Source organism: Bacillus sp. 22483 (assembly GCF_052044605.1).
In the GTDB taxonomy this organism is placed as follows: Bacteria; Bacillota; Bacilli; order Bacillales; family Bacillaceae; genus Bacillus; species Bacillus altitudinis.
On sequence record NZ_JBQENU010000005.1, the window covers coordinates 230,686 to 274,727 of the forward strand.

The window sequence follows — 44,042 nt, forward strand, 5'->3', positions numbered from 1 at the left end:
AGACATGAATATGGACGGATCATTCAAATTGTCGGGAACCTGTGGAAGGAACCTGGTGAACAAATGTTTACGAATAGTATGATGAATGCAGCGATTATTAATGCCAGTAAAAATGCAGCCACACAGCTTGCGTCGTCTAGTATTACGGTGAATTGTTTAAATCCTGGTTTTATTGCAACCGATCGGTATGAACAATTTATCGGCAATATGATGACGAAGCAGGGAGTGTCACGAGAGCAGGCTGTACAAGCTGTCGCATCAGGTATCCCAATGCAAAGAGTAGGCTCAGCGAGTGAGATGGCGTCATTGGCAGCTTTTATGGCATCAGAGGAAGCTTCTTATATCACAGGCCAACAAATCTCCGTAGACGGTGGAACGATGAAAAGTATATAAACTGAAAAAAACCCGCTATAGGCGGGTTTTTTGATGAAATCGAATGGGGAGGATGGACAGACGGTCGATAAAGAGAGCAAGCTCTTCAATCGGGGCAACCATTGAAATGCGTACATGACGGCTCCCATTGGCTCCAAATACTCCTCCAGGCGTGACGACAACATCGGCATGTTCGAGTAAATAGTCAGCAAAGGCATGAGAATGATCAAAGTCATCAGGAATCGGAGCCCATAAATAAAAGGCGCCGGGTGGACGTTTGATTGTCCAGCCAAGCTTTCTCGCCGCTTGCCGGATGAAGAAATTGATTCGTTCAAGGTATATCGCTCTTAATGATTGAATATGACAGTCATCACTTTGCAAGGCAACAGTCGCTGCATGTTGAAATCCGCCATACATACTGACAAACACGTGGTCTTGGAAGGTATTGATGGCATGAATGATCTCCTCATTTCCAACAGCAAAAGCGACTCTCCATCCTGCCATATTAAAAGTCTTTGATAGAGAATATAATTCGACGCCTACACTTTTCCCGAGAGGAGTATTCATGAAGCTCACGGGTGTTTGTTCGTAATGAAATGAACCATAGGCGAAATCATGAATAACATACAGTTCGTGAGCGGCCGCAAAGGTAGCAGCCTCTTCAAAGAATGCCTCATTTGCGACAGCACCCGTGGGGTTATTCGGATAATTCAAGAACAGTACTTTTGCTTTTTTGACTACATCACGATCAATTGAGGAGAGATCTGGTAAATAACCATTTTTCTCTTCAAGTTTGATACTGTATGGCTTGGCGTCCGCCATCAAAATGCCTGAATGATATTCAGGGTATCCTGGATCGGGAACGAGTGCAATATCTCCTGGATCAAGAAGACACTGACTCATGACATACAGTCCCGTTTTTCCGCCAGTGAAAAGAGCAATTTCCTTCTGCGGATCAATCTCAGCACCGAATTCCGATCTATAAAAATCTGCAATGGCTTGTTTGAAAAAGTCAAAGCCTCTAAAAGGGGCATATTGTTGAAATGGCAAAACACCCGCTGACTCCTTTAGGGCACTCACGATATGGGGAGGAGTTGGTAGATCAGGGTTTCCCTGACCTAGATTCATAATGTTTGCTCCGTTTTTTGTCTTTTGAGCAATTTTTTCAAAGACGGTGCCGAATTTCTGTTCAGGCAGCCGTTCAATCATTTTAGATGCTAACATTTTCACCACAGCAGCCTCTCTTTCTATCCCTTCACTAATTCATCCATTAACTGAATCGTTGCCTGTTTCTGAATGTTGCGGATGGACGCGGCAACGTCTTGTGAAGATGATCCTTTTAATTCAAGAGATACGATTCCATTAAAAGCTTCAAATAAAGCAAGATCCACAATAGCCCCTTTGGTAGGGAATGATTGACTGACAATCGCAGTATCTCCAACGAATGCCCCCTCTGGAATAGACACATGATCAATGGTGATATGTGTGGCTTCAGGTGGGATATGCCCACTCTCTTTAAAATGCTGAGGGTACAGGTGGCAGTCCGCTACATAAAATGTATGTCCAGAAAGCAGCTGTTTTGGCAGTGCAGCCTTTTTACCATCAACTAATACATCAATCAATAGCTTGGCCATATCGACGCCAAAGACCTTTTTAATATTCGGGATCATATTCCAGCCAGCGAATCGAGCCGCTGATTCGATCAGTCCAGTTTCTCGATTTTTCATGAGTTTGATTTCTGTATGGGTTGCACAATGTTCAAGACCTAGTCCTTCATTTGCCTTTCTTGCTGCTTCAATGATGATTTGCTTTGCTTCATTGTCTAAGATCGTCGGAGTGATATGAGCCGTTTCTGTAAAGCCGATTTGAGGGGTTTTATCATGTATGACAAAAGGGAGATATTCGCCCTCTACGACCAGCCCTTCTACACTGACATAATCAGCATATCCTTCATCTTCATACCAATCTTCGTAAGCACCCTCTAAATACGTTTCAGCGACAAACGGTGCTTCATACGTGACAGCGTCTGGGACTGGTATGGTTTCCAAATACGATTGTACTTGTAAAAACAGATCATCACTTCCAGCCTTGTCATGAAACAAGGTGACGCCAATAGAACTGGCTAAATATGTAGGCTTTAAAATGAGCGGTGTTCCGATAGACTCAATGGCTTTTTGGAAATCAGATAAAGTCGTGACAGGCTGAGTTTTCACCGCTTTGACGCCAGAGGCGTTGAATGCAGCCCTCATTTGGCTTTTATCACGCGCCATTTCGGCTGCCTTGACACCAGCACCTCGCAGACCAAGACGTTCAGCGGCCTTTGCCATCGGTGCAATGAATAATTCATTATTGGTGGTGATTGCATCTGCTTTGAAAAAGGAAGCCACTCGAATGAAGTCTTCCACAACTTCTTCTTCTGATTTTGGATAATCATCATGTGCCCAGTAAATAGAATCAGGGTGTTCAAAAGAAGGGTGTGTATCAAAATAATCACGGTCTTTGATGACGGCAATGGAGTATTTTTCGATTAGCTCGGCATGTCCCTTTGTAATCGCAAAGGGTCTCGGGATATAAGAAACGATATGATACGATGCCGCCACGCTTTCATAAAACATATGGGGCGGGCATCCACCTAGATCAGCAATGACAAGTACAGTTTTTTTACTCAATGAAAGCACTCCTTTTTATCTAGCGGTGTAACCTCCGTCTGCTGTGACGACACTTCCAGTCATATAGCTGGATAGATCAGAGGCGAGAAAGAGCATCACGCCAGCAATTTCTTCAGGTTTTCCAAGCCTCAGCATAGGGTTCACCTTTGCTTTTTCCTTTTTGACGATCTCGAGACTTTCTGGGTGGTTGTCTAAAAAGGACTTCTCGTTTAATGGTGTATCAATGATGCCAGGGGCAATACAATTCACCCTGATTTGATGAGCGGCATAGTCAATGGCCATTGATTTGGTGAGCTGAATGACACCGCCTTTTGTTGCATTGTATGCCGGAATGTCAGGCCAGCCCACAAGACCTCCGACAGATCCGGTATTGATAATACTTCCACTCTTCTTTTCAAGCATATGCGGCAATGTATGCTTACTCATGAGAAAGACGCCGGTCAGGTTGACCTGAAGAATACGATGCCAATCCTCCAGTGCCATCTCATGAATGGGTGAGACAATTTCGATGCCTGCATTGTTAATGAGGACATCAATGGCACCGAATCGGCTCAGCACGCTCTGAACGGTTTGGTGACAGTCAGACTCCTTCGTAATATCTGTTATAAAAAATGCAAGGTGCTCATGCGGTAATGACTCAATGAGTTGGTTGCCGCTGCTTTCATTGATGTCAGCGACAGCTACTTTTGCTCCATGCTCGAGGAAGAGCTTGACAGCAGCAAGCCCAATCCCCGACGCACCTCCTGTAATGAGGACAACTTTTCCGTCTAACTTCATTTCTTCACCTTAGATGCTTTTGGTTTTAAGCGATTATAGCGAGGAGGGAAGAAGAGATTAATAGACTTTGATGCTTCTGGCTTTCGATTGATGGCCCCATGATCTTCCCTTGGATCACAGAAATAGGTGGTGCCAAATTCCATCTTTTCTGTAAAGCCTTCGATTGTCATATCATACCCTCCGCTGATGCAAATGCCGATTTGTTCATTTCTATGTTTATGAAAAGGCATTTCTCCACCGTTTCCAGGGATATTGGCAATCATCAGCTCCATCCAATCCTCCACAAAAAAAGTCACTTCCATGCCAGGGAGTAAATCCCGTGTTTTGAAAATGTCTAAGAAATAAGTGGGGGGAGCTGTATATTCTTCGTCATCCTTTAATCTCTTAATATCAATGGCGATCACTTCTTCATCTGTCAGATTTGAAGCGCCGTGAGGGACAAACGGTGGTGCGATATAGGCTGATTCTAATGGGGTGAGCAGTTGAGTCGATTGGCCGACAGTCATTTGAAGCTCGCCTTTTAATACAATGCCGATTTGTGCTTCGGGATGTTCGTGAGGTTCAATGATTGTGTGGGGAGGGACGTATGAAATTAACACTTCCGTACCGCCTCTTACAGTGGAATATTGGATAACGCCATTATCCCATTCTAATTTTTTCGCTTGAGGAAAATATCGTTCTTGCGTCTTTTGTTCAGTTTGCATCTTATATCTCTCCTTTTCCGAATATGGACCAACTCATGGGTATACTTTTAAACGTTCGAATGAAGATGAGGCCATATGTGGCTCTTGCCACCTCATTCGTTAAAGCAAAATCAAATTCGCCGTCCCTTACTTTCTGCGCGGCAGTACTTGTAGAATTAACAAGTTCAAATTCAGCATTTTGGTGAATGAAATATTGAATTAAATTGACAGGTGCAGGATGTGAGACAATTTTTAAATGGTGGAGCATTTGTTCATTGAATGGGAAATCAGGTCTGACAGCCAAACCATACATGGGCGTGTCACATCTGAAAATTTGTAAAAGCTGTAGATCTGGTCTCATGTAGAAGTGTTTGATGCCTTCATATGCGTGTGGGACGAGAGTAAATTGAAGTGGTTGAGAGAGAGTATGTTCAATGCAAGTTTCGAATGTGTCATAAAGGGATAGTTTCATATGAGTGCCGAGTGTAGTGGTGGATTGAGAGATGAAATGTTTTGCTGCGTATTCACTGCTTGTCCCCTTAGGGCCTAGAGTGTTGACTGTAAACATCTTAGGTGAAGGGCTTGGCTCTTCTTTGAAATGAAACACATCATCATTCTTTAGGATCATGTTTACCATCCAATCTTTTTCAAATTTTTACTAGATTATAAAATTTAAAATTGGTAATTGTCAACAAATTTTATAAAAAATGTAATATATGATGATATTAAAAATTGATCTAAAAAACTGCACATATCGAGATGTGCAGTGAAATGTGCTTACGTTTCAAGTGTAGTTGGCTGTTTTTTCTGTAAGGCGCGTTCTCGTTTATAGCTGACGAAGCTGATGATAAAACCAACAAGTGTGATCAATGCACAGACAAGACCTACCGTATGATATCCGAAATGGACATAAACGGGTCCCATCAGTGCGGAACCGAGCATAACAGCAAGGTTGGAGGCCAGGCTGTAAAAAGCCATCACTTTCCCGCGATGGGTTTGAGAGCAGTCGCTTAGAACGGTGCTTAGAAGCGTGACAGATAAGCTTTGCATAGCACCCCAAATAAATAGGGCGAAAATCAGCAACATCCACGAGAATGGCGCATAAGGAAGCAAGGCTAGAACAAGCGCAATTCCACCCAGCACAAAGACAAGGGAACGGGTTTTACCGAACCAGTCTGCTAATTTTCCAGTAAACATACTCATAGAAAAGCCGACGCCATAAGCCATAATAAGAAGTCCAGCTGTTGATTGTCCGCCATCAAACAGACTTTGCAAATAAGCACCTAAAAACGAGTACATGCCGTAAAATCCAAGCATATTGCAAAACGTCACAGTCAAATAGGCAGGCACACGATCGATTTTCAAAGCTCCCCATAAAGCGCCTGTTTTCTCTCTAGCTTGAGGTGCCTTCGGATCAGCTGCTCTGACTTGTTTTCTTGATTCAAGGATGACGAGTAGCAGGACAATGAGACTCATCATAGCGAAGATCCAAAACGTCCAGCGCCAGTTTAAACTCTGGCCGATAAAGGCGCCAATGGGCACACCAAGGACAAGAGAAAGAGACCAGCTCGATACAATGAGTCCCATCACTTTGCCGCGGTATTCGTATGGAACCCGGTCGCCCACAAGAGCATAGGCTGTTGGCACAAATACACCAGTTGCCAGCCCTGAAATAGCACGGCCTGCAAAAAACACTGCCAAATTTGGGGCAGCAGCACACATCACTGTTCCAATTAAAAAGAAGGACAGCCCAATTATCAAACACAGCTCTCTTGAATATCGGTCCCCTAAAGGAACGAGTAGCGGAGCTCCAACCAGCACAGCTAACCCATAAATGCTGATGGAAAGAGCGAGAACATCAAGAGAGTGCTGAAAGGAGTTTGATAAATCGGGCAGCAGTGGTGAAATCACCAGTTCCTCCGATCCTGCCGCAAAAACGCCAAGTGTGAGTGCAATGGCAAGTGTGATGGGAAATGTTTTAGAAGCCTGGCTGTCTAAAGATTCTTTCATCAAGTGATCCCTCCATACTTGCTTTTTCATTCAATTCCGTTAAAATAAATTCTACCATTATTTAGTTTTATTTTACATTTCGTATCATAAGTATCATCATAAAATACTTTTCAAATGGAACGATTTTGGGATAGGAGCGTAACGAATGAAAATCACCGATGTGGATGTGCATATTTTAAACGAATTGAGAGAAGATGCCCGCTTATCAATGAGGGAATTGTCCAAACGAGTGAATTTATCAGCACCTGCGGTAGCAGAAAGAGTGCGAAAACTAGAGGATGCAGGGATTATCGAAGGGTATTCTGTTCAAGTCAATTATAAAAAGCTGGGTCTGATGATAGACTGTTTACTGGAAGTCACCGTATTAAATGGGGAGTATCAGCGTTTTGTGACATTTATGAACCAGCATCCACGTGCGTTCTTTGCTTATCGAGTGGCAGGACAGTCCTGTTTTTTCATTAAGCTGTCTGTTTCTTCTCTTGAAGAAATTGAAGCCTTTATTCAAGATGTGTCTGGCTTTACAAAAACGGTCTCCCATATTGTCTTATCAGAGCATTCCTTTACCCATCCCATTCAGGAACGTGTGAAACAAATAGAAGAGCCAGAAATGACCGTGGTGAAATAGAAAAAGGACCTGCCCTCAGGTCCTTTTTCCTCTATACTAAAATATTCGTATAGTAATCATTTGTGATTAAAGGAGTTAATTCTTTTGAAGCTTTTAAAAGTAATAGATTACGCAGCACTAATGGATATGCACAGAACAAGAAGCAAAGAAAGTCACTATAATCATTTGCCTATTGACGTATGTGATAGGGATCGTTTTTTTAGTGCTCAGCCAATTGATTTAGAATTTCACATCGATAACCATACAGCAAACTTAAAAAGTGGAATATTTTCTTTTCATTCAAGCATCAAATCTGGTGAAGATAAGAATGACAAGGTTTCTGGGGAAGTGTTTTTACGAAAAGAGTCAAAGCACAAGCCCAATGTAATCTTCGTACATGGTTGGCGAATGGATTCATACGACAGAATCAAGAAGATTTATCACGATAAGATCGTTAAAAATTATGATTGGAACATGTATTACTACACGCTGCCTTATCATTTCGATAGAGAACCACAAAATTCAACCTATTCTGGTGAACACATGATTAGCGCCAATATCAGTCGAACAGTGCAATCCTCCCAGCAAGCTATTGTTGAACTTAGAGGGATGATTAAATGGATCAAGGAAAATGAAGGTGGAGAAATAATTGTAGTTGGTATTAGTTTAGGAGGGTGGCTAACAAACTTATTAGCAACCGTCGAGAAAGATGTGAATATTGTTGTATCAGCTTTTTATGCGAATAATATTGCGCATTCCATCTGGAACACTCTTCCTGGGAAGTATATACGAAGAGATCTGGAGGAACATGGAACAACGTATGAAGAACTCGACAAAGCTTGGGATATTATGAATCCTAGTAAAGCAAAACTTCTCGTAGACAAAGAAAATGTACTCTTAATATCAGGAAAATATGACATGTATATCGACATAAACGATGCTGATACGCTGTGGAATAGCTGGAATCAACCTCAAAGGCACATATACAGTTGTGGGCATGCTGGAATTGTACTATCTAGAAATAGAATAGCAGCCGACACACTTCAATTTATTGAAAGCAGGCTAAAGAAATAAAATGATGTTCATTTAGTTTTGTTTCTTACTTATCCTGAAAATGATGTTTTTCATGATATGATCACCTTTCTAAACAAATACATAAAAAAGCTTCGGAAAGATCCGAAGCCTCAAGAGTTTATCATACATGGAAATAAGACGCTAGCTGCTCGTTTGCTAATCGGTTTCCAACAAAGAAGGAACCAAATTCGCCGTAACGTGCACTCACTTCATCAAATCGCATTTCGTAAACCAATTTTTTAAATTGAAGCACATCATCAGAGAAAAGAGTGACGCCCCACTCATAATCATCAAAGCCAACAGAACCTGTAATGATCTGTTTTACTTTCCCAGCATAGCTTCTGCCAATTAAGCCATGGCTTCTCATAAGGGATTTGCGTTCATCCATTGAAAGCATGTACCAGTTGTCATTGCCAGAACGTCTTTTATCCATTGGATAGAAACAGACATATTGAGAAGAAGGAAGCTCAGGATAGAGGCGCGCACGTACATGCGGGTTCTCGTAAGGGTCTCCGCCATCTCCGCCTCCTGCCAAGTAGTTGCTGAGTTCAACAACTGACACGTAAGAATAAGCTGGAATCGTAAACTCTGCTAGTCGTGTCTTGTTAAATTCAAGTTCAATTTCACCCAGTTCTTCCATGGTCGGACGTAAAATCATGAGCATAATATCTGCTTTTTGGCCGACAATACTATAGATTGTTTGGCTTCCAGCCTGATTGTGCTCAGCTGTTTTCCATTTTTCTAATAGACCTGTGAACTCATGAATGATAGCTTGACGCTCATCGCTTGTCAGCAGCTTCCAAGCTGTCCAGTCGATCGTTCTAAAATCATGCAGTGCATACCAGCCATCTAGTGTTTGAGCTGCTTCATTTGTTGTATGTTGTTCGCTCATTTCTTTCACTCCTATTTACAGTTTTCCATCTGTTCCAACTATAACATAGTTTGTCCAAATGAAGATGTGATCAAAACTTGAACGACGAAAACGCTTTTCTAGAAATTGATTTAATTAGTTTGAAAAATAAGAATTTAAATTGTAAGCGCTATAATGTAAGTTGGTAGTTTGAATTTATGTAGAAGAAGAGTATGCTTAAAAGAGAACGCTTTTTTTGTAAAATCAAGGAGGGTATTGAAGTGGCAGATATTTTTTCAACAGTTCAGGAAAAGGTTGCAGGTAAAGGAGTTAAGATCGTTTTTCCTGAGGGAATGGACGAACGCATTCTAACAGCCGTTCAAAAACTAGCAGATGGCAAAGTATTGCAGCCAATTGTTGTAGGTAAGAAGGAAGAAGTAGAAGCAAAAGCAAAAGAATTAGGTCTTACACTTGATGGTGTTGACGTGTATGATCCTCATACATATGAAGGTTTTGAAGATCTTGTACAAGCTTTCGTCGAAAGACGTAAAGGCAAAGCGACAGAAGAGCAAGCGAGAAAAGCATTACTGGATGAAAACTACTTCGGTACAATGCTTGTGTATAAAGGTCTTGCAGACGGCCTTGTAAGCGGAGCAGCACACTCAACTGCTGACACAGTGCGCCCAGCACTTCAAATCATTAAAACAAAAGAAGGCGTAAAGAAAACTTCTGGTGTCTTCATTATGGCTCGCGGCGAAGAGCAATATGTGTTTGCTGATTGTGCGATCAACATTGCACCAGACAGCCAAGATCTTGCTGAAATTGCGATCGAAAGTGCAAACACAGCAAAAATGTTTGACATCGAACCACGTGTAGCAATGCTTAGCTTCTCTACAAAAGGTTCAGCAAAATCAGACGAAACAGACAAAGTATCTGAAGCGGTTCGCATTGCAAAAGAAAAAGCACCTGAGCTTGTTCTTGATGGAGAGTTCCAATTCGATGCAGCTTTCGTTCCTTCAGTGGCAGCGAAAAAAGCACCAGATTCCGTCATCAAAGGCGATGCTAGCGTATTTGTTTTCCCTAGCCTTGAAGCAGGAAACATTGGCTACAAAATTGCCCAGCGCTTAGGTAACTTTGAAGCTGTAGGTCCAATCCTACAAGGTCTAAATCAGCCAGTAAACGATCTTTCAAGAGGCTGTAATGCTGAAGACGTTTACAATCTTGCGCTTATTACAGCAGCTCAAGCACTATAAAATAGCATCTCGACTAGAGCAGTCAGTACGATAGATTCGTGCTGGCTGTTTTTTTATTTTGTCCAAATGTGTACAATAAAGAGTGAAAAGAAAACACGAATCGTAGATAAAGCCGATGGGATAGGCAGGTGCTATAATGGAGGATTTAATATATAAACTTCAGCATAAGGTCGCATTTTTGACCGATGCGCAGAGGAGAATTGCAGATTATATCGTACAAAATCCAATGGAAGTCGCTTTTTTAACTGTCGATAAATTAGCGTCAAAAGTCGGGACGAGTACAGCAACGATCATGCGATTCTCTGCTGCTGTGGGGTATTCCGGTTTTTCTGAGTTCCAAAAAGAGCTTCAATCAGCTATGAAGCATAAAGCCGACCCTCAAACGAGACTTGAAGCGAATCTCAAGCATTCAAATAAGAATAAGCTCTTGCATGACCATGTAGAACTTCAATTTCAAAATATCCAGTACGCACTAGACAATATCACGGAAGAAACCTTTCAGCAGATTGTTGGGAAAATAGCCAGCGCACGCCACGTTTTGTGTACAAGTGTTCGAAGTGGAAGACCTGTTGGCGAATACATGTCGTTAGGAATCAATCGGCTATTGGGGAATTGCCAGTATATTGATGCAGATCAAAGTGACTGGGTGGATGATTTGGTTCATTTCAACTCGGGTGATTTCATTATAGCTGTCAGCTATCCGCGTTATGCAAAGCGTATGAAAGATTTGATGGAAGCAGCGAAGTCTTATGGGGTGGAAGTCCTTTTAATTACAGACAGTTACAGCTCTCCATTAACCAAATATGCACAATATGTATTACCATGTTCCTCAGCAAGTGTCGGCTCTCATAACTCTGTCGTATCTGCTATCTTTATCGTCGATTACATTTTAAGTGCCTTAGCGATGAATGATCCTGAAAGAACAAAACCACGTTTAGATCAAATCAATCATATGTTAACGAAAATGAGTTACCACACAACACATTAGTCGTGTGGAACTCATTTTTTTATTTTTTGAAAGCGCTTTACTAATTGAAAATGAGGTGGTATGATCATATCACAAAAGTAATAAATATTACTTTAAGAAAAGTAAGTGTAATGAATATAACTCAAAGGGGATGATGGAAACAATGAGTACTGTTCATTTCGTGTCAAATGATCTTATCGCTAGGGCAAAAAAGCTTAACTCGACCTTGCTGTCAGACGTAATGGGATGCACCGGCGCGATGGATCATCAAATCAAACCAGTTGCGAAAGGCATGAATGTAGTCGGCACAGCTTTTACTGTTAGCTTACGGCCAGGGGATAATTTATTTCTTCATCAAGCGATCTACTCTGCTAAAGAAGGAGATGTACTGATTGTTGATGGGAAAGACCATAAGGGTCATGCCTATTTAGGGGAATTGATGGCACATTCAGCAAAGGCTGTAGGAATAGAAGGAATCGTGATTGACGGGCTTGTTCGCGACAAACTCTCTTTAGAGGAGCTGGCTTTTCCAATCTACAGTAAGGGATTTATGCCAAACGGACCTTATAAAGATGGTCCTGGGGAATTGAATCAAACCATCTCGTGCGGCGGTGTCAAAGTAGCACCAGGTGATCTAGTGATTGCTGACGATGATGGAGTCGTCATCGTTCCAAAGGAAAAGGCGGAACACCTGCTGACACTAGCGGAAGAGAAACAAGCGTATGAACATCAGAGATTAAAAACGATTCAACAGTATGTGGACGAAGGAAAGCAGGACATCAGTCTCTTAGCACCGGCATGGCTGGAAGGCAGAATGAAAAAATTTCAAGGATAGGGGAATCTGTGATGAAGATAGGCTTTATCGGATATGGTGAAGCAGCATATGAGCTGTCAACGGGATTGAAAACAGAAGGATTAGACCAATTTTATGCGTATGATGTCCTATTACTAAGTGAGAAATTAGCTGGCTCGTTGAAAGAAAAAGCATCGCAAACAGGCGTTCAATTAACGAGCAGTATTAGCGAAGTCATTGAGAAATCTGATCTTGTGATTGCAGCTGTGCCAGCGAATAAAACCTTAGAAGTGGCACAATCCGTATCGGGAAGTTTGAAAAAGAATCAATTATATGTAGATGTATCGGCATCAACACCAGACATCAAAAAACAAGTAGCAAACGAAATTGAAAAGCAAGAAGCTCTATTTGTAGATGCCGCCATGCTAGGGCCTCTTCCAATCAACAAACACAAGGTTCCGATCACGGCAAGCGGCAGTGGAGTTGACCAATTCATGAAAGTGATGAATGCTTATGGCATGAATATCACAAAAATTAGTGACCAGCCAGGAGATGCTTCGGCACTAAAGCTAATCAGAAGCATTTATATGAAGGGGATTGTCGGTCTATTGATTGAATTTTTGGAAATTTCCAAAAAATATAATGTGGAACATCAAGTGATTTCTTCACTAAGCGATACAATCGATAGCAAAAATTTTGAAGAGACCATGAACCGTCTTGTGACAGGGAGTGCATTGCATGCAAAAAGACGGGCGGTTGAGCTGCTTGGCTCTATTGAAATGCTAGATGAAGCAGAGATTGATGCCAGCATGTCTCGGGCAGCACAACAGAAGCTTGAGAGATTAGCAGACTTTCACTTTGCTGAACGATTTGACGGGGTAAAACCTGCTAGCTGGGAAGAAGTCATTGACGTGATGCAGCAAGGGGAATAAATTGTAAGCGTTTTATTTTATAAAGGGGAGGCGAAGAAACGATATGGGTTTTATTGCGTTGATTGTGTTCATAGCTGTCATCATTATATGGAATGTTATGGTGAAACGGAATATGGGAGAAGCCATGCTATTAGGCTTTATTGCGACCACATTATTTGGCGGATGGGATGCGTTAAGACTTTTCTGGGATGGTTTAATATTTGCATCCACATATGAGGTGCTTTATGCAGCTGTCGCATTTGTATTCATGGCCTATTTAATCGAAAAGTTGGAATTAATTCATGCACTCTTACGAATCTTGAATTCTGTTGTAGGGAAACTACCTGGTGGAGCAGCTTATATGAGTACGTTAGGTTCAGCAGTGTTAGGCGCTCTTTCAGGTTCAAATTCTGCAAACACAGCTGCGACTGGCTCTATCACGGCCTCTTGGATGATTAAATCCGGGTGGAGCCGGACCCATACGGCCACGATTCTAGCAGGGAATGGCGGACTTGGAGCGGCACTGCCTCCGAACTCTTCCATGTTTATCATGCTTGGGTTTGCCCCGGTTGCCGCCCTTGTATCTGAGGGAGATTTATATATTGCCCTTCTAATAGGAGGACTGTATCAAGTCGTATACCGATTTATTTTGGTGTATCTTCTGGTGAAAAAGAATAAAATTCAGGCCATGCCGCCAGATGATATTCTTCCTTTCTGGGAAGCGGTGAAACAAGGGTGGAAGTCGATCTTTATTTTTTTCGGTGCCTTGATTCCTATCATGATCACCATTGGTCCGTTGGCAAACTACTTAAAAAGTAATCCAAACATCGGACCGGAGGCAATGGATCAAATTTCTTTAATTACGTGGATTCCGATTCTCATGATATTAATTAGTCTAACAATTGGAAGAAGCAAGGCGTCTGCTTTAGATTGGTCTCAATTTTTCAAATCAGCCATTCCTAAATTCACAACGATTGGCGCTTTGATGCTGTTTGCAGTGGCTGCTAGTCAAGTACTTGCAGAATTAGGGCTCGCAGATGATTTGACGCAAATCACATCAGTACTTGCCATTCCGAAATGGCTCATGGTGCTCATTGTGGGTGTTCTTGTCACACTGGTGGCTGGCCCTCTATCTTCAACAGCGACATTAACAGCAGTTGGGCTTGTCTCATTTTCAGCTTTAATCTCAGTTGGAGTGGACCCAGTTGTGGCTGTAGTTGCCATTCTTGCTTTTTCATCAACTGAAGGCGCTTCCCCGCCTGCATCAGGATCCATATTTATCGCTTCTGGTCTTGCAGGGGCCAGACCAGAAAAAACCTTTATCCCACTGATCCTCTATTATATGCTTCCGATCGTTGGCATTGGCTGGCTCATTGGAATGGAGATACTTCCCGTATAGAAAGGAGAAACAGATGAGAGTATTGATGGAATTCTTATTTAAAGTGCTGCTTGTCCTATTCCTAACGTCAGGAACGTTGTTGGTATTCGGTCAAATACTAGGAATACTCTTGCAAAAGGGAGATATGATCATTGCTAGTACGAACCTATTTAAAAACCCAACACTGGTGTTAAGTGCCTTTTTTAGCCTTGTCGGGTTTTCACTCCATTATATCCCTGAGAAGAAAGACGCTGCATGTAACGATCATGGCTCAGCATCAGTCACTGAAACTTTAAAATAAGCATCAAAAGCTGGATCCTATCAAAGGATTCAGCTTTTTTATGTGAATTAGGTATAAAAACCCAATACATACGATTCATTTTTTAGTGAATTCGTTTTCAATCATATGCCTCTTGTGCTAGTAAATGGTAACATAACGGAGGACTATTTGAGGAATAGAGGTGTTTGACGATGTCTGGAGCTATCATCGGTTATACAACAGCCTTGTATTCGTTAAAGGCAGACATATCCATAAAAAAAGAACAAATCATAGAACTGAACATGTGTCGAAAAGAAATAAAAGAAGCAAAGTCTGCTCTGGCAGATGCTAACAAGAAAATGACTCATCCAGATCTGACATCACATACATGGTTTGGCCATCTCGCAGATACGTTTGATGACATTCGAGACGAGATGGCATCCGCCAGTCAAGAGATAAAAAGTGTACAGCTGACCAATCTAGTGAACCGAATTGATGAGAAAATCAGCGACTTAAAATCAGAGATCCATTCATTAGAACATGAAATTCATTCGGTTGAAAGAAAAATAGAGAAAGAAAAGCAGAAACAACTGGAAGAAAAAAGAGGGTAGTCACATGAGCAGAGAAATTAAAATAGATGCCAGTCAGGTCAAACGAGTATTACAGCATGCAAAACAATCAGGCGCTCAAATGAATGCAACACTTCCAACAACCATCAAAGGAAGAAATCAGCTCCTGACGGCAGACACATTAGAAAAAATCAATCAGCAGCTGAACGAATTAAGTACATCCTATATAGACATTCTTCAGAAACAACTTGTACAAACAGAACAAGCGGTGAACACCATGATCGAAACGGACAAGGCGCTTGCTTCCAGCAGTAAAAGAAAATAAAGGAGAACGCAATGAAAACCCTTGATGCTTTTGCGCTAATAAACGGAATTGACCAAACGCTGAATACATTAAAGCAGCAATCACAACAGATTAGCTCCATTGAAAAACAAATCCAACAGATCATCTCACTTGATGGCGCACTAAAGGGAGAGGCGGGACAAGCCATCCGCTCCTTTTATACAGAATGCCATATTCCCTTCCTGCAATTTTTTCAGGTTGTCATTGAGGAATACAGCTCTGCGCTCAAACAAACAAAGCAGGCACTTCATACCCTTGAATCAAATCAGCACGGCTTTATATCACAAGCATTTATTGAACACGAACTTGATCAAGGCTTAAAAAAAGCGGAGCGAGCGATTTCTGAAATCGTATCAGAGGCGAATCACGCCATTGGCAGAGTTGGTCATATTGTTCACTTGCCAAGTGTAGACGAATCAGCTTTTCAGCAAAACTATCAAAAGGCATGGCTTGAGACCTCAAGAACCATTGGTCTGCTTCATGCATTTGACAGGGAGCAGACAAGTGCTTTGCAAGAAACAAAAAGCTCCCTTCAAACAATGAAACAATTCATCAACATGCTAAGCACCATGTTCACCGGCCCAAAAATCGACATCACGAGTTATCAAAAAGGGTCTATTTTCAAAAATGGAAAAGAAGAAAAAATAAGCAACACCATCAGTGGATTGAATGACAAAATAGACAACCCGAAAGACAATCCGATGATGATCATGTTGAAGAAATTGAGTGAGAAAGAACAGGCGAATGTGGATACGGTGGTTCATAGGGGCACCCTCCTAAACGTCAACAAGCAAGTCAAAGCAAACGATCCATTGCTTACGACATTACAAAAAGAAGCTGTGAGCGGGAAAAGTAAGATTCATAGAGACATCAGGGTCGTAAATGGTAAACTATATAACGTAAAAGGCATCAAAAAGCTAAAAGAATTCGACATCGCTGATGAAGTCGTCACAGATCCGTCGAACATTGATTTTATAGGCGGGAGATACACCGTTTACGCCAATAAACAAATCATTCGAACGTATATCGCAAACGGCGAAGTAAGAATAGAAGAAGTAGATAAAATCCCAGAAAGCCGGAGCCGAGGCAATGCGAAACGCATATTAGACGGTGAAGTTGTCTCAACAACCGAAAACATCATCCTAGAATACAGCGGAATCTATGACGGTTATCGAGCCGTCACCGGCAAAGACCCTGAAACCAGCAAAAATATTAGCAGCACCGACCAAGCCCTATCCGCAGCCTCTATTATCCCATTTATGAAAATCATTAAAGGCGGGAAATATGTTTTTAAGATAGATCAAGGGAAGAATGTGGTGAAGAGGGTTGAGAAGACAAGAAAGGGTACGGGTGAACTGATTAAATTCAAAGGTGATGAAGCTATTATTCATTTTGAAAAGCATAGTAAAGAGATAATGGGTGCAATGGGCAAAAACAAATACAATATCAAAAATTATCTTGAAGATGCAAATCACCTTATTCAAAAGGGACAATATGTACCAGAACTGAATGGATATGTAAGAATTGTTGGTGGAAAGGGAAGTGCAAAATACGGATTTGTTGGGCTCGATAGAAAAACAGGAAATATCACCACATTTCATATAAAATCGGTTAAAGAAATTTCTAAAAAAGCACCAAGTTTAGGGATAAAAACAAAGAAGTAAAAAAAGGGTGATCGTATTGAAAATAAAAAAAATAAACTGGATTTCACAAGAAGCCTCAGAAGCTGAAGTGATTGTAACAGATGGCGAACTGGAAATAATGTGTTTTGCTCAACCATTAAATTACCTTGAAGAAAATGAACTATTAGAACCTATTTATTGTTTAGATGTGTCAGACTTAGTGAAAGCTGAATTGTCAGAGTATAGAATTGAAAAATTAGATGATAATTTCAGTTATAGTTTTTTAGGACAATTAATTGATAAGCGTGATGAAAAAGTGAAGGTTGGCGGACTTTTATTAGAATTGGATTACAATATACCGGGAGATATAAATGAAGGCGATTTTATAAGTTTTAATTGTCAACGGTTAGATATTTATTAGTATGAGCCAAAGTCTTAAGGAGCATTAAATGCACAAAAAACAAGAACTAACAAAACAAATCCAAACGGTCATCAACATCCTAGAAAAAGAATATTCGCAAGAGATCAATCAAGGTGTACTTGAATTAATATATAGAAGATACAAGAATGCCCAAAGAATCATGCAAGCCAATGATGATCTCCAAAAAGTCTTTATCATTGGCGGAGTTAGGGCTTACTTGGATAGTCATAATGATTATCTAAATCCATTTTTAGATGAATTACATAAAGCGGAAAGTCTACTAAAAGAATTGTTGTATTGATTATATAGTGATAGGTAGAAGTCTTTGTATTAGAAAGCGATACAAAAACACAGAAAGGAATTCGTATGAATCAGAAAAAACACATCAACAAAAAAACAGTCAATTGGCTATTAAGCATCAGTGTTCTTCTCGTCATTGGGACAGCTTTTATGAGAGGGGTTTATGTCCCACATGCCGGTTCGGATTATCGAGGTTTTCCCATTGATTGGCTAGTCCTGCATTCAAATTATGGTGCTGAATTTCTATTTTTAGGTTTTATACTCGATGTCATCATTTTCTATTTTCTATTAAAGGTGCTCCTGCGGGTGTATAAAAGGATTATGACAAAATCAGCTGAATAAACGCTAGTTCAACCTTTTAGGAGGCGTTCAAAATGATTCATTTTTCTCAGATTCCCAACCTGGTCATAAACAAACCAGCAAGTGACATACATATCAAAGAGGCAGAAGCTGAACTAAATATGATGTTTCCTCATGCTCATCAAGTCTTACTGAAACAATCAAATGGATGTTCCATTGGAGGCGACCTGCTTTTATACGGAACTGAAGACATAGTGGAACGCAATAAAACATGGGAAGTCCATCATTATGCAAGCGGCTATGTAGCCATTGGTGACGATGGCGGCGGGCGAGTATTTCTTATGCGGCAGGCAGAAGAGGAGCAAAAAGTGTGGATTGTCGATGCTGGTGTGATGGACCCTCAGCATGCGGAATTGGTGGCTGAAGACTTGTTAAGTTGGGTAAGTCACGGCTGTTGCATAGAAGTTTAGTCTATTAAGGAGATGATCGATTTGCCGTGGAACACATTGATCGCTGCGGGCCTCGTGGTTGGGGTTCCTGTCGTTTTGATTGCAGCTGTTTATTTCATCTCGAAAAGGAAGAACAAGAAAACCAAAGCATCCAGTTGAAAAGCTCTGTGACGTTCCTTGTCATAGAGCTTTTTTCTCTCTCATTCTCCCTCCATGTTATAATAAACACAGTTTATGAACGAGAGGATATGCAGGACATGAAAAATGAACCTATTGAGTTATTGACGCAGCCGACATGGCGAATCATAGATCAATCGAGCCTTGGTCTCTATGTAGACCCAAAGCAATCTTTTGCGATGGATGATACGCTTTGTGCGTCGGTCGGGAAAGGACTCTCGCCAGCGACAGCGCGTTCTTGGGTGCACCACAATACGATCGTTCTTGGGATTCAGGATACAAGACTTCCATTTCTCCAAGATGGTGTAAAGCTTCTTGAGGAAGAGGGATATCGCGTGATTGTGCGCAATTCAGGCGGTCTTGCTGTGGTGCTGGATGAAGGCGTACTGAATGTGTCTTTAATCTTTGCTGAACAAAAGAAGGGCATTGATATTGACCGAGGATATGATGCGATGGTGGAATTGATCCGCCGGATGCTGTCGCTGTATGAGGTGGACATTGAAGCCTATGAAATTGTCGGCTCTTACTGTCCAGGTAGCTACGATTTGAGCATCAATGGAAAGAAATTTGCCGGCATTTCTCAGCGTAGATTACGCGGAGGGGTCGCTGTGCAAATCTATTTGTGTGCAGATGGAAGCGGCCGGGAACGAGCTGATTTGATTCGCCGTTTTTATGAGGCGGCCTTAAAGGATAAACGGCATGAGGTGAAAGCGGTATTCCCTGATATACAGCCTGATACGATGGCATCCCTATCAGAATTAACTGGAAAACCCATTGACTGTGCGCTTCTCATGCGTCTTTTACTAGAAGAACTTCAAAAGCTGAGCGAGCAACTGACCGCTTCAGGGTTGACCACCGAGGAACAGCTGGAGTTTGAGAAAAACATGACGCGGATGATTGAGCGGAATGAGAAAGTGTTCTCGTAAACATATCTTTCCAGCCATCTTGAAAATAGGGGTGATGTAATGGAAACGAAACTTCTGAAAGCGATTGAACTTCGAGAAAGTGGACAACTTCAAGAATCCAATGACATGCTCATCCGTCTTGTAGAAAAGTATCCAGATCATGCCTCCATTCACTATCAATGTGCTTGGAGTTATGATGTGTTAGGGAAGGAAAAACAAGCTGTCTTTTTTTATGAGAGGGCGCTTGAGCTAGGTTTGTCTTCAGAAGAAAGAGAAGATGCTTTTTTAGGATTAGGAAGTACATACAGAACCTTAGGGGAATATGAAAAGTCAAAACAGATATTCCTCCATGCGATGGAAGCTTATCCGCATAATAAAGCCATTCAAACGTTTTATGCCATGACTTTGTATAATTTAAATGAACATAGCAAAGCAATGGAAATATTACTGAACTGTTTAACTGAGACGACAAACGATCCTGCTATTTTGAGTTATCGAAAGGCCATTGACTTTTATTCAAATCAGTTAGATCGATTGTGGAAATGATTTATATAGAAATGGAGGGGCAATGTTATGAAAGAATCCCCTCCTTTGCTATGACATTTTATATGTGATAGTCCTTTATGACATAAGAAAGAAGGAAAATGTATTGTCATTCATCACCACGTATTACCCGCTGTTTATGCTTTGTATGTTGTCTCTGTTGTATATGATATATCGTATCCAGCCAATGACTTCTACTGTGAAAAAAATCATCATTGTGCTATGTGTGTTAACAAATGCTGCCTATATTTGCTGGCGCCTCTTCTTTACATTGCCGCATGAAGGTACTTTTAATATTGTCATGGGCATTTTGCTTGTTGCCTGTGAATGCATTGGGTTTATTCAGTTGCTTGTGTTTTATACACTTGTTTGGAAGCCTTCAAATCGGAAACAAGTCATGATCAGTGATCTTGAAAGGCTGCCAACAGTTGATATTTTCATAGCTACATATAATGAACCAATTGAAGTGCTGAAACGCACTGTTGCAGGTTGTTTGAATCTCTCTTATCCGAAGGAAAGCGTTCAAATTTATTTATGTGATGATGGCAATAGGGAAGCAGTAGAGCAGCTTGCTTCTGCGTTTGGTGTTCATTATCTGACAAGAACAGATAACAGATTTGCTAAGGCAGGTAATTTAAATCATGCGATGTCTCAAACGGATGGAGAGCTGATTCTGACACTTGATGCAGATATGGTCCCTCTTCCTTCCTTTTTAGAAAAAACAGTGCCCTATTTTCATGATGGAGCAACTGCGTTTGTTCAAGTTCCACAGGCGTTTTATAACGAAGATCCTTTCCAATATAATATGTTCTCGAAAGATCGAATTCCAAATGAGCAGGACTTCTTCATGCAAACTCTCCAAGCTGGTAAGGATCGGTTTAATGCCGTCATGTATGTTGGGAGTAATACGGTATTTAGAAGAACGGCATTAGATGAAATTGGCGGATTTGCTACTGGAGTGATTACAGAAGACATGGCAACAGGAATGCTTCTCCAAGGGAAATTCAAATCTGTGTCTGTCGGAGAAGTATTAGCCGTCGGTCTGGCACCTGAAAGCTGGCTTGATCTGTTAAAGCAGAGAGATCGCTGGTCGAGAGGGAACATTCAGTGTGCCCGTAAGTTTAATCCTTTGAAGGTGCGCGGCTTAACGCTTATGCAGAGAGTTCTTTATTTAGATGGCATTGTGTATTGGTTTAACGGTTTGTTTAAAATGATTTATATTCTCACACCGATTTTGTTTTTATTGTTTGGTATTCAAAGTTTCTGGGCAGATTTCCAGTCCGTTTTCATGTTTTGGCTGCCGGCGTTCTTTAGTTCCTATTTAGCATTTAAACTTGTGTCGAATCAAAAGAGAAGCATGTTCTGGAGTCACATTTATGAAAGCTCTATGGCGTTCCACCTAGCTGGTGTTGCTTTAAGTGAGCTGTTTTTCAAAAAGAGAGTTGAATTTCTTGTCACACCGAAGGGAATTCAAACAGACAAAAGACATTTTCATTTGAAAACGATGATTCCCCATCTGGTCTTCTTGCTGCTCTCATTGCTTGCCCTTGTGAAAATAGGTTACGATGTGAAGGTAAATGGGACGATGAACGCTGATCTCATGTTGATTAATATTTTTTGGGTGCTTTATAACGGTGCAGGCTTATTCATGGCACTGCTTGTGGCGTTTGATCGACCGCGTTATCGGAAATCAGAGCGGTTTGTCATTGAAAAAGAGGGGCATCTTCGTTCTGATCATCAAGATCAGTCGATTGCTTGTTTTCTACTAGATATGAGTGATTCAGGTGCGCGTCTGTCCATTCCATTGGACCAAGCGTCTTCTCTTTATCAAGGACAAACGCAATTGTTTTTTTCAGAGAATGAAAGCGTGTCGTGTGACGTGGTTTGGAGCTATCCAGAGGGAGACCAGCTGATGGTTGGTGTTGCTTTTACTGACACACAAAAATCAGAGTATTTATCACTGATCCGTTTCTTATTCACACGAGAGCATGTAGCGATGACGGATCGTGAGAAAAAATCGTATGCTGTTCGGACGTTTCTCCGCTTTTTAAGAGAAACGGAGAAGGTACCAAAGGCTCTGCGTCGCAAATGGATGAGAAGGCCATTGCAAGGTGTGACAGGTACGATCGCCTATGAGGACCGACTAGAAGAGAAGGTGCCGGTGATCATACATGATATCAGTTTATCTGGGTGCAAAATTGAGTTTGAAGATTCAATTGAATTAAATGGGAAAGTGCTGATCACCATTGACACAGAGTCTCTAACGGATCAGCCGGCGATTGCGGTTTGGACATCACAAAAACGCAGACGTACAATGGCCGGACTCAAGTTTGTTCAGCCTGAAATCAAGCAGGTAGAAGAAAGAGAGGGAGTGGTTTCTTGAAATCTAAAAATGGCGGTTACCTCTATTTACTATGGCTTCCTGTCATCATAGGAGCCGGCTACGGCATTTCGCTTTTCGTGCCGTTTCTTCAGCCTGTACTGACGCTTGGTATCGCAGGGCTTTATATTTTTATGTTTGGTGATTTTCAGGTGAGGCAAGTCAGGTACATTTTTATGTTCGTCTTCTTGATCAATGTCCTTTTTAGCGTGATGCTGTTTTTGGGTATTTAAAAAAGTGCTTCCCGCAGGTGGGGAGCACTTTTTGGTTATTCAGCCATTTTTTCAAGGTTGCCGTTACGATCCATTTTAAAGGTTGGTGCGGCACTGTCGTCCTCTTCAAACAAAACTAGTTTTCTTGCACGGTTCATGATTTTGACGAGTGTTTCATAATCTTCTTGAATCGTGAGCTGATCCTTTTCAAGCTTTTTCACTTCAGCTTCTAGCTGCGACACTTTATGTGAAAGTTCATTGTTTTCTTGTTTTAACCGGCTGTTTTCCATGCGTAAGGCAGAAGATTGCTGCCCATTGCCTTCATAGCGGCGTAAGAAATCAATGATATCTTCAATGGTTAGCTCTTGGCGCTGCCCAAATGGATTGTTTTCTGGCTTTTTCTCTGTCACTTGAGAAGCCTGTGACAATAAATGTGATAAACTAGCTAACTCTTCATTGTAGCTTTGATCCACAAACTGAAGCTGTTCGGCTGTTTCGGCTGCAGGTGCAAACGTTTCTTCTTGCGCAGGTTCCAGTTCTTGAGAGAACTCTTCCTGTGTGATCGTTTCTTCAACTTGCGGCTGATAGAGCAAACGTTTTTTCGCAGGCTGCCCATTGCCGAGTGCACGCATGCGTTGTTTACGCTGTTTTTTGGCAAGTGCCAATGCTTTTTCATATTGATGCCTCACGACAGCATTCCATCTAAATCCGCATGCCGCTGAGGTACGGTTTAGCTTGTCTCCCACTTCTTCAAATGCGTTCAGCTGTGTACTGCCCTCTCTGACGTGACGTAAGACGGTTTCTGCCAGAAGGAGATCATTTTCCTCTGACCAAGCATCTTGTCTTTGTTTTGACATGTGTTTAAACCCCCATAAGATTTGATGGTATTAGATTAGCCAAGTTGAAGAAGGTTTATACAAGTTTGCTAAAAGGATAGTGGAAAATACTAGCTTTTATGTGAATACGTCTCTGTGCTGACAATGCATCTTGCAACTCCAGTCGCTTCGATGTACAATGTTGGGTGGTATATTATTCACTCTTAGTTGTCCAACTGTTTCATATAGAATGAAGTTTCATCATTGAAAGGAAGCGTAAGAACATGGCTAATGAGTTTCGCGTATGTGACGATTGTGGTGCGACGAACCTAAAAACGTTATTGCCTCGACTTAAATCGGTTGACCCTGATGCAAAAATTGAGATTGGCTGTCAATCGTATTGCGGTCCAGGACGAAAAAAGGCTTTTGCGTTTGTGAACAATCGCCCATTATCCGCACCAACAGAAGATGAGTTACTCGAAAAGGTTCAAAAAAAAGTCAAATAAATGTCACTGAATGTGTTCAGTCGACCTAAAAAGAGGTCCGTCCCTGTCAGGTCGGGCTTTTTACGTCCGTTCAATCTATGAGAACACATTCGCCAGCAAATTCAAGGATGTTTTCGGGAAAAGTTACCCGATATAATAGAAACACGTCTTAAAAAAAGAGGGACGAAACGATGGCGTATCCAAAAGGGAAATTATCCGAAGAAAAGGTATTTAAAGATCCTGTGCACCGCTATGTTCACGTACGGGATGCATTGATATGGGATTTAATCGGAACGAGAGAGTTCCAGCGCCTTAGACGAATTAAACAGCTAGGCACCACTTATTTAACGTTTCATGGGGCAGAACACAGCCGATTTAATCATTCACTCGGTGTATACGAGATTGTCAGACGAATTGTGGATGATGTGTTTAAAGGAAGACCCGAATGGGATGAAGGGGAGCGTGAGCTTGTACTGAGTGCCGCCCTGCTTCATGACCTTGGACATGGTCCGTTTTCTCATTCCTTTGAAAAGGTCTTTCATTTAGATCATGAATCGTTTACAAGAGATATCATTTTAGGGCAGACGGAAGTAAATGAAGTGCTGCGCCGGGTCAGTGACGATTTTCCAAAGCATGTAGCAGAAGTCATTGCCAAAACGTATCAAAACAAACAGGTGGTCAGTTTGATTTCAAGTCAAATTGATGCCGACCGAATGGATTACTTGCAGCGTGATGCTTACTATACAGGCGTCAGCTATGGTCACTTTGATATGGAACGTATTTTACGCGTGATGCGTCCAAGAGAAGATCAGATTGTGATAAAACAGAGCGGGATGCATGCCGTAGAGGATTATATTATGAGCCGCTATCAAATGTACTGGCAAGTCTATTTCCACCCAGTGACACGCAGTGCGGAAGTCATTTTAACGAAAATTCTCCATCGTGCAAAAGAGCTGCATGAAACGGGATATATTTTCACACATGCCCCTGTGCATTTTTATTCGATTTTTGAAGGAAATGTCACCACAGAGGACTATATTAAGCTAGATGAATCCATTGTTTTATTTTATTTTCAGGCGTGGGAAGATGAGGAAGATCACGTGCTGTCTGATTTGTGCCGCCGTTTTATGAACCGCCGTTTATTCCAATATACAGAGTTTAATCCAAATGAAGAAATGACGAAATATTTCAAGCTGACGGCTTTGTTCAAAGAAGCAGGAATTGATCCTGACTATTATTTAGTGGTCGACTCTTCCTCTGATTTGCCTTATGACTTCTATAGACCGGGCGAAGAAGAAGAACGGCTGCCGATCCATCTCTTGACGCAAAGTGGTCATATTAAAGAACTGTCGAGACAGTCAGATATTGTTGACGCCATTTCCGGTAAACGAAGAACCGATCATAAACTTTATTTCCCGATGGACTTAATTGTAGATATGTCGGAAAAAGCTGAAGAAAAGAAGGCGATCATGAAGCTGCTTGGATTGGGATAAGGAAGTACTGAAAAAGGAGATGTCGGGAATTTGTTGAAAGAGCATGCAAAGTTGATGAAGGTGTTCTCTGAATCTGGGGAAATCGTTGGACGGAAGAAGCTGCAAAAAATGATTTACATAGCAAAAAAGCTAGATTTGCCTTTTTACGAGAAATACGATTTTCATTTTTATGGCCCCTATTCAGAGGAGTTGACGCTCAGAATTGAAGAGCTGTGCAACCTTGGATTCTTGGACGAAATGAAGGAAAAAAAGGGCGGATACTTTCAATATCGCTATTCGCTGACGGACAATGGGAAAGAGTTTCTCGATCAGTGTGAAGTGGACATGCCTGACCTCAAAGTGCTGACGAAGCAGATGAATGAGCAATCGTCTCGTTTTCTAGAGCTTGTCTCAACGATTTTATACTTTGATGATCTGCCAAAAGATGAGGTAAAGGAAAAGGTCTTCACCATTAAAAGCAAGCAGCGCTATACGGACGAAGAATTTGAGGCAGCCCTTGCGTATATTGATCAGTTGAAGGAATTGAACTAACGATAAGAACCAGTATGTAATAGCCAATGGCTAGAACAGACTGGTTTTTATTTTGCACGCATATAGAAACAGAAACAAGTCGACCTCATGGATCGACTTGTTTTTTAGGAATGATGATAAGAAAATCTTGCTAAAAATTGTTTTGTCCGTTCTTCCTTCGTCTGTTCAAAGACTTCTACTGGGGTGCCTGATTCAACAATGACCCCATCCTCCATGAAAATGACCCTGTCGGCAATATCATAGGCAAAGCTCATCTCGTGGGTGACGATGATCATGGTGACCCCGGTTTGTGCCACTTGTTTAATGACGTCAAGTGTTTCACCTACAAGCTCGGGATCTAAAGCGGAGGTCGGCTCATCAAACAAAATGACCTCCGGATTCAATGCAAGTGCTCTTGCAATGCCTACTCGCTGCTGCTGTCCGCCAGATAATTGATGCGGATAGGCATCTTTTTTCTCTAGTAACCCTACTTTTGTGAGCAAATGGAGGGCTGTGTCATAGGCTTGGTCTTTCGGTTGTTTACGGGCAATGACTAAGCCTTCCATGACATTCTCAAGTGCTGTCTTATGAATAAACAGGTCGTATTGCTGAAAGACCATGGCTGTTTTTCTGCGAATTGCTAGAATGTCTTTCGGTTTTGCTTGATTGAATGTGACAGTGGTCTGATCAATGCTGATTTCACCTTGATCCGCACGCTCAAGAAAATTTAAGCATCTGAGAAATGTTGATTTCCCAGAGCCGCTCGGACCTAAAATGACAACGACTTCGCCTTTTTCTACCGTTAAATCAATTCCCTTTAGAATCTGGTTTTGACCGAATGCTTTATGCACTTGTTTGATGTGAATCATGCAAATCGTCTCCTTTTGTTTTTGTGTCCATATTTCTCATATCCGGCTGTAATGGCTTCAATAGAGGCACACAGCGCCCAGTAAATAAGGGCAACAGCAATGTAGGCTTCAAGATAACGATAGTTCACATTGGCTTTGATTAAAGCGCCGTTTAAAATATCGACCACAGATACCATAGAGACGAGAGAAGAGGCTTTGATTAAACTGATGAGCATGTTGTTCAGTAAAGGAAGAGAGATGGGAAAGACTTGTGGAATGATCACTCTTCGCAACACCTGTCTGCCTGTGAAACCAACGGATAGAGCGGCATCAAATTGGCCCTTTGGGATGGACGCAAGAGAGCTTCGAAATATCTCTGATAACCCGCTGACGGCATATAAAGAAAGGGCGAAAATGGCAATCCATCTTCTATCTAAATCGCTAAAACGGATGGGCAGCGAAAGAGATACAGCCAATTGATCGAGCGAATCGGAAAAAATAAGATAAGATACGAGCAAGATTAATACAACAGGAATGGCTTTAAAAATCGCCACAAACCATTTGAACAATGGAGACAATATAGGCACTTGATAAAAACGAATAAGGGCAATGCCAAAGCCAAAGACGGAGCCGAATAATAGCGGGAGAAAACCTAATAGCAGCGTCGTTGGCAAATAATGAAGTGCGGCTAGAAAGGCCTGAAACATAAAAGCAACGTCAAAATCCACTCAGATCGCTCCTTTCTTATGATGTAGTAAAGTCTCCGCCCAATATTTTTTTAGACAATTCAGCGAGCTTGCCGTTATCGATCAGTTTTTGCAGGGCTTGATCAATGTCTTTTTGAAGTTTTGTATTGTTTTTTTGATATAGATAATACGTTTTAGATACATTTACAGGCTTTCCAGATGTCACAAGATTGGCATTGAACTGTTTGTTTAGCTTATTGACGTCATACTTTGTGAGTAAGGCAGCATCGACCGTGCCATTCTGCAGGTTTTTGACTAAAATTTCGTTCCCGCCATCCCCGTAGACAATGTCAATTTTCCGATCATGCTTTGCGTTATATTGCTCTAGAAGATAAGCGAAATTACTTCCTGTAGAGGTGTGCACTTTGTGTCCAGCTAAATCGTCCAGGCTTTGAAAGTCATGACCGGATGCTTTATTCACCACAACATAGCTTGTATAATCTGTGTAACCAACTTTTCCAAATAGATATTTCTTCTGACGCTCGTCATTGATTTCATATTGGTGGGCAGCGAGATCAACTTTACCGGCATCTAAAGCAGGCAGAATATTTTTAAACTCAAAGGATTCATATTTAAACTTATATTGTGGAAGCAGCTGATCCACTTCATCTAATACAGCCTTCTCGTAGCCTGTTAATTTGCCGTTTTCATCTAAGTAAACGAAAGGCTGATAGGCGTTCCCTGTCCCAATGACGATTTCTTTTGCATCTGGGTCATTATTGTTTGCTTCTGCTTTGACTTCATCCGATTGCTCGTTATTTCCGCAGGCGGCAAGGAGCAATGAACCAAGTAGAAGCAGACCGATGATGTAATTATTTTTGAATATTCTGTTATTTTTCATGTAAATTCCTCCCCAGTTTATTTTGCACGTTTTTCTACAGTGAAGGCCGCTTCGGCTCTTTTTAAGGGAAGCAATGCCGTCTGTCGCTGTTTTTTTGTTTTCGGTGTATTGATCCGTTTTTCCAATAGGTCAAATGATTTTTCTAACACCATACTTAAAATGATAAATATAACGGCAGCAATAAAGTATCCTTCTAATACGCGATAGTATAAAGCCCCTAATGTTTGAACCTTTCCGATCATGTCCATCACACCTAATGTAAAGGCGAGGGAGGTATTTTGTAATAAGTTGACAATGGCCACGCCGATATTAGGAAGGGCGATTCTCCCTGCTTGAGGAATAAGCGTTCTTCTATAAATCTGCCATTTCGTCAGTCCAATCGAGGCGGCCGCTTCATATTGAGATGCTGGGACACTCGATAGGGCAGATCGGAATATTTCTGAAAAATACCCAGCTGTATTGAGTCCATATGTAATATACAGAAAGATCAATTTGTTCCACATGGAGATATCAAGCCCAATTGTTGCAAGCACACCAGGCAGGCCATAAAACACAATAAACATTTGCACAAGGATAGGTGTTCCACGAATAAATGAGACATAAATTGCACTGAGCTGATGCAGGATGGGAATACGCTCAATTCGGAAATAAGCAAGAATGAATCCAAGAAAACTGCCAATCAAAGTGGCAAATAAAACGATCAGTAAGGTTGTTGGAAGGGCTGACAATACTTTAGGGAAGAGTGTGACGACATACTCCCATTTGAAAAACTCCCCCATGTTGAATCACCTCCTATGTTGAAGTCGTTTGGACTTTTTCTTCTGAGGGCGGTGCGCCTAATATGGCGGCATCAAACCGTTCAGGGATGAGGACTTTATACATTAATACACCTAAGTCGCCATTATCGGCTTCACGTTCAATATATGCTGTATAGCCTTTTCGTTCGTACATCTCTAGAAGCCAGGGGTGCTTTCGGCCAGAAGTGCCCAGTGTGTATGCTGGTGCTTTAAATGTCTGCCGGAGCAAGGTGTTTTCTACATAATCGAGCAGCTTATTTCCGATCCCTTGACCGGCTAAATCAGGAGCTGTGGCAAACCACCAAACAAATGGATAGCCTGAGACCGGTTGAGTACTCTCCCACGGAAAACGTATGGTGATGGTTGATATGAGCCGCCCGTCTCGTTCTAACACAACAGCAACGGATTGTTTGATGTTTTCTGTGACCATTTCAAGTGTGGCGTTCGTGGATGGCCAATCAATGCCCATTTCTCCAAGCGGTTTAAATGCACTGGACAGCAATTCTAGAAAAGCCGGTGCATCTTCTTCGGTAGCGATGCGAAAAATATCTCGACTCATGACAAACCTCCAATCAAAAGGGTAGTGTGTAATGTCAGCTCAACGCTTTTCGTAAAGTATCGATATCTGGATTCAGCAATGCTTGATACACGTGGGTATCACGGCTGATTTCTACTACTGGCACATAACGGACGCCATATTTTTCTTCTAAAATATTTCTGTAATGATCATGCTCTGTTACATCAATGGTTGAATAAGTAATGTGCTGCTCGTTGAAATAGGACTGAATGTCCTGACAATAGCTGCATCCATTTTTGCTCCATAAAATGACTTTTTGATTATTTGACATTAGACGCTCACCTCTTGGTTTATTTGGTTTTTGGCTGTTAGTTCATGATCAAATGCTTCTTTTAATAATGTGATAGACGCTATTCTTGCCTCAATGTTTACAATCGGAGATAGCACAATGAACTCGTTGATATCATATGTCTCGGCTAGTTCAGTCAGCCGGCGATGAACGGTTTCTTTTGTGCCAGCGGTATAACCGGTTTTTTGAACGTGAATGTTGTAGTGTTCTTTTTTTGTTCCTTTCACCAGCTTTTCTGCATCTTCTAGTGACGTCACATTAAGCTTTCTTCCATCGGAAAAGGAGACCTTTACTGTTTCCTTTTGCTTGATGTACGAGAGGGCTTGTTTGTGGTCTTCCGCTACAGATACGGTGATGGCGAGAAGAAATTGCTGGTGCGTGTTCCCTGTCTGGAATTTTTGAAAAGTCTCTCTTGCTTCTTTTAATAATGCGTCATCCCCGTTAATAAAATAGGCAAACACAAAGGATATCCCAAGTTTTGCTGCAAATTCCGCGCTCTCTATACTGCCGCCTAGAAGGAACATGTCGGGTGATACGCTAGGAATTGGCTGAGCATTTAATTCATTTGCTTGTTCAGTTAGATACGTTTTGAGATCCACTAATTTTTGAGAAAAGTCTTTCCGTGACGCTTGATAATCTTCCTGAAGCGCTTGTGTCGAGAGGTTCAACCCTCCCGGTGCTTTCCCAACGCCTAAATCGACTCTGCCAGGCGCTAGAGATGCCAGTACATGAAATGTTTCAGCCACCTTAAACGGGCTGTAATGCTGAAGCATGACACCGCCAGACCCAATTCGCAAATGGTTTGTTTTAGCTAAAAGATAACCAGCGAGGGCTTCAGGGGATGATCCTGCCACTTGAGAATTATTGTGATGTTCAGACACCCAAAACCTGTGATAACCAAGCTGATCTGCTGCTTCAGCCAATCTGACAGTATGCTGAATACCCGTCTCTGCTTTCTCGTTTTCACTGACGAGGCTTTGATCAAGAATACTAAGGATGAGCGACATTGGCTGTTCCTCCTATTAGACTTTGATATTGAGATAGTGCGAGGTTTAATCTGTCTGTGGCATCTGGATCAAGCACATAGCTATTTGAATCCTGCTTTGTGACCTGTTGATCCACAACATACACGCCAGATTGAACGACAGTTGCACCGAGTTGATGAATGATCGGTTTAAGTGCATATTCAATGACGAGCAAATGCCCGTATGTTCCTCCTAAAACACAAGGAAGGACGGGTTTATCTTGTAATGCTTTCTGGGGAAGTAGATCTAAAAAAGTTTTTAAAATACCAGAAAAAGACGCTTTGTAGACAGGTGTTAACACAATGACACCGTCGCTCTCATTCACAAGCTCAATGGCTTTGACAATGTCTTCGTTTGAAAAATCTGCTCCGATTAAGGCGCCGCTAGGAAGCTGGTGGACTTGAATGACATGAACATCAATCCCATGGAACGCCAAACGATGATGGATCTGCTGCAGGACACCGGTTAACCGAGATTGGACAGAATGCCCGCCTGCTATAATCGTTACTTTTGCCAATTCGTCTCCTCCATTTCTGATAATTCCTTCTAAACAACTTGGAATAGTTGATAATATAAATTATAATAAGGCAAACCAATAGAAAAGTATAATTAGTAATCATAAATACACGATTCAGATATTTAAAATACAGGGAGAAGAGGGGTTTTCATGGAGATTCGAGCGATACGCACCTTTGCCACGATCGTGAAATACGGAAATTTTTTAAAAGCAGCAGAAGCGCTGAATTATTCTCAGCCAACCATCACTTTGCACATCAAACATTTAGAAGAGGAAATTGGAGAGAAGCTTCTAGAAAGAGGGAAGACCTTAAAGTTAACAGCATCAGGACAGCTTTTTTATGAAAGAGCCAATTCTTTACTCAATGAATATGAGAAATTGACGAAAACACTAAAAGATTTAGAAGTGGGCATTGCGGGGTTCATTCGCATCGGTGTTTCTGAGCCCACTGCCAGCTTAGAATTTCCTGCCCTTATTGCAGAATTCAAGGAAAGGTTTCCGAATGTAGAATTTTCTGTGCAAGTAGCGGATGCGAATACGTTGAGTTCCTTACTTTCGCATGATGAGATTGATTTTGCGATTTGCGGAGCACCAGAAGCTTCGATGGAGAATAGCTATAAGCCTCTTTTTCAAGATGATATCGTGCTGCTCGTCCCGTCTTCCCATCGATTAGCGGAAAAAGGGGTAGTGGAGGTGACCGATTTAAAGGATGAGACCATTTTATTCACGCCACACAATTGCCCCATCCGTATTCAAATCGAACAACAAATCGTCGATGTCATTGGGACTAATTACAATAAGTTAGAGATTACGAGCAGCATGTCCCATAAACATTATGTTCAGGCTGGATTAGGTGTCTCTCTTTTTACACGAACTGCTCATTCCTTTACCCTTCCAGGCACCAAGGTATTAGAAATAAAGGGCATTCATGTTTCCCCGCCAGTTGGTCTATTGAGGAAAACAAATGATTCGCCAGGAAGAGCCGTACTTCAATTCATTGATCTCATCGAAAATCGACTGCATCAACCAACATGAAAAGAGGGGTAGCCTTTGAGCTAACCCCTCTTTCATGTTTATTTCACTGTTTGTTTAAGAAACTGATTCTTCTTGATAGGCAGACCCAAATTTTCACGAAGGGTATGAGCTGGATAATTCGGGTCGTAATATCCTCTTTCTACTAATATCGGGATGACATGCTCCGTCCATTCAGATAAACCGCTTGCTAGAATAGGCGCGCCAAAAATAAATCCATCTGCGGCATCTTCTTCGATCCATTGGATCAGCTGGTCTGCCACTTGTTCATAAGTTCCGAAAAAAGCGCTTTTGGGAGTAGTTACTCGTAGAGCGACTTCTCTTAAGGTCAAGTTTTGTTCTTTCGCCATTTTTTTAATCGATTCTGTTGTGGATTGAAAGCTGTTTGAACCGGCATCACCGATATCAGGAAATGGCTCATCAAGTGGAAATTGACTGAAGTCCAAGTGATCAAAGAACCTGCCCAGGTAATGAAGGGCTTCTTCAATAGAAACCAGATGTTGAATGGCTTCATATTTTTCTTCTGCTTCTTCGACTGTTCTCCCTGTAATCGGGTGGATGCCAGGGAAAATTTTGATATCAGCTGGATTTCTGCCCAGCGCTGCGGCTCTATTTTTCACGTCGCGGTAATATGCTTTCGCCTTCTCAAGTGAGTCTGCATTCGTAAATACTGCGTCCGCTTCTTTTGCGGCTAGATCCTTTCCTGCCTCTGACGCACCTGCCTGAAAAATCACGGGCTGACCTTGTTCAGATCGTTCGATATTCAAAGGACCTTTGACAGAAAAGTGTTTGCCATGATGGTTTAATGTGTGCAGTTTATCCCGATCGAAGAAAACCCCTGTTGATCGATCTCTTATAAAAGCATCTTCTTCCCATGAGCTCCATAGGCCGTTCACTACTTTTAAGTATTCTTCTGCAATTTCATATCGAAGTGAATGGCTTGGATGCGGACGAATGATGTGATTTTCAGCAGAGCCTTCAAGTGGGGAAGTCACAACATTCCATCCGGCCCGGCCTTTACTTAATTTATCTAGGGATGCGAATTGCCGTGCAATGGTAAAGGGCTCACTGTAAGAAGTGGATACGGTGCCCACAAGTCCAATCTGTTTCGTGACCGCTGCAAGAGCGGATAAGATGGTTAATGGTTCAAATCGGTTCAAGAAATGAGGAATTGAATGTTCATGAATATATAAGCCATCTGCGACAAAGACAAAACGGAAACCCGCTGCTTCTGCCTTTTTTGTCATTGCTTGATAATAATCAATGTTCACACTTGCATCTGATGGAACGGATTCATCCTTCCATGCATTCATATGACCTCCTGGACCATGTAACATTAATCCAAATTGTATGTGCTTGTTTTCAGACATGTGGATCGTCCCTTCTGTTTTGAAGTAGCATTGTTTTTATGTTCTTTATCATAAGGGAGAATCGCAAAGAAGTATAATTCGTATCAGTAAAGTCTGAATTTATCTTTTCTAATATCAATTTTTGCTTCTTTATATGGTGTGGCTGGGTCTATGACATCATTTTAGGAAAAGGCGGATGATTACTATGTAAATGACCCAGACCAAAAGTGCTGTTTTTTGATGAAATGTGTGTCAAAATATCCGAAAAATTAGTGAAAATGACATGATTCGACTTTCTTCCTGTATATCCAATTCCCTGTTTTTGACTGAATAGAAGGAAAATGGTGAATTTTCAGTGAATATATAACCTTGTGAAAAACAAAGGAGGGATAGGAATGAAAAAGCGTTCAGTCTTTTTGTCATTTTTATTGGTAGGTAGTTTGTTACCGGGGGTAAGTTCAGCTTCAGCACCAGTTGCAAGTGCAGGTCATGGGCATGATCATGGTCATGCGCCGTTCGAAACACATATTAGTGAAGGGTTGCCAAAGGCAAACGATTTTAAAGATTTGACGAAGGCACCTCCTATTGAAAGAGATGTGACAACAAAAATTTTAGACGAGTCTGGTAAACAGGTAGGGTCTAGAACCTTTAAAGCAAATACAGGAGATTCGATTTCAACAAAAGCTAGTACAGGCAGTCAGAAAGTGACCGTCTACGCAGTAGCTGATGCGCAGTATCGTGCGAAATATAGTGATTGGCAGACGCGCATTGTCAGCATCATTGAGCAAGCGGATGTGACATTTAACCGTGATCATGATGTGGACTTTGTCGTACAAGCCGTAGGGTCTTGGACGTCTTCAGGATCAAATGCATCACAAATTTTGTCTAACCTTCAGCGCAGCTTTGATGGCAGAGGATACGATTTTGTCACAGGATTTACAGCAAATCCAAACTTTGATGCTGGCGGAATCGCTTATGTTTACAATAGTGCACCGAGCGGAAGTGCATTCAGTGTCAACCTTGATCAAGGAACAGCGAATACAGCAAAAGCGGCTACACATGAATACGGCCATAACTTTGGTTTGCCGCATGACCCTCAAGGCAGCGGAATTGTCTGCCTAATGAATTATGATTATTCTTACACTGTCGATTACTTCGATGCGGCTCATAAAAATCAAGTGAACCGTAATAAAGCTTGGTACAGATAAGGTAAGAGACAAAAGGACAAACACCGAAAAAGTGTTTGTCCTTTTTATATGCTTACAGGTCGCTCATTCGCTTTCCTGCTACAGCATAATGTTCTTTTTTCATTTCTTCAATAATGACAGAGACTTTTTCTGCACCTGCGCCTGTTGTTTCAACAACGGCATCTGTGACTTTCTCCACAAGAGCTCTTTTCTGCTCATCTGTTCTTCCTTCAAGCATTTGAACGGTGATAATCGGCATGATGGCAACCTCCTTTTTCCTGTAGTGCTACGCTTCCCTTTAGTTTGAGGGACTTCTTATAGTATACTGAATGAAGTAAATCATTGTATAGAAAGAAAGAGGGATTCATGCCTTTGGACCAATTTCTTGTTTATCCATTAGAACTGATTCCATATGTCGCCATTACGCTTGTTGTGGCTTTTACGATGCACGAGCTGGCGCATGCATATGTTGCGTATCGTTTTGGAGATCCGACAGCTAAAAATCAAGGCAGACTGACGCTCAATCCATTGAAGCACCTTGATATTTTCGGGACGATCTTGATCTTTGTGGCTGGGTTTGGCTGGGCGAGGCCTGTACCTGTGAATCGGTACCATTTCAAAAACCCGCGCTTAGCAGGAATCTGCGTCTCGATTGCTGGCCCATTAAGTAACTTGGTGTTGGCGTTTCTAGGCTTTTTTGTGTATGTGCTTCTTCAGAAATTTGGCGGGGAGTCGCTCATGCGCTTTGAGCCGGGGATCGATTATTTCTTCCAAATCTTTATTAACTTGAACGTGATTTTGTTCCTATTTAACTTATTACCGATCCCGCCGCTGGATGGATATCGTATTATTGAGGATGTTGTCAGTCCCGGCATCCGTGCAAAGATGACGCAATTTGAACAGTATGGAATCATCATTTTCCTCATCTTCGTCATCACGCCGCTAGGTCAGTTTGTTTTTGGCCCTTTGATCGGAATGCGTAATCAAATTATTGACTGGTTTAATCTTATTTTGAAGCCGCTGCTTTAGGAGGTTTAGTGAATGGAAGGTAAAAAGAAGAAACCAATTGGTTTTAATATCATTAAAAAAACAGATGCAACGGATGGGCATGGAGGTTTTGGGGCAGGTGCCCTCAGCCTTGATAATATCTCGCCAGTGATCATTGATGTGGAGGAAAAGGAAGCCGTCATTGATATTGGTGCGATGCATGCAAGAAGTGCCGTCGAAAAAGGAATTAAATTTTTAAAAACCAAAGAAGAGGTACCTAACGGAAAACCGTATTGGCTCGTATGGGTGACGATTGACCGTAGAGAAGAGGGACCATATTATGCTGGTGTCACAGCTTGTGAAATGACGGTTGACCGCTCGATCCGCAGAGGATATAAATCACTTCCTGAGCATGTGAATTTAATGGATAAATCCATGAAGCGTAAAATCGTTGTCAGTCATATGGATGATGGTTCGAAAAAGGTGCTCGCTGATTTCTTGAAGAGTCACAATGAGGCGTTATGGGAAGCATCCACAGATGAATTAAAAGAAGGATTGGCTGTTCCTGAGTAATTGTGAAATTTTTGTGAAGAATGATGAATGGATACCAATTCCAGTCGTTTTTTCAGTAAACTGGTGTTAAAGCTAGGACATGGAGAATCCCGAGATGCAGATCTCGGGGTTTTTCATGTCCATTTTTAACGTTTCAGCCACTTTTCCCACCATTTCTTAGGCTGTTGATCCTGAGCCGTGTCTTGCTCAGATGCTTTGTTCTCGGCACCATAGCAGACACCGGTCGGCTCCGTTCCTTCTATAAAATAGGTAAATACCTTTGATTCGCATCCTGGGCCTGCGAGATCACCGGTTTGTGGATTGATATATACGCCTTTTACACCGTCTGGCGGCATGAAGGAGGAGGCTGGCTGGTTTGAGAGGGCTGATTCCATAAAGGAAGCCCATATCTTTTTCGCATAGGCGGTTTCTTTGACCGAGTCAATGGTGCGTCCTTTATCATAGCCGGTCCACACACCTGTGACGAGCTGGGGAGAGAAGCCGATCATCCAGCTGTCAGCGCCTGTCGTCCCTGATTTTCCTCCATAATTTCTGGTAAGATCTTTTGAAATGGTACGTCCTGTGACACTTGTATAGCCATTTAATTGATCATTGAACATCCCTGACATCATGTCAGTGGTGACAAATGCTGCTTTTTCATCTAGTACTTGCTCTCGTTTTTGTTTCTCCTCAAATAGTACGTTGCCCTTTGCGTCCGTTACTTTCGTAATAAAGGTTGGTTTGACGCGTTTTCCTCCATTGACCAGCATCGCGTAAGCATTGGTCATTTCGATTGGTTTGACAGGTGAGGTACCTAGCGCAAGTGAAGGCACTTGATCTAGTTTTTCGTGAATCCCAAACGCCTTGCCTGCACGTACGAGCTGTTCCATTCCTAAAAATAGATGGGTTTTGACCGCATAAATGTTATCAGATAGAGCCAAAGCCTGAAGCATCGTAATACCGTCATTGGCGTAATAGCCGTGATAGTTGCTTGGTGAATAAGTAGCGCCGCTTCCTTGTTCATCGAGTTCAAAAACGGTTTCCTCACTGCGCATCACCGTTGCTGGTGTAAACCCATTTTGCAAAGCCATGTAATAGAGAAGCGGTTTCATTGTTGAACCGGGCTGTCTTTTCGCTTGTGTGACCCGGTTGAATGGGCTTTTCTCGTAATCTCTTCCCCCGATGAGGGCGAGCACATGACCTGTCTGGGGATGAATGGCGGTTAAGCCAATTTGGATACCTGATTCAGAATCCATGATGTTGGTTAAAGTCTTTTCAGCGATTTTTTGTAATTCAGGTTGTAAGGTCGTTTCGATATGAAGACCATACGTTTCAATTTGTTCCTCGGTTAAACCCAGCGTTTGTTTCAGTTCGCGAATGACATCATCATAAAAATACGGGGCCAACTTTGCTTGCAGCTGCTTTTGCTTGAGCGGGCGATAGGACAGCTTTTCCTTGCTGGCATCAGCAGCCGCTTTTTTTGTGATCATGCCATCCTCTTGCATTTGCTTTAGGATCATCTTTTTTCTTGCTTCGGCTCTTTCTTCGTTCACATAAGGGGAGTAGAGAGAAGGCCCCTTTGGAATACCGGCAAGCAAGGCAGACTCAGCTAAAGTTAAGTTCTTCGCTTTTTTCCCAAAGTAAAGGCGAGATGCCGCTTCCACGCCGTATGCGCCGTGGCCATAATAAATGGTGTTCAAGTATCCTTCTAATATCTCATCTTTTGTATAGTTTTGTTCTAAGCGGATCGTGTAAAAGGCTTCATTCCACTTTCGCTTCCATGTTTTATCATGATCTAAATATAAATTTCGTGCGTATTGCTGGGTGATCGTGCTGGCGCCTTGTACCTTTGCCATTGCACGAATGTCTGCCACCGCAGCACCCGCCATGCGTTTCACATCAAAGCCGTGATGCTGATAAAAGGTTTTATCCTCAACCGCGACCACTGCCTGCTGTATATGAGGGGACATGTCCTTTAACGGAACCCAATATCTCTTTTCTCCAAAGCTTGATTCGCCAAGTTTAGACCCATCGGCTGCATAAATGGTCGTGGATTGGGGAACTTGAACAGAGGGAGCGCCTTGCCACTTAGCAAGTAAAAGAATCGTCAAAAAGACTGTGCCTGCAAATAGAAAAGCGAGCAAGCCGATAAAAAAACAGGCCCGAATCGTTTTCACGGTCATGCGGATTTTTTTATTACTCATGATTGTGTCCATGCAAAGCCCCCATTTTGACGGTTTTTTATCAGTATGGGACAAAGAAAACCGTTTTAAACAGGCGACTGCAAGGGTGCGCTTTAAAAATGAAGTTATCTCATGCGGTTCTTTACAATTTGATATGAATCCACTATACTTTTTTCTTGGACAATCGATATAGTCATAGCCGATAAAAGGCGCTAACAATAGATGTTTGTTTATTATTGGATGAGAGGAAGATGAACGATGAGTGAACTTTGGTATACAGAGAAGCAAACGAAGAATTTTGGCATTACATTGAAGGTGAACAAAACCCTTCACACAGAACAAACAGATTTTCAGCATTTAGAAATGGTGGAAACAGAAGAGTTTGGCAATATGCTGTTTTTAGACGGTATGGTGATGACATCAGAGAAAGATGAGTTTGTATACCACGAAATGGTGGCGCATGTTCCTCTTTTCACTCATCCAAACCCGGAAAATGTCCTTGTCGTAGGCGGAGGAGACGGTGGTGTTATTCGTGAAATCCTGAAGCATCCAAGTGTGAAAAAAGCGACACTTGTTGATATTGATGGCAAGGTCATTGAATACTCGAAGAAGTTCCTTCCTTCAATTGCTGGGAAACTAGACGATCCTCGTGTAGATGTAAAAGTCGGAGACGGCTTTATGCACATTGCGGAAGCCGACAACGAATATGACGTGATCATGGTTGACTCAACTGAGCCAGTTGGACCAGCTGTGAACTTGTTCTCTAAAGGTTTCTATGCAGGAATCTCAAAAGCACTAAAAGAAGACGGTATTTTCGTTGCACAGACGGACAACCCTTGGTTCACACCTGAGTTAATTACAAATGTACAGCGTGATGTAAAAGAAATTTTCCCGATTACCAAGCTATACACAGCGAATATCCCAACATATCCAAGCGGTCTTTGGACATTTACCATTGGTTCTAAGAAGTATGATCCACTAGCTGTAGAAGACAGCCGCTTCTTTGATATTGATACGAAATATTACACAAAAGAATTGCACAAAGCGGCATTCGTTCTGCCGAAATTTGTGAGCGATTTAATCAAATAAATCAAGCGAAATGGAAATGCGCAAATGTCAGTTTGCGCATTTTTTGAAGCGTAAAAGGAGGAATCTTGTATGAGATTCGACGAGGCTTACTCAGGAAAAGTGTTTATTGGAAGTCATCCGACATGGGAAGATGCGAAAGTCATTTTATACGGGATGCCGATGGATTGGACCGTCAGTTACCGTCCAGGCTCACGTTTTGGCCCGAACCGTATTCGTGAAGTATCCATTGGATTAGAGGAATACAGTCCTTATTTAGATCGTGAACTGCACGAGGTGCCATTCTTTGATGCTGGCGACATCCCGCTTCCATTTGGCAATGCACAGAAAAGCTTAGATTTAATTGAAGAGTATGTTGACAGCATTTTAGAAAAAGGGAAGTTTCCATTAGGAATGGGTGGCGAGCATCTTGTGTCTTGGCCGGTTTTCCGTGCGATGTATAAGAAATACCCTGATTTGGCCATCATCCATATGGACGCACATACCGATCTTCGTGAGGAATATGAGGGTGAGCCGCTTTCACATTCGACACCGATTCGTAAAGTGGCAGGACTTATTGGACCTGAAAATGTATACTCTTTCGGCATCCGTTCAGGGATGAAAGAAGAATTTGAATGGGCAAAAGAAGCAGGTATGCACATTTCTAAATTTGAAGTGCTGGAGCCATTGAAGCAAGTATTGCCAAAGCTGAAAGGCCGCCCAGTTTATGTGACAATTGACATCGATGTACTCGACCCAGCTCATGCGCCTGGTACTGGAACTGTGGATGCTGGCGGTATTACGTCAAAAGAACTGCTGGCATCTATTCATGCTATTGCAGGTTCTGATGTGCATGTCGTCGGTGCAGACCTTGTAGAGGTAGCGCCTGTATATGATCATTCCGATCAAACGGCGAATACAGCAAGCAAACTTTTACGAGAAATGCTGCTTGGTTTTGTGAAATAACATCTTGATAGAGGAGCTTGTCATCTCATATGGACAAGCTCTTTTTTTACATTGGTGACATGATAAAGGAGGCGGGTCATGTTTTCTTCTGTATTGATGGTATTACTCGCTTTATGTGTGTTAGCGGCAGGCTTTCTTACGCTGAAAAGAGAGCTTGCAGCGAGTCCGCCCACGTTCACCTCGAAAAAAGAGGCAAAGGATGAGATGGTTCATCTGTTTCAGGATCGAGGCTTTTTCTATCTCACTGGCATAGCGCTGTTGATGCAGTTTGTTTATAAGCAAGGGCATCTTCTCCCATTTGATTTGTTTCAGGCATTTTTGGCAAGTTCAGGCATCCAAGCACTGTTTTATCTCATCAATCGAAAAAGCGCAGGGCTCAAGACTGGACTCGTGATAGGGGTGAGCTTCATTTTTCTTTTTTTCTAAGAGAAATGTGAAGATCAAAAATGGAGTTTCATCCACACGAAGATGAGAAATGATGGGATGATAGGCAATCGGGATTATGGTATACTATTTTAGTTAAACGGGTCTTAGCAAAGGAAGTGCAAAATGACACAAAACCAAATTTCAATTCATGTAAAGTCAGTGATGAAACCAGAGACGGAACCGGCTGAAACGATCGAATTCCGAACAACTGGAACGTATCAAGAGAAGAATGACAAAACGTACCTCACTTACCATGAAGAACATGAAATGGGTCAAGTAAAAACTGTTGTCAAAATAAGTGAAAAAGAAATTTTTGTCATGAGATCAGGTGCGATTCAAATGAAGCAGCGCTTTCTCATTGGAGAAACGACCGTGACACATTACACGATGCCATTTGGCACACTTCAGCTCGATGTGCACACACATGGTATTGATCTTGATGTAGACAATGGGCTTCTGCACATTACGTACGATATGCTGACAGGTGAAGATCAAAAGCATTTACATACATTATCGATTTCATATAAGGAGGATTTACGTTCATGAATATCGCAGAACAGGTCAAAGATGCGTTAAAAGAAGAAATCATTGCGGCAGTCGTCAAAGCAGGACTTGCTGATGAAAGCCAGGTGCCGGATGTTCTTTTGGAAGTGCCAAAAGACAAAACTCACGGTGATTATTCCACCAATATGGCGATGCAGCTTGCACGCATTGCGAAAAAAGCACCTCGTCAAATCGCCGAGGACATTGTGAAAGCTTTTGACAAAGGCAAAGCTTCAATTGAAAAACTGGATATTGCAGGTCCAGGATTCATCAACTTTTATATGAACAATCAATATTTAACAAAGCTTATTCCAGCTGTTCTTGAAGCAAAAGAGGCTTATGGCGAAACGAATACAGGCGGCGGTCAAAAAGTACAAGTCGAATTCGTCTCAGCCAACCCAACAGGTGACCTTCACCTTGGACATGCCCGCGGCGCAGCTGTAGGAGATTCTCTTTGCAACATCCTTGATAAAGCAGGCTTCGACGTGAGCCGTGAATACTATATCAACGATGCAGGCAATCAGATCAATAATCTTGCTCTATCTGTAGAAGTACGCTACTTTGAGGCGCTCGGTCTTGAAAAAGAAATGCCAGAGGACGGTTACCGAGGAGAAGACATCAAAGGCATCGGGCAGAAACTTGCGGATGAATTTGGTGACCGTTTCGTGCATGAATCAGAAGAAGAGCGTATGAAATTCTTCCGTGAGTACGGTTTAAAATATGAACTAGAAAAACTACGTGTCGACCTAGAGAATTTCCGTGTCCCATTTGATGTATGGTATTCAGAAACCTCTTTATACGAAAACGGAAAAATCGAACCAGCGCTAGAAACACTTCGCGCTAAAGGCTATGTCTTTGAAGAAGACGGCGCAACATGGTTACGTTCAACTGATTTTGGTGATGACAAGGACCGTGTCCTGATTAAAAAAGATGGCAGCTTCACGTACTTGCTTCCAGATATCGCATATCATAAAGACAAATTAGACAGAGGTTTTGACCAGCTCATCAACATTTGGGGAGCGGACCATCACGGCTACATTCCTCGAATGAAAGCGGCAATCCAAGCACTCGGATATCCAGCGGACAAACTGGAAGTCGAAATCATTCAGCTCGTTCACCTTTACAAAAACGGTGAAAAAATGAAGATGAGTAAACGTACAGGTAAAGCCGTCACAATGCGTGACTTGATTGAAGAAGTGGGCTTAGATGCCACTCGCTATTTCTTTGCAATGAGAAGTGCGGCGACACATATGGACTTTGACCTAGACTTAGCGATTTCTACGTCTAACGAAAACCCTGTGTACTATGCACAATATGCACATGCGAGAATTTGCAGCATGCTGCGTCAAGGGGAAGAAAAAGGCTACGAGCCAAACCTTGAAAAAGCAGATTTCTCTCACATTCAGTCGGATAAAGAATACGATCTTCTGAAAATCATCGGCAGCTTCCCAGAAGTTGTAGCAGAAGCAGCAGAAAAACGTATTCCGCACCGCGTCACAAACTATATCTATGATCTAGCATCAGCCCTTCACAGCTTCTACAACGCCGAGAAGGTCATTGATGTTGAAAATGAAACAAAAACAACAGCACGTCTATCGCTCATGAAAGCAACACAAATCACGCTTGCGAATGCATTAAAACTTATCGGCGTATCTGCGCCGGAAAAAATGTAATGCAAAAAGCCCCGCTCTATTTTATGAGCGGGGCTTCTTTATATAAAAAACCCGCTATTCTCGAGAGATAACGGGTTTTGAACATTAACCAAGCGTATTAATAATGTTAGAAATAGAATCGAATAATTGACTAAGTACATCAGAGAACATAGAGCGTATCCTCCTTTCAGAAAGCATGTAGTATGTGCGTGTCATAGGAATTACCCAAGTGTGTTAATAATGTTAGAAATAGAATCAAATAATTGGCTAAGTACATCAGAAAACATAGTTTGTATCCTCCCTTCGGCAAGCATGTAGTATGTGTGCGTTAATGGG

General features: G+C 41.9%; 51 protein-coding genes (1 of these 51 running past the window's edge). 32 read left to right on the forward strand and 19 right to left on the reverse strand.

Features of this window, described 5'->3' with window-relative positions; all coding sequences use genetic code 11:
- A protein-coding gene (locus tag ACTJJQ_RS10190; protein ID WP_286069845.1) for an SDR family oxidoreductase crosses the window boundary here: on the forward strand, positions 1-393 show its end. 399 nt of this gene lie to the left of the window's left edge; only the last 393 of its 792 coding nucleotides appear in the window; its start codon lies off the left edge, out of view; it ends in the stop codon at positions 391-393.
- Between the two features lie 15 nt (positions 394-408).
- Here ACTJJQ_RS10190 and ACTJJQ_RS10195 read toward each other — a convergent pair whose 3' ends face one another.
- The 6 genes from ACTJJQ_RS10195 to ACTJJQ_RS10220 all read right to left on the reverse strand — a co-directional run bounded on the left by ACTJJQ_RS10195 (position 409) and on the right by ACTJJQ_RS10220 (position 6,511).
- Positions 409-1,602: an aminotransferase class I/II-fold pyridoxal phosphate-dependent enzyme gene (locus ACTJJQ_RS10195; protein WP_440600173.1), complete on the reverse strand. Its 1,194-nt coding sequence runs from the start codon at positions 1,600-1,602 to the stop codon at positions 409-411.
- Positions 1,603-1,619: 17 nt separating this feature from the next.
- On the reverse strand, positions 1,620-3,041 hold the full coding sequence (locus ACTJJQ_RS10200; protein ID WP_254505989.1) for an ATP-grasp domain-containing protein: 1,422 nt from the start codon (positions 3,039-3,041) through the stop codon (positions 1,620-1,622).
- A 15-nt stretch (positions 3,042-3,056) separates the two neighbouring features.
- Positions 3,057-3,818 carry an SDR family NAD(P)-dependent oxidoreductase gene (locus tag ACTJJQ_RS10205; RefSeq protein ID WP_440600174.1) on the reverse strand — a complete coding sequence of 254 codons (762 nt, stop codon included), beginning with the start codon at positions 3,816-3,818 and terminating at the stop codon, positions 3,057-3,059.
- The gene (locus tag ACTJJQ_RS10210) at positions 3,815-4,522 is read right to left on the reverse strand and encodes a cupin domain-containing protein (protein WP_429617864.1); all 708 of its coding nucleotides are present in this window, start codon (positions 4,520-4,522) and stop codon (positions 3,815-3,817) included. Before ACTJJQ_RS10210 ends, ACTJJQ_RS10205 begins: the two co-directional genes overlap by 4 nt.
- A 1-nt stretch (position 4,523) precedes the next feature.
- Entirely contained in the window at positions 4,524-5,129 is a 606-nt protein-coding gene (locus ACTJJQ_RS10215; RefSeq protein ID WP_440600175.1) for a bacilysin biosynthesis protein BacA, read from the reverse strand.
- Positions 5,130-5,278: 149 nt separating this feature from the next.
- A complete protein-coding gene (locus ACTJJQ_RS10220; RefSeq protein ID WP_440600176.1) occupies positions 5,279-6,511 on the reverse strand; it encodes an MFS transporter in 1,233 nt (410 codons plus the stop codon).
- 145 nt (positions 6,512-6,656) lie between these two features.
- Between ACTJJQ_RS10220 and ACTJJQ_RS10225 the strand changes: the two genes are divergently transcribed.
- On the forward strand, positions 6,657-7,136 hold the full coding sequence (locus tag ACTJJQ_RS10225) for an Lrp/AsnC family transcriptional regulator (RefSeq protein WP_008343601.1): 480 nt from the start codon (positions 6,657-6,659) through the stop codon (positions 7,134-7,136).
- An 84-nt stretch (positions 7,137-7,220) separates the two neighbouring features.
- Positions 7,221-8,189, forward strand: a complete 969-nt coding sequence (locus ACTJJQ_RS10230) for an alpha/beta hydrolase family protein (protein WP_440600177.1) — start codon at positions 7,221-7,223, stop codon at positions 8,187-8,189.
- Positions 8,190-8,310: 121 nt separating this feature from the next.
- Here ACTJJQ_RS10230 and hemQ read toward each other — a convergent pair whose 3' ends face one another.
- Positions 8,311-9,081, reverse strand: a complete 771-nt coding sequence (gene hemQ, locus ACTJJQ_RS10235) for a hydrogen peroxide-dependent heme synthase (protein WP_024719459.1) — start codon at positions 9,079-9,081, stop codon at positions 8,311-8,313.
- A 239-nt stretch (positions 9,082-9,320) separates the two neighbouring features.
- Between hemQ and pta the strand changes: the two genes are divergently transcribed.
- The 17 genes from pta to ACTJJQ_RS10320 all read left to right on the forward strand — a co-directional run bounded on the left by pta (position 9,321) and on the right by ACTJJQ_RS10320 (position 22,842).
- Positions 9,321-10,292, forward strand: a complete 972-nt coding sequence (gene pta, locus ACTJJQ_RS10240) for a phosphate acetyltransferase (protein WP_008343597.1) — start codon at positions 9,321-9,323, stop codon at positions 10,290-10,292.
- Positions 10,293-10,428: 136 nt separating this feature from the next.
- Positions 10,429-11,280 (forward strand): MurR/RpiR family transcriptional regulator, encoded by an 852-nt coding sequence (locus ACTJJQ_RS10245; protein ID WP_243172961.1) that lies wholly within the window; start codon positions 10,429-10,431, stop codon positions 11,278-11,280.
- Between the two features lie 142 nt (positions 11,281-11,422).
- Positions 11,423-12,094 (forward strand): RraA family protein, encoded by a 672-nt coding sequence (locus ACTJJQ_RS10250; protein ID WP_017368252.1) that lies wholly within the window; start codon positions 11,423-11,425, stop codon positions 12,092-12,094.
- 11 nt (positions 12,095-12,105) lie between these two features.
- Positions 12,106-12,984 carry a prephenate dehydrogenase/arogenate dehydrogenase family protein gene (locus tag ACTJJQ_RS10255; protein ID WP_017368251.1) on the forward strand — a complete coding sequence of 293 codons (879 nt, stop codon included), beginning with the start codon at positions 12,106-12,108 and terminating at the stop codon, positions 12,982-12,984.
- A 43-nt stretch (positions 12,985-13,027) separates the two neighbouring features.
- Positions 13,028-14,362: a TRAP transporter large permease subunit gene (locus tag ACTJJQ_RS10260; RefSeq protein ID WP_236810130.1), complete on the forward strand. Its 1,335-nt coding sequence runs from the start codon at positions 13,028-13,030 to the stop codon at positions 14,360-14,362.
- 13 nt (positions 14,363-14,375) lie between these two features.
- Positions 14,376-14,642, forward strand: coding sequence for a hypothetical protein (locus tag ACTJJQ_RS10265; protein ID WP_035702413.1), 267 nt, complete (start codon positions 14,376-14,378; stop codon positions 14,640-14,642).
- A gap of 170 nt (positions 14,643-14,812) precedes the next feature.
- A complete protein-coding gene (locus tag ACTJJQ_RS10270; RefSeq protein WP_008343584.1) occupies positions 14,813-15,211 on the forward strand; it encodes a YwqH-like family protein in 399 nt (132 codons plus the stop codon).
- A 4-nt stretch (positions 15,212-15,215) separates the two neighbouring features.
- Positions 15,216-15,494, forward strand: coding sequence for a YwqI/YxiC family protein (locus ACTJJQ_RS10275; RefSeq protein ID WP_008343583.1), 279 nt, complete (start codon positions 15,216-15,218; stop codon positions 15,492-15,494).
- Positions 15,495-15,505: 11 nt separating this feature from the next.
- Positions 15,506-17,176, forward strand: a complete 1,671-nt coding sequence (locus ACTJJQ_RS10280; protein WP_440600178.1) for a T7SS effector LXG polymorphic toxin — start codon at positions 15,506-15,508, stop codon at positions 17,174-17,176.
- 16 nt (positions 17,177-17,192) lie between these two features.
- Positions 17,193-17,555 (forward strand): hypothetical protein, encoded by a 363-nt coding sequence (locus tag ACTJJQ_RS10285; protein ID WP_017360093.1) that lies wholly within the window; start codon positions 17,193-17,195, stop codon positions 17,553-17,555.
- Between the two features lie 28 nt (positions 17,556-17,583).
- Positions 17,584-17,856, forward strand: coding sequence for a hypothetical protein (locus ACTJJQ_RS10290; RefSeq protein ID WP_017368246.1), 273 nt, complete (start codon positions 17,584-17,586; stop codon positions 17,854-17,856).
- Positions 17,857-17,921: 65 nt separating this feature from the next.
- On the forward strand, positions 17,922-18,197 hold the full coding sequence (locus ACTJJQ_RS10295) for a hypothetical protein (RefSeq protein WP_242731205.1): 276 nt from the start codon (positions 17,922-17,924) through the stop codon (positions 18,195-18,197).
- A gap of 32 nt (positions 18,198-18,229) precedes the next feature.
- Complete coding sequence (locus ACTJJQ_RS10300) at positions 18,230-18,625, forward strand: SMI1/KNR4 family protein (RefSeq protein WP_242731203.1); 396 nt, start codon at positions 18,230-18,232, stop codon at positions 18,623-18,625.
- Between the two features lie 236 nt (positions 18,626-18,861).
- The gene (locus ACTJJQ_RS10305; RefSeq protein WP_216099204.1) at positions 18,862-19,707 is read left to right on the forward strand and encodes a lipoate--protein ligase family protein; all 846 of its coding nucleotides are present in this window, start codon (positions 18,862-18,864) and stop codon (positions 19,705-19,707) included.
- Between the two features lie 39 nt (positions 19,708-19,746).
- Positions 19,747-20,232, forward strand: coding sequence for a tetratricopeptide repeat protein (locus ACTJJQ_RS10310; RefSeq protein ID WP_017360088.1), 486 nt, complete (start codon positions 19,747-19,749; stop codon positions 20,230-20,232).
- 103 nt (positions 20,233-20,335) lie between these two features.
- Positions 20,336-22,612 carry a glycosyltransferase gene (locus tag ACTJJQ_RS10315; RefSeq protein WP_440600179.1) on the forward strand — a complete coding sequence of 759 codons (2,277 nt, stop codon included), beginning with the start codon at positions 20,336-20,338 and terminating at the stop codon, positions 22,610-22,612.
- A complete protein-coding gene (locus tag ACTJJQ_RS10320; RefSeq protein ID WP_039165219.1) occupies positions 22,609-22,842 on the forward strand; it encodes a DUF5970 family protein in 234 nt (77 codons plus the stop codon). Before ACTJJQ_RS10315 ends, ACTJJQ_RS10320 begins: the two co-directional genes overlap by 4 nt.
- A 35-nt stretch (positions 22,843-22,877) precedes the next feature.
- On the opposite strand, the gene ACTJJQ_RS10325 is transcribed toward ACTJJQ_RS10320, so the two are convergent.
- Positions 22,878-23,678, reverse strand: coding sequence for an RsfA family transcriptional regulator (locus tag ACTJJQ_RS10325; protein WP_440600180.1), 801 nt, complete (start codon positions 23,676-23,678; stop codon positions 22,878-22,880).
- A gap of 242 nt (positions 23,679-23,920) precedes the next feature.
- Here ACTJJQ_RS10325 and ACTJJQ_RS10330 point away from each other — a divergent pair, with 242 nt between their 5' ends.
- From ACTJJQ_RS10330 to ACTJJQ_RS10340, 3 genes are all read left to right on the forward strand, one after another.
- The gene (locus ACTJJQ_RS10330; protein ID WP_045033902.1) at positions 23,921-24,142 is read left to right on the forward strand and encodes a DUF1450 domain-containing protein; all 222 of its coding nucleotides are present in this window, start codon (positions 23,921-23,923) and stop codon (positions 24,140-24,142) included.
- A 170-nt stretch (positions 24,143-24,312) separates the two neighbouring features.
- A complete protein-coding gene (locus ACTJJQ_RS10335) occupies positions 24,313-25,614 on the forward strand; it encodes an HD domain-containing protein (RefSeq protein WP_440600181.1) in 1,302 nt (433 codons plus the stop codon).
- Positions 25,615-25,644: 30 nt separating this feature from the next.
- Positions 25,645-26,145: a YwgA family protein gene (locus ACTJJQ_RS10340; RefSeq protein ID WP_045033903.1), complete on the forward strand. Its 501-nt coding sequence runs from the start codon at positions 25,645-25,647 to the stop codon at positions 26,143-26,145.
- Between the two features lie 104 nt (positions 26,146-26,249).
- On the opposite strand, the gene ACTJJQ_RS10345 is transcribed toward ACTJJQ_RS10340, so the two are convergent.
- The 8 genes from ACTJJQ_RS10345 to ssuE are packed head-to-tail and all read right to left on the reverse strand — an operon-like array spanning position 26,250 to position 31,764.
- Positions 26,250-26,993, reverse strand: a complete 744-nt coding sequence (locus ACTJJQ_RS10345; protein WP_024719447.1) for an amino acid ABC transporter ATP-binding protein — start codon at positions 26,991-26,993, stop codon at positions 26,250-26,252.
- Complete coding sequence (locus tag ACTJJQ_RS10350; RefSeq protein ID WP_082472976.1) at positions 26,990-27,700, reverse strand: ABC transporter permease subunit; 711 nt, start codon at positions 27,698-27,700, stop codon at positions 26,990-26,992. The genes ACTJJQ_RS10345 and ACTJJQ_RS10350 overlap by 4 nt, the downstream gene beginning before the upstream one ends.
- A 16-nt stretch (positions 27,701-27,716) precedes the next feature.
- The gene (locus ACTJJQ_RS10355) at positions 27,717-28,559 is read right to left on the reverse strand and encodes a transporter substrate-binding domain-containing protein (RefSeq protein ID WP_440600182.1); all 843 of its coding nucleotides are present in this window, start codon (positions 28,557-28,559) and stop codon (positions 27,717-27,719) included.
- 17 nt (positions 28,560-28,576) lie between these two features.
- A complete protein-coding gene (locus ACTJJQ_RS10360) occupies positions 28,577-29,338 on the reverse strand; it encodes an amino acid ABC transporter permease (RefSeq protein ID WP_008343545.1) in 762 nt (253 codons plus the stop codon).
- A 13-nt stretch (positions 29,339-29,351) separates the two neighbouring features.
- On the reverse strand, positions 29,352-29,915 hold the full coding sequence (locus ACTJJQ_RS10365; protein ID WP_008343543.1) for a GNAT family N-acetyltransferase: 564 nt from the start codon (positions 29,913-29,915) through the stop codon (positions 29,352-29,354).
- Positions 29,916-29,949: 34 nt separating this feature from the next.
- Entirely contained in the window at positions 29,950-30,204 is a 255-nt protein-coding gene (locus ACTJJQ_RS10370) for a glutaredoxin family protein (protein WP_249476688.1), read from the reverse strand.
- Entirely contained in the window at positions 30,204-31,229 is a 1,026-nt protein-coding gene (locus ACTJJQ_RS10375) for an LLM class flavin-dependent oxidoreductase (protein ID WP_427243551.1), read from the reverse strand. Before ACTJJQ_RS10375 ends, ACTJJQ_RS10370 begins: the two co-directional genes overlap by 1 nt.
- Entirely contained in the window at positions 31,213-31,764 is a 552-nt protein-coding gene (gene ssuE, locus ACTJJQ_RS10380) for an NADPH-dependent FMN reductase (RefSeq protein WP_041507919.1), read from the reverse strand. Before ssuE ends, ACTJJQ_RS10375 begins: the two co-directional genes overlap by 17 nt.
- 150 nt (positions 31,765-31,914) lie before the next feature.
- On the opposite strand from ssuE, the gene ACTJJQ_RS10385 reads away from it, so the two are divergent.
- Positions 31,915-32,799 carry a LysR family transcriptional regulator gene (locus tag ACTJJQ_RS10385; protein WP_440600183.1) on the forward strand — a complete coding sequence of 295 codons (885 nt, stop codon included), beginning with the start codon at positions 31,915-31,917 and terminating at the stop codon, positions 32,797-32,799.
- A 38-nt stretch (positions 32,800-32,837) separates the two neighbouring features.
- On the opposite strand, the gene ACTJJQ_RS10390 is transcribed toward ACTJJQ_RS10385, so the two are convergent.
- Positions 32,838-34,166, reverse strand: a complete 1,329-nt coding sequence (locus ACTJJQ_RS10390; protein WP_440600184.1) for an LLM class flavin-dependent oxidoreductase — start codon at positions 34,164-34,166, stop codon at positions 32,838-32,840.
- A 374-nt stretch (positions 34,167-34,540) separates the two neighbouring features.
- Here ACTJJQ_RS10390 and ACTJJQ_RS10395 point away from each other — a divergent pair, with 374 nt between their 5' ends.
- Positions 34,541-35,353, forward strand: coding sequence for a zinc-dependent metalloprotease (locus tag ACTJJQ_RS10395; protein WP_035389836.1), 813 nt, complete (start codon positions 34,541-34,543; stop codon positions 35,351-35,353).
- Between the two features lie 52 nt (positions 35,354-35,405).
- Here ACTJJQ_RS10395 and ACTJJQ_RS10400 read toward each other — a convergent pair whose 3' ends face one another.
- Positions 35,406-35,591, reverse strand: a complete 186-nt coding sequence (locus tag ACTJJQ_RS10400; RefSeq protein ID WP_008343530.1) for a 2-hydroxymuconate tautomerase — start codon at positions 35,589-35,591, stop codon at positions 35,406-35,408.
- 113 nt (positions 35,592-35,704) lie between these two features.
- Between ACTJJQ_RS10400 and ACTJJQ_RS10405 the strand changes: the two genes are divergently transcribed.
- Both ACTJJQ_RS10405 and ACTJJQ_RS10410 read left to right on the forward strand, forming a co-directional pair.
- Positions 35,705-36,361, forward strand: coding sequence for a site-2 protease family protein (locus tag ACTJJQ_RS10405; protein WP_029575408.1), 657 nt, complete (start codon positions 35,705-35,707; stop codon positions 36,359-36,361).
- Between the two features lie 12 nt (positions 36,362-36,373).
- The gene (locus ACTJJQ_RS10410; RefSeq protein ID WP_007497712.1) at positions 36,374-36,892 is read left to right on the forward strand and encodes a YwhD family protein; all 519 of its coding nucleotides are present in this window, start codon (positions 36,374-36,376) and stop codon (positions 36,890-36,892) included.
- Positions 36,893-37,017: 125 nt separating this feature from the next.
- On the opposite strand, the gene ACTJJQ_RS10415 is transcribed toward ACTJJQ_RS10410, so the two are convergent.
- Positions 37,018-39,087 carry a transglycosylase domain-containing protein gene (locus ACTJJQ_RS10415; RefSeq protein ID WP_440600185.1) on the reverse strand — a complete coding sequence of 690 codons (2,070 nt, stop codon included), beginning with the start codon at positions 39,085-39,087 and terminating at the stop codon, positions 37,018-37,020.
- Between the two features lie 225 nt (positions 39,088-39,312).
- Between ACTJJQ_RS10415 and speE the strand changes: the two genes are divergently transcribed.
- The 5 genes from speE to argS all read left to right on the forward strand — a co-directional run bounded on the left by speE (position 39,313) and on the right by argS (position 43,727).
- The gene (gene speE, locus ACTJJQ_RS10420) at positions 39,313-40,143 is read left to right on the forward strand and encodes a spermidine synthase (RefSeq protein ID WP_003214614.1); all 831 of its coding nucleotides are present in this window, start codon (positions 39,313-39,315) and stop codon (positions 40,141-40,143) included.
- 69 nt (positions 40,144-40,212) lie between these two features.
- Positions 40,213-41,085, forward strand: a complete 873-nt coding sequence (gene speB / locus ACTJJQ_RS10425) for an agmatinase (protein WP_017360073.1) — start codon at positions 40,213-40,215, stop codon at positions 41,083-41,085.
- Between the two features lie 78 nt (positions 41,086-41,163).
- Positions 41,164-41,511 carry a hypothetical protein gene (locus ACTJJQ_RS10430; RefSeq protein WP_007497708.1) on the forward strand — a complete coding sequence of 116 codons (348 nt, stop codon included), beginning with the start codon at positions 41,164-41,166 and terminating at the stop codon, positions 41,509-41,511.
- A 123-nt stretch (positions 41,512-41,634) separates the two neighbouring features.
- A complete protein-coding gene (locus ACTJJQ_RS10435) occupies positions 41,635-42,057 on the forward strand; it encodes a DUF1934 domain-containing protein (RefSeq protein WP_007497707.1) in 423 nt (140 codons plus the stop codon).
- Complete coding sequence (gene argS, locus ACTJJQ_RS10440) at positions 42,054-43,727, forward strand: arginine--tRNA ligase (protein WP_076821273.1); 1,674 nt, start codon at positions 42,054-42,056, stop codon at positions 43,725-43,727. Before ACTJJQ_RS10435 ends, argS begins: the two co-directional genes overlap by 4 nt.
- Positions 43,728-44,042 lie beyond the last annotated feature (315 nt).

What these genes read in the sequence shown, in the direction of transcription:
- speB (WP_017360073.1), top strand. Translation starts at nt 40,213, where the DNA reads ATGAGATTCGACGAGGCTTACTCAGGAAAAGTGTTTATTGGAAGTCAT.
- ACTJJQ_RS10280 (WP_440600178.1), top strand. Translation starts at nt 15,506, where the DNA reads ATGAAAACCCTTGATGCTTTTGCGCTAATAAACGGAATTGACCAAACG.
- argS (WP_076821273.1), top strand. Translation starts at nt 42,054, where the DNA reads ATGAATATCGCAGAACAGGTCAAAGATGCGTTAAAAGAAGAAATCATT.
- ACTJJQ_RS10370 (WP_249476688.1), bottom strand. Translation starts at nt 30,204, where the DNA reads ATGTCAAATAATCAAAAAGTCATTTTATGGAGCAAAAATGGATGCAGC.
- ACTJJQ_RS10210 (WP_429617864.1), bottom strand. Translation starts at nt 4,522, where the DNA reads ATGCAAACTGAACAAAAGACGCAAGAACGATATTTTCCTCAAGCGAAA.
- ACTJJQ_RS10390 (WP_440600184.1), bottom strand. Translation starts at nt 34,166, where the DNA reads ATGTCTGAAAACAAGCACATACAATTTGGATTAATGTTACATGGTCCA.
- ACTJJQ_RS10435 (WP_007497707.1), top strand. Translation starts at nt 41,635, where the DNA reads ATGACACAAAACCAAATTTCAATTCATGTAAAGTCAGTGATGAAACCA.
- ACTJJQ_RS10220 (WP_440600176.1), bottom strand. Translation starts at nt 6,511, where the DNA reads ATGAAAGAATCTTTAGACAGCCAGGCTTCTAAAACATTTCCCATCACA.
- ACTJJQ_RS10275 (WP_008343583.1), top strand. Translation starts at nt 15,216, where the DNA reads ATGAGCAGAGAAATTAAAATAGATGCCAGTCAGGTCAAACGAGTATTA.
- ACTJJQ_RS10330 (WP_045033902.1), top strand. Translation starts at nt 23,921, where the DNA reads ATGGCTAATGAGTTTCGCGTATGTGACGATTGTGGTGCGACGAACCTA.
- ACTJJQ_RS10265 (WP_035702413.1), top strand. Translation starts at nt 14,376, where the DNA reads ATGAGAGTATTGATGGAATTCTTATTTAAAGTGCTGCTTGTCCTATTC.
- ACTJJQ_RS10260 (WP_236810130.1), top strand. Translation starts at nt 13,028, where the DNA reads ATGGGTTTTATTGCGTTGATTGTGTTCATAGCTGTCATCATTATATGG.
- ACTJJQ_RS10415 (WP_440600185.1), bottom strand. Translation starts at nt 39,087, where the DNA reads ATGGACACAATCATGAGTAATAAAAAAATCCGCATGACCGTGAAAACG.
- ACTJJQ_RS10250 (WP_017368252.1), top strand. Translation starts at nt 11,423, where the DNA reads ATGAGTACTGTTCATTTCGTGTCAAATGATCTTATCGCTAGGGCAAAA.
- ACTJJQ_RS10295 (WP_242731205.1), top strand. Translation starts at nt 17,922, where the DNA reads ATGAATCAGAAAAAACACATCAACAAAAAAACAGTCAATTGGCTATTA.
- hemQ (WP_024719459.1), bottom strand. Translation starts at nt 9,081, where the DNA reads ATGAGCGAACAACATACAACAAATGAAGCAGCTCAAACACTAGATGGC.
- ACTJJQ_RS10375 (WP_427243551.1), bottom strand. Translation starts at nt 31,229, where the DNA reads ATGTCGCTCATCCTTAGTATTCTTGATCAAAGCCTCGTCAGTGAAAAC.
- ACTJJQ_RS10355 (WP_440600182.1), bottom strand. Translation starts at nt 28,559, where the DNA reads ATGAAAAATAACAGAATATTCAAAAATAATTACATCATCGGTCTGCTT.
- ACTJJQ_RS10290 (WP_017368246.1), top strand. Translation starts at nt 17,584, where the DNA reads ATGCACAAAAAACAAGAACTAACAAAACAAATCCAAACGGTCATCAAC.
- ACTJJQ_RS10400 (WP_008343530.1), bottom strand. Translation starts at nt 35,591, where the DNA reads ATGCCGATTATCACCGTTCAAATGCTTGAAGGAAGAACAGATGAGCAG.
- ACTJJQ_RS10410 (WP_007497712.1), top strand. Translation starts at nt 36,374, where the DNA reads ATGGAAGGTAAAAAGAAGAAACCAATTGGTTTTAATATCATTAAAAAA.
- ACTJJQ_RS10255 (WP_017368251.1), top strand. Translation starts at nt 12,106, where the DNA reads ATGAAGATAGGCTTTATCGGATATGGTGAAGCAGCATATGAGCTGTCA.
- ACTJJQ_RS10335 (WP_440600181.1), top strand. Translation starts at nt 24,313, where the DNA reads ATGGCGTATCCAAAAGGGAAATTATCCGAAGAAAAGGTATTTAAAGAT.
- ACTJJQ_RS10245 (WP_243172961.1), top strand. Translation starts at nt 10,429, where the DNA reads ATGGAGGATTTAATATATAAACTTCAGCATAAGGTCGCATTTTTGACC.
- ACTJJQ_RS10305 (WP_216099204.1), top strand. Translation starts at nt 18,862, where the DNA reads ATGAAAAATGAACCTATTGAGTTATTGACGCAGCCGACATGGCGAATC.
- ACTJJQ_RS10270 (WP_008343584.1), top strand. Translation starts at nt 14,813, where the DNA reads ATGTCTGGAGCTATCATCGGTTATACAACAGCCTTGTATTCGTTAAAG.
- ACTJJQ_RS10365 (WP_008343543.1), bottom strand. Translation starts at nt 29,915, where the DNA reads ATGAGTCGAGATATTTTTCGCATCGCTACCGAAGAAGATGCACCGGCT.
- speE (WP_003214614.1), top strand. Translation starts at nt 39,313, where the DNA reads ATGAGTGAACTTTGGTATACAGAGAAGCAAACGAAGAATTTTGGCATT.
- ACTJJQ_RS10325 (WP_440600180.1), bottom strand. Translation starts at nt 23,678, where the DNA reads ATGTCAAAACAAAGACAAGATGCTTGGTCAGAGGAAAATGATCTCCTT.
- ACTJJQ_RS10395 (WP_035389836.1), top strand. Translation starts at nt 34,541, where the DNA reads ATGAAAAAGCGTTCAGTCTTTTTGTCATTTTTATTGGTAGGTAGTTTG.
- ACTJJQ_RS10300 (WP_242731203.1), top strand. Translation starts at nt 18,230, where the DNA reads ATGATTCATTTTTCTCAGATTCCCAACCTGGTCATAAACAAACCAGCA.
- ACTJJQ_RS10225 (WP_008343601.1), top strand. Translation starts at nt 6,657, where the DNA reads ATGAAAATCACCGATGTGGATGTGCATATTTTAAACGAATTGAGAGAA.
- ACTJJQ_RS10205 (WP_440600174.1), bottom strand. Translation starts at nt 3,818, where the DNA reads ATGAAGTTAGACGGAAAAGTTGTCCTCATTACAGGAGGTGCGTCGGGG.
- ACTJJQ_RS10430 (WP_007497708.1), top strand. Translation starts at nt 41,164, where the DNA reads ATGTTTTCTTCTGTATTGATGGTATTACTCGCTTTATGTGTGTTAGCG.
- ACTJJQ_RS10385 (WP_440600183.1), top strand. Translation starts at nt 31,915, where the DNA reads ATGGAGATTCGAGCGATACGCACCTTTGCCACGATCGTGAAATACGGA.
- ACTJJQ_RS10345 (WP_024719447.1), bottom strand. Translation starts at nt 26,993, where the DNA reads ATGATTCACATCAAACAAGTGCATAAAGCATTCGGTCAAAACCAGATT.
- ACTJJQ_RS10360 (WP_008343545.1), bottom strand. Translation starts at nt 29,338, where the DNA reads ATGGGGGAGTTTTTCAAATGGGAGTATGTCGTCACACTCTTCCCTAAA.
- ACTJJQ_RS10215 (WP_440600175.1), bottom strand. Translation starts at nt 5,129, where the DNA reads ATGATCCTAAAGAATGATGATGTGTTTCATTTCAAAGAAGAGCCAAGC.
- ACTJJQ_RS10310 (WP_017360088.1), top strand. Translation starts at nt 19,747, where the DNA reads ATGGAAACGAAACTTCTGAAAGCGATTGAACTTCGAGAAAGTGGACAA.